At 40.7% G+C, this 57671-nt stretch carries 51 protein-coding genes and 3 pseudogenes (1 of these 54 running past the window's edge); 8 read left to right on the top strand and 46 right to left on the bottom strand.

Annotated elements, in window-relative coordinates:
• The 11 genes from AB5916_RS00270 to AB5916_RS00220 form a co-directional block, all read right to left on the bottom strand.
• Window positions 1-202, bottom strand: partial view of a type II toxin-antitoxin system RelB/DinJ family antitoxin gene (locus tag AB5916_RS00270; RefSeq protein WP_368188851.1) — the 5' portion only. 98 nt of this gene lie to the left of the window's left edge; 202 of the gene's 300 nt are visible here — the first part of the coding sequence; its start codon is at window positions 200-202; the stop codon falls past the left edge of the window.
• Window positions 203-295: 93 nt separating this feature from the next.
• Complete coding sequence (locus AB5916_RS00265; RefSeq protein ID WP_368188850.1) at window positions 296-961, bottom strand: viroplasmin family protein; 666 nt, start codon at window positions 959-961, stop codon at window positions 296-298.
• Between the two features lie 63 nt (window positions 962-1024).
• Entirely contained in the window at window positions 1025-2521 is a 1497-nt protein-coding gene (locus tag AB5916_RS00260; protein WP_158420010.1) for a helix-turn-helix domain-containing protein, read from the bottom strand.
• The gene (locus AB5916_RS00255) at window positions 2490-4304 is read right to left on the bottom strand and encodes a sensor histidine kinase (RefSeq protein ID WP_368188848.1); all 1815 of its coding nucleotides are present in this window, start codon (window positions 4302-4304) and stop codon (window positions 2490-2492) included. The genes AB5916_RS00260 and AB5916_RS00255 overlap by 32 nt, the downstream gene beginning before the upstream one ends.
• Before the next feature lie 23 nt (window positions 4305-4327).
• Complete coding sequence (locus tag AB5916_RS00250; RefSeq protein WP_173728144.1) at window positions 4328-5398, bottom strand: Gfo/Idh/MocA family protein; 1071 nt, start codon at window positions 5396-5398, stop codon at window positions 4328-4330.
• 11 nt (window positions 5399-5409) lie between these two features.
• Window positions 5410-6231: a carbohydrate ABC transporter permease gene (locus AB5916_RS00245; protein ID WP_158420007.1), complete on the bottom strand. Its 822-nt coding sequence runs from the start codon at window positions 6229-6231 to the stop codon at window positions 5410-5412.
• Entirely contained in the window at window positions 6228-7106 is an 879-nt protein-coding gene (locus AB5916_RS00240; protein ID WP_368188846.1) for a carbohydrate ABC transporter permease, read from the bottom strand. The genes AB5916_RS00245 and AB5916_RS00240 overlap by 4 nt, the downstream gene beginning before the upstream one ends.
• Before the next feature lie 89 nt (window positions 7107-7195).
• A complete protein-coding gene (locus tag AB5916_RS00235; protein WP_158420005.1) occupies window positions 7196-8500 on the bottom strand; it encodes an ABC transporter substrate-binding protein in 1305 nt (434 codons plus the stop codon).
• A gap of 126 nt (window positions 8501-8626) precedes the next feature.
• A complete protein-coding gene (gene rlmD, locus AB5916_RS00230; RefSeq protein WP_368188845.1) occupies window positions 8627-9985 on the bottom strand; it encodes a 23S rRNA (uracil(1939)-C(5))-methyltransferase RlmD in 1359 nt (452 codons plus the stop codon).
• A 5-nt stretch (window positions 9986-9990) separates the two neighbouring features.
• The gene (locus AB5916_RS00225) at window positions 9991-10938 is read right to left on the bottom strand and encodes a 3'-5' exoribonuclease YhaM family protein (protein WP_158420003.1); all 948 of its coding nucleotides are present in this window, start codon (window positions 10936-10938) and stop codon (window positions 9991-9993) included.
• A gap of 39 nt (window positions 10939-10977) precedes the next feature.
• Window positions 10978-12333 (bottom strand): S1C family serine protease, encoded by a 1356-nt coding sequence (locus AB5916_RS00220; protein ID WP_368188843.1) that lies wholly within the window; start codon window positions 12331-12333, stop codon window positions 10978-10980.
• Between the two features lie 216 nt (window positions 12334-12549).
• Between AB5916_RS00220 and AB5916_RS00215 the strand changes: the two genes are divergently transcribed.
• From AB5916_RS00215 to AB5916_RS00205, 3 genes are read left to right on the top strand one after another with little or no spacing between them, the layout of a single operon-like run.
• On the top strand, window positions 12550-14931 hold the full coding sequence (locus tag AB5916_RS00215) for an endonuclease MutS2 (RefSeq protein WP_368188841.1): 2382 nt from the start codon (window positions 12550-12552) through the stop codon (window positions 14929-14931).
• A gap of 13 nt (window positions 14932-14944) precedes the next feature.
• Window positions 14945-15646 carry a response regulator transcription factor gene (locus AB5916_RS00210; protein WP_158420000.1) on the top strand — a complete coding sequence of 234 codons (702 nt, stop codon included), beginning with the start codon at window positions 14945-14947 and terminating at the stop codon, window positions 15644-15646.
• The gene (locus AB5916_RS00205) at window positions 15643-17046 is read left to right on the top strand and encodes an ATP-binding protein (protein ID WP_368188839.1); all 1404 of its coding nucleotides are present in this window, start codon (window positions 15643-15645) and stop codon (window positions 17044-17046) included. The genes AB5916_RS00210 and AB5916_RS00205 overlap by 4 nt, the downstream gene beginning before the upstream one ends.
• A gap of 4 nt (window positions 17047-17050) precedes the next feature.
• Here AB5916_RS00205 and AB5916_RS00200 read toward each other — a convergent pair whose 3' ends face one another.
• From AB5916_RS00200 to glyA, 7 genes are all read right to left on the bottom strand, one after another.
• Complete coding sequence (locus tag AB5916_RS00200; protein WP_158419998.1) at window positions 17051-17551, bottom strand: tRNA (cytidine(34)-2'-O)-methyltransferase; 501 nt, start codon at window positions 17549-17551, stop codon at window positions 17051-17053.
• A gap of 59 nt (window positions 17552-17610) precedes the next feature.
• Window positions 17611-18330 carry an AIR synthase-related protein gene (locus AB5916_RS00195; RefSeq protein WP_368188838.1) on the bottom strand — a complete coding sequence of 240 codons (720 nt, stop codon included), beginning with the start codon at window positions 18328-18330 and terminating at the stop codon, window positions 17611-17613.
• A gap of 140 nt (window positions 18331-18470) precedes the next feature.
• A complete protein-coding gene (locus AB5916_RS00190; RefSeq protein ID WP_368188837.1) occupies window positions 18471-20117 on the bottom strand; it encodes a B12-binding domain-containing radical SAM protein in 1647 nt (548 codons plus the stop codon).
• Between the two features lie 14 nt (window positions 20118-20131).
• Window positions 20132-20431 carry a thioredoxin gene (gene trxA, locus AB5916_RS00185; RefSeq protein WP_158419995.1) on the bottom strand — a complete coding sequence of 100 codons (300 nt, stop codon included), beginning with the start codon at window positions 20429-20431 and terminating at the stop codon, window positions 20132-20134.
• Between the two features lie 93 nt (window positions 20432-20524).
• Complete coding sequence (locus AB5916_RS00180; RefSeq protein ID WP_158419994.1) at window positions 20525-21430, bottom strand: NAD(P)/FAD-dependent oxidoreductase; 906 nt, start codon at window positions 21428-21430, stop codon at window positions 20525-20527.
• 4 nt (window positions 21431-21434) lie between these two features.
• Window positions 21435-23264, bottom strand: coding sequence for a DUF6020 family protein (locus AB5916_RS00175; RefSeq protein ID WP_368188835.1), 1830 nt, complete (start codon window positions 23262-23264; stop codon window positions 21435-21437).
• 157 nt (window positions 23265-23421) lie between these two features.
• Window positions 23422-24660: a serine hydroxymethyltransferase gene (gene glyA / locus AB5916_RS00170; protein ID WP_368188834.1), complete on the bottom strand. Its 1239-nt coding sequence runs from the start codon at window positions 24658-24660 to the stop codon at window positions 23422-23424.
• Window positions 24661-24974: 314 nt separating this feature from the next.
• Here glyA and AB5916_RS00165 point away from each other — a divergent pair, with 314 nt between their 5' ends.
• The gene (locus AB5916_RS00165; RefSeq protein ID WP_368188833.1) at window positions 24975-26177 is read left to right on the top strand and encodes an iron-containing alcohol dehydrogenase; all 1203 of its coding nucleotides are present in this window, start codon (window positions 24975-24977) and stop codon (window positions 26175-26177) included.
• A gap of 42 nt (window positions 26178-26219) precedes the next feature.
• On the opposite strand, the gene AB5916_RS00160 is transcribed toward AB5916_RS00165, so the two are convergent.
• The 5 genes from AB5916_RS00160 to AB5916_RS00140 all read right to left on the bottom strand — a co-directional run bounded on the left by AB5916_RS00160 (window position 26220) and on the right by AB5916_RS00140 (window position 32281).
• The gene (locus tag AB5916_RS00160; protein WP_368188832.1) at window positions 26220-26846 is read right to left on the bottom strand and encodes a hypothetical protein; all 627 of its coding nucleotides are present in this window, start codon (window positions 26844-26846) and stop codon (window positions 26220-26222) included.
• A 216-nt stretch (window positions 26847-27062) separates the two neighbouring features.
• Complete coding sequence (locus tag AB5916_RS00155) at window positions 27063-29246, bottom strand: alpha-galactosidase (RefSeq protein ID WP_368188831.1); 2184 nt, start codon at window positions 29244-29246, stop codon at window positions 27063-27065.
• A gap of 22 nt (window positions 29247-29268) precedes the next feature.
• Window positions 29269-30111, bottom strand: a complete 843-nt coding sequence (locus AB5916_RS00150) for a carbohydrate ABC transporter permease (RefSeq protein ID WP_158422818.1) — start codon at window positions 30109-30111, stop codon at window positions 29269-29271.
• On the bottom strand, window positions 30108-30983 hold the full coding sequence (locus tag AB5916_RS00145) for a carbohydrate ABC transporter permease (protein WP_158422819.1): 876 nt from the start codon (window positions 30981-30983) through the stop codon (window positions 30108-30110). Before AB5916_RS00145 ends, AB5916_RS00150 begins: the two co-directional genes overlap by 4 nt.
• Window positions 30980-32281, bottom strand: a complete 1302-nt coding sequence (locus AB5916_RS00140) for an ABC transporter substrate-binding protein (RefSeq protein WP_158422820.1) — start codon at window positions 32279-32281, stop codon at window positions 30980-30982. The genes AB5916_RS00145 and AB5916_RS00140 overlap by 4 nt, the downstream gene beginning before the upstream one ends.
• A gap of 177 nt (window positions 32282-32458) precedes the next feature.
• Here AB5916_RS00140 and AB5916_RS00135 point away from each other — a divergent pair, with 177 nt between their 5' ends.
• Window positions 32459-33301, top strand: a complete 843-nt coding sequence (locus AB5916_RS00135; protein WP_368188830.1) for an AraC family transcriptional regulator — start codon at window positions 32459-32461, stop codon at window positions 33299-33301.
• A gap of 443 nt (window positions 33302-33744) precedes the next feature.
• On the opposite strand, the gene AB5916_RS00130 is transcribed toward AB5916_RS00135, so the two are convergent.
• The 22 genes and pseudogenes from AB5916_RS00130 to AB5916_RS00025 form a co-directional block, all read right to left on the bottom strand.
• Entirely contained in the window at window positions 33745-36189 is a 2445-nt protein-coding gene (locus AB5916_RS00130; protein WP_368188829.1) for an ABC transporter permease, read from the bottom strand.
• Entirely contained in the window at window positions 36186-36860 is a 675-nt protein-coding gene (locus AB5916_RS00125) for an ABC transporter ATP-binding protein (protein WP_118544324.1), read from the bottom strand. The genes AB5916_RS00130 and AB5916_RS00125 overlap by 4 nt, the downstream gene beginning before the upstream one ends.
• Window positions 36861-37037: 177 nt before the next feature.
• Entirely contained in the window at window positions 37038-38303 is a 1266-nt protein-coding gene (locus tag AB5916_RS00120) for a sensor histidine kinase (RefSeq protein WP_368188828.1), read from the bottom strand.
• Window positions 38279-38968 (bottom strand): response regulator transcription factor, encoded by a 690-nt coding sequence (locus AB5916_RS00115; RefSeq protein ID WP_008120506.1) that lies wholly within the window; start codon window positions 38966-38968, stop codon window positions 38279-38281. The genes AB5916_RS00120 and AB5916_RS00115 overlap by 25 nt, the downstream gene beginning before the upstream one ends.
• 395 nt (window positions 38969-39363) lie before the next feature.
• Window positions 39364-41034 (bottom strand): annotated as a pseudogene (locus AB5916_RS00110) (recombinase family protein); the annotation flags it as partial.
• A gap of 1 nt (window position 41035) precedes the next feature.
• Window positions 41036-41568, bottom strand: a pseudogene (locus tag AB5916_RS00105) (KilA-N domain-containing protein).
• Between the two features lie 2 nt (window positions 41569-41570).
• Window positions 41571-41711, bottom strand: coding sequence for a hypothetical protein (locus AB5916_RS00100; protein WP_368188827.1), 141 nt, complete (start codon window positions 41709-41711; stop codon window positions 41571-41573).
• A gap of 227 nt (window positions 41712-41938) precedes the next feature.
• Window positions 41939-42295 (bottom strand): plasmid mobilization relaxosome protein MobC, encoded by a 357-nt coding sequence (mobC, locus tag AB5916_RS00095; protein WP_368188826.1) that lies wholly within the window; start codon window positions 42293-42295, stop codon window positions 41939-41941.
• Between the two features lie 438 nt (window positions 42296-42733).
• The gene (locus AB5916_RS00090) at window positions 42734-43501 is read right to left on the bottom strand and encodes a carboxymuconolactone decarboxylase family protein (RefSeq protein ID WP_368188825.1); all 768 of its coding nucleotides are present in this window, start codon (window positions 43499-43501) and stop codon (window positions 42734-42736) included.
• Window positions 43502-43516: 15 nt separating this feature from the next.
• Window positions 43517-44071 carry a flavin reductase family protein gene (locus AB5916_RS00085; protein ID WP_368188824.1) on the bottom strand — a complete coding sequence of 185 codons (555 nt, stop codon included), beginning with the start codon at window positions 44069-44071 and terminating at the stop codon, window positions 43517-43519.
• A 126-nt stretch (window positions 44072-44197) separates the two neighbouring features.
• Window positions 44198-44701, bottom strand: a complete 504-nt coding sequence (locus AB5916_RS00080; RefSeq protein WP_368188823.1) for a flavodoxin — start codon at window positions 44699-44701, stop codon at window positions 44198-44200.
• Window positions 44702-44727: 26 nt separating this feature from the next.
• Complete coding sequence (locus tag AB5916_RS00075; RefSeq protein ID WP_368188822.1) at window positions 44728-45456, bottom strand: flavodoxin; 729 nt, start codon at window positions 45454-45456, stop codon at window positions 44728-44730.
• Window positions 45457-45489: 33 nt separating this feature from the next.
• Window positions 45490-47118: a flavodoxin gene (locus tag AB5916_RS00070; RefSeq protein WP_368188821.1), complete on the bottom strand. Its 1629-nt coding sequence runs from the start codon at window positions 47116-47118 to the stop codon at window positions 45490-45492.
• 12 nt (window positions 47119-47130) lie between these two features.
• Window positions 47131-48132, bottom strand: coding sequence for an aldo/keto reductase (locus AB5916_RS00065; RefSeq protein WP_368188820.1), 1002 nt, complete (start codon window positions 48130-48132; stop codon window positions 47131-47133).
• A gap of 108 nt (window positions 48133-48240) precedes the next feature.
• The gene (locus AB5916_RS00060) at window positions 48241-48927 is read right to left on the bottom strand and encodes a flavodoxin (protein WP_368188819.1); all 687 of its coding nucleotides are present in this window, start codon (window positions 48925-48927) and stop codon (window positions 48241-48243) included.
• A gap of 45 nt (window positions 48928-48972) precedes the next feature.
• A complete protein-coding gene (locus tag AB5916_RS00055) occupies window positions 48973-49605 on the bottom strand; it encodes a flavodoxin family protein (protein WP_006427000.1) in 633 nt (210 codons plus the stop codon).
• An 18-nt stretch (window positions 49606-49623) separates the two neighbouring features.
• Window positions 49624-50511, bottom strand: coding sequence for an aldo/keto reductase (locus AB5916_RS00050; RefSeq protein WP_015528535.1), 888 nt, complete (start codon window positions 50509-50511; stop codon window positions 49624-49626).
• Window positions 50512-50628: 117 nt separating this feature from the next.
• Complete coding sequence (locus tag AB5916_RS00045) at window positions 50629-51555, bottom strand: prolyl oligopeptidase family serine peptidase (protein WP_368188818.1); 927 nt, start codon at window positions 51553-51555, stop codon at window positions 50629-50631.
• Window positions 51556-51578: 23 nt separating this feature from the next.
• The gene (locus AB5916_RS00040; protein ID WP_368188817.1) at window positions 51579-52265 is read right to left on the bottom strand and encodes a DUF4405 domain-containing protein; all 687 of its coding nucleotides are present in this window, start codon (window positions 52263-52265) and stop codon (window positions 51579-51581) included.
• 3 nt (window positions 52266-52268) lie between these two features.
• Window positions 52269-52547, bottom strand: a complete 279-nt coding sequence (locus tag AB5916_RS00035; RefSeq protein WP_195389637.1) for a hypothetical protein — start codon at window positions 52545-52547, stop codon at window positions 52269-52271.
• 114 nt (window positions 52548-52661) lie between these two features.
• On the bottom strand, window positions 52662-53636 hold the full coding sequence (locus AB5916_RS00030; RefSeq protein ID WP_330364100.1) for a LysR family transcriptional regulator: 975 nt from the start codon (window positions 53634-53636) through the stop codon (window positions 52662-52664).
• Between the two features lie 201 nt (window positions 53637-53837).
• Window positions 53838-55589: a recombinase family protein gene (locus AB5916_RS00025; RefSeq protein ID WP_368188815.1), complete on the bottom strand. Its 1752-nt coding sequence runs from the start codon at window positions 55587-55589 to the stop codon at window positions 53838-53840.
• A 337-nt stretch (window positions 55590-55926) separates the two neighbouring features.
• Here AB5916_RS00025 and AB5916_RS00020 point away from each other — a divergent pair, with 337 nt between their 5' ends.
• On the top strand, window positions 55927-56112 hold the full coding sequence (locus AB5916_RS00020; protein ID WP_014080774.1) for a hypothetical protein: 186 nt from the start codon (window positions 55927-55929) through the stop codon (window positions 56110-56112).
• On the top strand, window positions 56105-56713 hold the full coding sequence (locus AB5916_RS00015) for a hypothetical protein (RefSeq protein WP_005348504.1): 609 nt from the start codon (window positions 56105-56107) through the stop codon (window positions 56711-56713). Before AB5916_RS00020 ends, AB5916_RS00015 begins: the two co-directional genes overlap by 8 nt.
• A gap of 47 nt (window positions 56714-56760) precedes the next feature.
• Here AB5916_RS00015 and AB5916_RS00010 read toward each other — a convergent pair whose 3' ends face one another.
• Entirely contained in the window at window positions 56761-56895 is a 135-nt protein-coding gene (locus AB5916_RS00010; protein WP_353748256.1) for a hypothetical protein, read from the bottom strand.
• Window positions 56896-57144: 249 nt separating this feature from the next.
• On the opposite strand from AB5916_RS00010, the pseudogene AB5916_RS00005 reads away from it, so the two are divergent.
• Window positions 57145-57671, top strand: a pseudogene (locus tag AB5916_RS00005) (Archaeal ATPase); the annotation flags it as partial.

Raw genomic sequence — 57671 nt, 5'->3', positions numbered from 1 at the left:
CTACCTTTGTTAACGTATCTCTTGTAATAAGCTTATCAGGAATATCAAGTGAAAAAGGTACTCCGTCCCTCATAATGACCTGCCTGTATGTCATATCAATAAATACAGATACGGGAATACCCAGCCTTTCCAATATCGCTTCTGCCTGTTCTTTTATATTCGGTTGAATACGTGCTGTAACATTTGCGGTTTTTGCTGCCATAATACACCTCCCTTTTATTTTAATGTACCACGGTGTACCGCATTTTGCAATACATTTTCAATCGATAATAATTACCCAAAAACGTTCCAGCTACTAAGTACGGCTGATCCTGGGAATCCCATTCCCGTTTACAAGTGCTGATTTCGCCAGCTTGTCCACTTCTTCATTATAATGATCGCCAGAGTGTGCCTTTACCTTCTGAAAGCTAAGCTGAATATAAGATCTTTTTCCATTCATAAACTCAGCATACTGCTGTGTACGTTTATTTTTTGCTTTCCAATCTCCCTGTGCCCATTTTGCGATTCCTTCATAATCATAATATATGGTAAGTGACGGATAACCATGGTTGATCGCCCACTGAACTGCATACATGGCTCCCAGCATTTCTCCTGCCACATTGCGGATTGCCAGGGATTCCGGATCCTGGCCATTACCTGATTCCCGGATAATTTCCCCCTCCGGAGTCAGCAGGATACACCCAAAGGCATACTTGCCAATAGACGGATCAAAGCTTCCATCTACGTATGCTGTTAATGTGGATTCTGTGCCGTCGAGAGCTGTATTCTTTTGATCTTTTTTTTCTTCTTCGATCTGTACAGCAAAAGAGTTCCCCAGATAGGCATTTGCCTCTTCTTTTGTGGTAAAACTTTTATATTCAGCGCCAGGATATCCATTTACAGAAGCACTGCATTCATCCCAGGAATAAAATATCCCGGTTGTTTTCCCCTTTCGCACTGCATATATTTTCTTTTTCGCCATAGATTCTCACACTCATTTCCAAAAATTCCTCGCAGCATGCGTCTGCAGCAAATCCCGATTGCCTTATTTGTTCGACTTTACGTATTCTTTTGGACTAACCCCGGTAAATTTCTTAAACACTTTTGAAAAATAAAGAGAATCTTCATACCCCACGCCGCTTGCAATATCTTTGATCTTTAATGAGCCATCTGCCAGAAGAATTTTTGCCTCATCGATTCTCTTCGTTACCAGGTAATCCATAGGTGTCAGTCCATAACAAGCTTTAAAAATGCTAACCAAATAGGACGGTACAAATCCAAAGCTGGCTGCCAGCAATTGATTCGTAACATTGGTTCTGAATTTTTCATCCAGATAGTTTTTCATCTTTACAGCAATAAGCTTTTTATCTCTGGAATCATATACCTCAATTCCGAAAATGTCTTTTAAAAGGAAATCAAATTCTTTAAGTAATTCTTCTTCTGTATAATAATTTTCCAAAATAAATTGTATGTCTTCCTCTACTTCAAAAAAGCCTCTGTGACCCTGGTGTACTTTATATAATTCTGATACAAAATATTTAATATTTCGTACAGCTTCTTTTTGCGTAACCGGCCGCACAGTAAACAAATGAAGTAGGTCTGCAAAAGATCCTGTTATATTATTGATACTCATATTATTGCATTGAAGTATCAGGCTGTCAATTTTTTCCCTTAGACCTGTAAAATCCGGTTTGAAACCTTCCGGACTGTAGATCAAAACAGAATTTTTCAAAAATATCATATGTTCACGTGCATATTTCTGCAGCAAATGATATGTAGCAAAAATATCTGTCATTTTTACAGCTTCTTTGTAAAATACAACCGTAATGGTAAGGCCGGGAAACTTCAGACTTCTGACAAATTGATTTAAATGATTGATATCCGGGACACGATCTCTGCGTACAAAAATAATTTTTTCGTTAATATTTTTGCCATTCACCAGCCAGAAATTCTCCTTAGGAACAATTTGCGAGAAATTCCCTCCCAGATCTAACTTTTCAAAAAGCTCCCTGTAATTTCTTTCATTTTCATACGGACATGCACCAAGAGTTACCAGAAGCATACTATATGAAGGATCCATTTCCGGACGGGTTTCTTTTGTTTGCAATGTGTGGAGCCCTTTTACCGCATCTGTCAGATTTTGAACCTTTTCTTCCTGCTGCTGTTTCCGGATTCTTGCCTCTATTTTTTGTAATAGGATAGTCAGTTCCTGACTGTTTAAAGGCTTCAGCAAATAATCAACCGCATGGTTGGCTACTGCACATTTTACGTATTCAAAATCTGTGTATCCGCTTAAAACCACAGGCAGCACCGGAAGCTTTTCACTGTAGCAAAATTTCAGAATCTCCTTTCCACTTACAATAGGCAGGTTCATATCCACAAACATAACATCAACCGGATGCTCTATCAGGTATTGTATTGCATCCTTCCCATTGTCTATGGCTGCTATCACTTTGAAATTTTCATTGCTTTCCTCTATTTTCTGACATATGCTCCTCTGAATGGGAGGCTCATCTTCCACTACCAGTACTCGTATCTTCATAATTTCCTCCAACTGTGATACACATCCCCTCAGCTCTATTACTTATGTCAAAAATCATATGCTTCCCATAAGCCAGAAATAATCGCATATAAACATTTTTTATAGACAGACCGCCAATCTTCATTTCCTTCATAAGCGATTTCAAATCGCGATTACGCATTTCCTGCAATTCCTGCTTTATTTTTTCCAGTTCTTCCTGCTCCATACCACATCCATTATCCCGGATCTGTACTTCCCAGAACTCTTCAGAACAATAAATCTGAATATCGATTTTCCATGGAAATTCTTTATTATGAAAGCCATGTGCAAAACAGTTTTCAAGAAGAGGCTGAATAATAAATCTGGGTAAATGGCAATTTTGTATTTCCCCTACATAGGACATAGAATACTGGAATTTGTCTTCGTAACGTATTTTCATTAATTCAAGATAATTTTCTGCATGCAGAACTTCATTGTTTAAATTCACATTTTCCTCGGAACTGCTTACAATATATCGGATCATACTTGAAAGTTTTTCACAGACTTCCGGTATTTTTTCACATTCAGATGTACCGGACATTGCAGAAATAACTGTTAAGATATTGTGGATAAAGTGAGGATTCATTTGCGTCTGTAATGCATACATTTGGCTCTGTATTTCATTGACTCTGCTGATCATCTCTTTTTCCATAGACTTTTTTAAATTGATTACCAGTTTATCAAATGCATAATTCAATTGCCTTAGTTCATCGGTTTCATCACCACTTACCAGAGGAATGTTCTGTAAATTTTTATCAACCTTTAGCCCTGTCAGCATGTCACACATTTGAACAATCGGTTTTGTTGTTCGTCTGATCACCAGTTTCTGTCCTGAAATCATGATGAAGATCAGAAAAAACAGTAAAATAAATCCCCACGCAAGTGTGGAGATCATGCTGTGGATCAAGCCTATGTTTTTAGATGCAAGGAGGATTTTGATTCCATATCGTTCAGATTCCCAAAGTCTGCAGTACATTTCCCCTTTTGCAAGATCATCCGTTTGATTTAAAAGCTTTTTTACTTCAGATGCTGTCTTCCCGCCTTGATAAGAATACAAAATATGGTCATTTTTCTGATCTAAGATATAGCATTCCGTGTCTTTTCCAAGGAGCTTACACATTCGTTTAAAACTGTTCAGCTGGATCTGGACTTGTACGTAACCCAAACATTCTGAAGGTACCAACTGATAATTCTTGATTTCCCGCAGAGCGGAAATTGTTGATGATGAATCCATCATATACGGATCTGCAGAATCGACCCGAAACAGGCTTCCTTTTCCATCTTGTTCTGAATAATAAGTAAATGTGTCTGTAAAATGCTCTGAATTTGGACAATTCTTTTTTAAGTATCCATAATCTACAGCTCTTCCCACATAGATAAAATCCTGGTTTGCATCAAATAAACTGATCCGTTTCAGCACATTTTGTTTTAACATGTAGGAGATCAGATGCTGCTTTACAGCATAATCAACATCCGTATTTTCCACAAAATAATTCTTATCACCATGATATCCCTTTATTTGATTAAAAACATCAATGATCTGATAGTTTGCAGCAATCTGCAGGGCAATATCATCGGCAAGCTGCAATGTATTATCTATTTGAGAGGTGATTCCCTGAAGCTGTTTATCTACCTGTTCTTCAAACTCAGTTGTACGAGTCTTTATAAAGTAGCCGGCAAATACAACAGTTACGATAATAAATACTCCAAGCATCATAAAAATACTACGTAACAGTATTTTTTTCTGAAACTGATATTTTCTCAAGCAATCACCTCTTTTACTATTTTCTAAATACTCCAGGACTGTGTTTCGGTTTTGACCGTTTCTCCGGTTTCAATTGCCTGTTCCAGCATAAAGGATAAATAAGTATCCTGAAGTGCTTCACGCAGTGAGTAAAACTCTGTTCCGCTTTCCACGTAAGTCTTCATATGGGAAAGGCAGGAAGCTACTGCAATTTCATCATCATTCATTCTTGCCGGATAATAAGGATTTTGATAAACCTGCTTATCCAGGAACATGATTCCCTTATGGGACCATTCACTGTTATTATTAATTCCCACATCGATTCTCTGCATAGGCTGTTCCACCGGCTGATTGGAAGCATTTAAGAATCTTACCGTATTGTCATTGATCTCGCCACGCACGCCGCGGATATTCCAGCGTCTTGTACGGATCTGTGAGAAATATTGTTCACCTTCAAAGTCCATAAAGGCTGTTTTGCCGTTATCAAACTGCATAAATGCCCAGTCTCTATCCTCCTTGATCACAGTTCCGCTTTCATCAAAACCATTTCTGCCATTTGTAGCGGTAACTTCTGACCAGAATTTTTTGCCCTGAATTGTGCAATTTTCGTATTCAAGTCCAAGAACTTTCCGGAAAACACTAACAGCATGATAGCCATGAAGTGCAGACAGCATAATACTGGATACAGATCCCAGATAGCCTTGCTTTATAATATTCAGTATACCTGCATAATAAGGCTGCAGGAAGTACTGTTCAACAACCTGTACACGGCCATTGTATTTTTGGGACATTTCCCATAATTCTTTTAATTCTTCCACATTCTTTCCCGGAGGTGTTTCGCAAAGTACCGGAATTCCTTTTTCCATTAATTTTACCAGGTAATCCTTGGCAAAATCCCTTGGAACACAGAGTACAGCAAAATCCGGCTTGCGTTCCAGTGCCTGATCCAAATCTGCAGTAGCAAAAATCCCTTCTTTAAGAGCAACCTCTTTTGCACGGGCTTCTGTACGTAATACACCTGCGCAAATAGAAAACTGTTCTGGCAGAAGTCTGGCGATTCTGTAGTAGAAGTCAGCTCTCCATCCATATCCGATGATCATATAATTTGTAGCCATTTATTTTCCCTTTACCCTTTCACTGCGCCGGCTGTCATACCAGCGATAATATGTTTCTGAAGAATTATAAAAAGTATTAACATTGGCAATACAACCAGCATCAATGCTGCAAAAACAAATTGCCAGTCCCTGTTGTACCGTCCGAAGAAGCTGTAAATTGCCATGGAAACCGTTGCTTTTTTAGCAGAGCCTAAATAAAACAAAGGAATCATAAAATTGTTCCATACATCAATAGCCGTAATTACAACATTGGTTATCATGATAGGTTTCAATATTGGCATTAAGACCTTAAGAGTCATCTGCCAGAAATTGCAGCCGTCCATAATCGCAGCTTCATCAATTTCCCTTGGCACTCCTTTTACGAAGCTGCAAAAAGTCATAACCGTAAAAGGAATTCTCAGCGAAATAAAAATACAGATCACTGATAAAAATGTACCATATATATGCAAAGCCTGCAACAAAAAGAAGATGGATGCAGTTTGCAAAGTTAATGTAAGACCAAAGATGAAATAATAATAAATCCCATGAGATAATTTGTCATTGCGTCTGGAAATGACAATACCGGATATCGCTCCCAGAAAAACGGAAATCAGTGTTACCGGAACAGTAACGATCAGACTGTTTACATATCCAGGTATGATTTTGCCGGATTCCAGCACATGGGTATAGTTGGAAAAAATCCACTGTGTTGGCAAGGAAAGATCAAATTTTGCAGCTTCTGCCTGATTTTTAAATGACCCCAATCCCATCATCAGAAATGGTACTATGTACACCAATGCCAGTGCGACCATAAATAGAAAGAGGATATATTTTTCTGCATGTATTTTCTTCACATTTCCACCTCACGTTTCGTTAGATAGTGATTCATAGTAAACGATATGATCACAACAATGACAGCCAGAATAACACTTCCAGCTGCTGATTCTCCAAGGAATCCAAGGCTGAATGACTGGTAGGTATAGGTTGCCAGAACCTGTGTATCAAATCCCGGCCCTCCATTTGTAATTACATAAATAATATCAAACACTTTCAGACCACCGGCAACGCTTAGTGTCACTACAACGGTCATTGATGGAACAATCAAAGGAAGTGTGATATTTTTTAATTTTTCAAAACCGGTAGCGCCATCTAAGGTAGCACTTTCATAATAATCCTGCGGAATCGCCTGTAAGCCGGAAATAAAAATAAACATATTGAATCCTGCCCACATCCATGTTTCTACCATAATCACGCTGCCCATAGCAGTGCCATAGCTTCCAAGCCAATCATGGGCAAGTCCGCTACATCCGATCATTTGAAGAACATTATTTAATAAACCTTTATTTGCTAAAATGGCTTTAAATAATACTCCCACCACTGTAATACTGATAACACATGGTGCATAATAAATGGTTCGCATAAGCCCTCTTCCGGGTATCTTTTTTACCATTGCAAGTGCAAGCAAAAATCCTACCACTGTTTTCAGTACAGTGGTTGCCAGGGCAAACAGAAATGTATTGCCAATTGACCTGAGAAAAACAGGATCCTTTAAAAGCTCCACATAATTGGCCAGGCCTCTGAAAACCGGGGTGTATAACCGTCCCATATTCCAATCTGTGAAAGAGCATACCAGGCTGATCACAATGGGAACAACGGAAAAAATGGTGTATATCACAATCGCCGGAAGAATCACCCACAAAGGATAAATTGATTTCTTTTTTTTGGTCATATTATATCTCCTTAATGGAAAGAGGACTAAAGCTCTTTGCTCCAGTCCTCTTTTGGATTAATCTTATTAATCAAACTGCAGAGGATGTATTAGTTCCAGCCTTCTGCTCCTTTTTCGGTCATAAATTTATCCACGTCCTCCTGGAAACGATCCAGAATTGCTTTTCCATCCATATCTCCTTTGGATGGTGCCTCAAGATAGTAAACCCAAATAGTATTTCCAAACAGTGGCTGAAGTGTATCAATATACTGATTCATCTGTGCAACGACTCTGCCATCTTCCATATACTCATTGTAGATTTTCGGGATATCCGGATTCATTGCGCTTTCATTTCCATCAATGCCTTCAATATTCGGGAATCCTGGGCGAGACTGGAAATACAGATTTCCATATTCCGGTGTGCTCCAAAGATCAAACACTTTCTTGATGGCATCCAGATTTTCTGTATCTTTATTTACAGCTAATCCCATAGCTGTAGGAAGATATGCCAGCACATCTTTGTCATCATAGCCTACAGGCGGATTGAAAATAGTCAGATTAGCATCCGGATAAGACTCTTCGATGGAAGTCAGGATTTCTGTTGCGCCATAGATCATTGCGATCTCGCCACTTGCCAGACGTCCAAGGATCTCATCATAGCTTACTGTCATATAATCATCATTTACATATCCTTTTTTGAATAAATCCAGATATTCATCGATTACAGCAGCCATTTCCGGATAATCATTGAATTTAGCCTGATTTGTCAGGATCTTATTTGCAAAATCCTCACAAGCTTCCTCACTTCCTAATGCACGTGACATACCAGAGGTCATCCAGATCTGCGGTACCCAAGTGTCAGACGGCATAGCAATAGGAACAACTCCAGCTTCTTTTAATTTATCACAGATAGCATAAAACTCATCTAAGGTTTTTGGAAGCTCTGTGATTCCATTTGCTTCAAAAACATCTTTATTGTAGATCAGTCCCTGGAAACCATTGGATGCCTCGAAGCAATATCCGTAATGCTTTCCGTTGTATTCTGTAATTTCCGGAGCTTTTACTTTTGACATCCATGCTTGGTCATCTAACGGAACAAAGAATTCTTCCGGGTCTACAGCAGCATACAGATCAGCAAACTGATATGCGATCAGATCCGGAGCCTCATGAGAATTTAATCTCATTTTCATCAGGTTATCATACTGATCATCCGGAACGACCTCAAAATCAATAGAGATATTCTCGTCTTCCTCCAGCTTCTGCACCATGTTCTGTAATCCGGAATACCATCTGGACTGCTGTACCATACCGGTAAGTTCTACCTTATCATCTGCATGTACAGCTACCGGTGCTACAGACAGAGTCATCACTCCGCTCATAGCCAACGCTGCCAGTCTTTTTGCGTTTTTCCTCATACTTGTTATCCTCCTTTTTTCATAAATGATTATCAAGTAAGGTAAGTATATCCTGATTTTTTCATAATTAAAATGGACAAAAAGAAACGGAAATATGGAAAATATGAATTTTTGCAAGTTCTGCTTTTACCTGCTCAGGCAGCATACAGTTTCTATCGACACGGTATTTGGGAACATATCCACAGGGCAGACCTTCTCCAATCTGTAGCCCCCGTCACACAGATACCGAAGATCACGGGCAAGGGTTGCACTGTCGCAGCTTACATATACCACACGGCTGGGATTCATCTTCAGAATCGTATCAAGAAGGTGAGCATCACATCCCTTTCTCGGCGGATCTACCACAATCACATCTGCATATGTGCCATTCTTTTCATATTCCCTTGGAAGTACCTCTTCTGCCTTTCCAACAAAAAACTCCAGGTTCTCCATATGGTTCAGCCTTGCGTTCTCCCTGGCATTGTCAATGGCAGCCGGTATGATCTCCACCCCACGAACAAATCTGGCTTTCTGGGCAAGGAAAAGAGAAATGGTTCCTGTACCGCAGTACAGATCCCACACATTCTCTTCTCCTTTAAGCTGTGCATATTCCAGTGCTTTTGCATACAGCTTCCCTGTCTGATAGGGATTTACCTGAAAAAAGGATAATGGGGAGATCTGATAAGAAATATCTCCAATCTTATCCACAATATATGGCTTGCCCCACAAAACTTCCAGCCTGTCCCCAAGGATCACATTATTACGTTTTTTATTGATATTGATGGAAATACTGGTCATTCCCGGGATCTGCTGAAGCTGCCCAGATAAGATCTCTGCCTTTGGCAGCCTGTCCCCATTAACGATCACACATACCATGATCTGTCCTGTAAAAAATCCATAACGGATCAGGATATGACGGACAAGACCTTTGCCTGTCACCTCATCATAAGGCTGGATCCCGTATTTTTCCATATGATCGATCACTAAATCCAGCACCTGCTTGTTTTCCTTTACTCCAAGGGCACAGTCTCTGTTCTCAATAATGGTATGGGTCCTGCCTGCATAAAAACCGGTAATGATCCTGCCTTCTTTATTCATCCCCACAGGAAACTGTGCCTTGTTCCTGTAATGGAAAGGATGCTCTGCCCCTATGACAGGCTCCATGGGAATCTGGGTAAAACCTCCGATCCGTTCCAGGTGACCTCTAACCTTTTTTTCTTTAAATTCAAGCTGCTTCTCATAAGTAAGGGCCTGCAGCTGACAGCCTCCGCACTGTCTGGCGAATGCACATTCTGGCTCTGTCCTGAATAAAGAAGGCTTGATGATCTCCATCAGCCTTCCATAGCCATAATTCTTCTTAGCTTTGATAATCTTTGCCTTTACTGTATCCCCGATCACAGCATCCTTTACAAAAACGGTGAAGCCATCTGCTTTCCCGATGCCTTCACCGTCCACGCCGCAATCCTCAATCTTCAATGTTACCAGATCATTCTTGCGATATTCCATATGAATCACATGTCTCCTGTTCTTCTTAAATTGGAATCAAAAATCCTGTTAAAGCCCAGCCATTCTTTCTTTCCTTTGTCTGCAGCAAATACCTCTGTCAGAGTTTCCATCCTTGCATCTGTATTATCAGCAAGATTCAGTGCAACTGCCTCCACAAGCGCTGGCTTCTTGGGAGAGCCGTATTCCAGTTCTCCATGATGAGCCAGAATGCAATGGACCAGCTGGTTCTCCAGATCAACCGGAAATCCTGGGATCTCCTTTGCAAGATCATGGATCATCTGCGCACCGATCACAATATGCCCCAAAAGCTGACCCTCATCCGTATAATCATTCAATGGAAAGGAAGAAAGTTCCCTGGTCTTGCCTACATCATGAAGCAGGGCAGCCGTAATCAGAAGATCTCTCTTTATCACCGGATATGCACCTGCCATATAATCACAAAGCCTGGTCACGCTTAATGTATGCTCCATCAAACCGCCAATAAAACCATGATGAACTGTCTTGGCAGCGGAATGCTCCTCAAAAGACTTTAAAAAATCTTTGTCCTCCACAAACAGCTTATGAAGAAGTGCAGACAGATATGTATTCTTCACACTGTCAATCATAGATACCAGCTGATGATACATGTCATCTGTGCTGTTCTCACTTACCGGAAGATAATCAGCCGGATCGTATTCCTCAGGGAACGCCCTGCGTACCCGCTTGATATTCAGCTGCATGGCTCCTGCAAAGCTGGTCACGTCTCCGATGATCTCAATGTAATCCAGTCCGTCAAAATCATCGATCCCGTTGGAATTGGGATCCCAGATCTTTCCATCGATCACACCTGTTTTATCCTGCAGTATCAGGTTCTCGTATGGTTTTCCATTCTTAGTCATTGCAGACTGTTTCTGTTTGCAAAGATATATTCCATTTACCCTGTCGCCTTCGTGTAACTCATTAATATAACGCATGTTCTGCCTCTTTCTGATCCAGGCCTCTATTGATCCTGCCTATTTTTCATTTACCTTAACGGTAAGTTCTACTTTCCCCAGTTCTCCGTCCCCGCTGTACCTGGAGATCTGCATACTGATCTCCAAACCGTTTTCGCAGCTCTGAAGATATGTACTATATTCCTGCATATCACTTACCGGACTGTCGTCCAGTGCAGTAATAATATCACCTCGCTGGATACCAGCCGCCATAGCCGGTGAATCCTTGTCAACTTTCTCTATGTATATGCCCTTTGAAATACCAAGGCTGGCTGCCTTTGCCGCTGGAATGCTGACACCATATATGCCAAGATAACGGGGTGCCTGCTTATTGATCATCTGCTCAATACGGGGCCGAAGCTGTGCAATGGAAAATGCCTGGATCACATTCACATCCTCCCTGATATTCTTTTTGATCACACCTACGATCTCACCCTTTGTATTTATCAGTACACCCTTGCTGCTTATACATCCCTGGATATCGGTAATCATCAGCTGGTACTCTGTATCTGCCGCTGAAAACCTTCCTGATGTTGAAGTAACTATGCCATAAAGCACTCCATCAAACTCCCCAGAAGGACTGCCAATAGCGATCACAGGTTCTGCCTGCTCCGGTGCAAAAGACTGTGCAAGGGAAACCACTGAAATTGCCTTCTTGGTACTGTCTGAAAGCTCAGATGTGCGAACCCACATAACAGACAGACCGGTTGCATCATCTGTCTGACATAAATGAGCCCTGGCAGTGCTGGAATCTGCAAATGTAACCTGCAGGCTGCTGGTCTTCTCAGATGGCTCCCAGTTCGTCAATATATAAATACAGGAACTGCTTTCCAGAAAAATGATCCCCTCCCCCTCTTCATAGCGAAGAATGGAAGCATCCAGAAGATCAGAGTGTCCGGATATGCCTGTCACTCTCACCAATGCCTTTCTGGGCTTCTTGGCCACATCCAGAACTCTTCGGTAAATCTGCTGATATTTGATCAGCGGATCTGTAGCTTTCTCAAGACTGCTGGAATCCTGTGTAAGACCGATTCCACCCTGTATATCTGTATATGAATCTGTATATGAATCTGTATTTAAATCTGTATTTGATACTGTATTCTCTTTTTCCTCTGTCTCAGCCTGCCCATCTGAAGATGCAGTGGTGGTCAGCTTCACAGCAGAAACAAGTCCCTTCTCTTCTGCAAAACGCTCTGCAAACTCAGGCAATGCCCAGGCAAAAGCACCTGCCGCACACAATCCGAAAAAGACTCCGCCAATAAACAGCATCAGGCCCTTTCTGAACAAGCGCCTGCGATCGTTAGGTCTTTTCTTAATGGTTTCTCTCATAAACTGATAGTCTTCATTTTCTGGCTTTATGTTCATGTCCTTTCCCATAATGTGCTGTTCTCCTGTGCATTACAAAACTTAGACTTATGTATTTTATCAGGAAAGTGTGAACTTTTCATGAATAATTTTTCACATTTTCCTTTTCATCCGATATAAAATCATGTAAAATAAAGTCAGAGTTGCATAAAGAATTTCGCAACTATTCATTACCCTCACAGTTATGAAATCTCCAAATATAATAATTTTAAAAAAGGATGTATTTACGTGAACGAAAAAGCATTAAAATCTCTTGAATATTATAAAATCATACAGCTGCTTACGGAGAAGGCTTCCTCCCCTCTTGGAAAAGAGCTTTGCAGGGATCTGCTCCCTTCCGTAGATCTTGTACAGATACAGCTTATGCAGGCTCAGACACGGGATGCACTGTCCCGTCTTTTCCAGAAAGGAAGCATCTCTTTTGGAAGTGTAAAAGATGTGCGTGGTTCACTGAAACGCCTGGAGATCGGCAGTACACTTGGGATCATTGAGCTTCTGTCTATCTGCAGCCTTTTGGAGAACACATCCAGGGTAAAAGCTTACTCCCGGAATGAACGAGGTGACCATCCGGCAGATTCACTGGATGAAATGTTTGAACAGCTTTCCCCTCTTACTCCTCTTTCTGCAGAGATCCGCCGTTGTATCCTGTCCGAGGACGAGATCAGCGACAGTGCCAGTCCCGGTCTTTTGAAGGTACGCCGCAGCATGAAGATTGCCAATGACCGGATCCACACCCAGCTTACTTCCCTGGTCAACGGAGGTGCAAGAAACTATCTGCAAGATGCAGTGATCACCATGCGTAATGGCAGATATTGTATTCCTGTAAAGGCAGAATATAAGGGACAGGTTCCGGGAATGATCCATGATCAGTCCTCCACAGGATCTACCCTTTTTATTGAGCCTATGGCCATTGTAAAGCTGAATAATGATATCCGGGAGCTGGAGCTTCAGGAGCAAAAAGAAATTGAAGCAGTCCTTGCAGAGTTAAGCAACCAGACTGCTGCCTATACAGATCAGATCCGGGATGACCTGGAGATCATGGTACAGCTGGATTTCATTTTTGCCAGAGCATCCCTTGCCATGGATATGAATGGAACTGAACCCATTTTCAATACAGAGCATAAGATCCGGCTGAAGCAGGCCCGGCATCCTCTCATTCCCCGCAAAAAAGCAGTTCCTATTGATCTGCGCCTTGGGGATGATTTTGATCTTCTGGTAGTGACCGGTCCTAATACTGGTGGCAAAACTGTTTCCCTGAAAACTGCAGGACTTCTTACCCTGATGGGGCAGGCAGGTCTTCATATCCCTGCCATGGACCGCTCCCAGCTTTCCGTTTTCCATCAGGTGTATGCAGATATTGGGGATGAACAGAGTATTGAACAGTCGTTAAGTACCTTCTCTTCCCATATGACCAATGTAGTCTCTTTCCTGAAGGAAGCAGACAGTGATTCCCTGGTGCTTTTTGATGAGCTTGGAGCAGGTACAGACCCTACAGAGGGAGCTGCACTTGCCATTTCCATTCTCTCTTATCTTCATGAAAAAGGGATTCGTACCATGGCTACCACCCATTACAGCGAGCTGAAGGTATATGCCTTAAGTACCCCTGGTGTAGAAAATGCCTGCTGTGAATTTAATGTAGAAACCTTACGTCCTACCTATCGGCTGTTGATCGGTGTTCCCGGCAAAAGTAATGCGTTTGCCATATCTTCCAAGCTTGGGCTGCCTGATTTTATCATTGAAAAAGCAAAGCAGCAGATCAGCGAACAGGATGAATCTTTTGAGGATGTACTTACTTCCCTGGAAAACAGCCGAGTAACTATTGAAAACGAACGTGCACAGATCGAGGCATACAAAGAACAGATCGAAGCACTGAAAAAACAACTGGAAACCAAACAGGAAAGGCTGGATGAGCGCAGGGACAAGATACTGAAAAATGCCAACGAGGAAGCCAAACGTATCCTGGCAGAAACAAAGGAATATGCAGATCAGACCATGAAGCTTTTCCATAAATTTCAGAAAGACCATGTGGATACTGCAGCAGTCGAAAAAGAACGCCAGAATATCCGGGCAAGAATGGATAAAGCGGACAATGCACTTTCCATCAAGGCTGCGCCGAAGGAACCGAAGAAAAAGCTTTCTGCCAAAGATCTTTCCCTTGGAGATATGGTTCGGATCCTGAGCATGAACCTGACCGGTACCATCAGCAGCCGTCCGGATTCCAAAGGCTTTCTTTTCGTACAAACCGGGATCATCCGTTCCAAGGTTCATATTTCAGATCTGGAACTGGTAGACGAGCCTGTGATCTCCTCTTCTGCACTTCAGAAAACCGGTGCAGGAAAGATCCGCATGTCTAAGTCCTCCAGTGTTTCCACAGAGATTAATCTGCTTGGCAAAACTGTTGATGAAGCCATTGCAATCCTGGATAAATATCTGGATGATGCTTACCTTGCCCACCTAAGCAAAGTACGAGTTGTCCATGGCAAAGGTACCGGAGCCCTGCGTAAGGGAGTACACGATTACCTGAGACGTAATAAACGGGTTGCATCCTATCGCCTGGGTGAATTTGGCGAGGGAGATGCAGGTGTAACTATTGTTGAATTCAAGAAGTGAAAGGAGAAATGAAATGGCATCCAAACAGAAAATCCTGATCGTAGATGATGACAACAATATTGCAGAGCTGGTAGCCCTGTATCTTACAAAAGAATGCTTCGAGACAAAGATCGTCAATGACGGAGAGCAGGCTTTAAAGGAATTCCATGCCTTCCACCCCAATCTGATCCTGCTGGATCTGATGCTGCCTGGGATTGACGGCTATCAGGTATGCCGTGAGATCCGTCATGTATCTGATATTCCCATTATCATGCTGTCTGCAAAAGGAGAGACCTTTGACAAGGTCCTTGGCCTTGAGCTTGGTGCAGATGATTATGTGATCAAACCCTTTGATTCCAAGGAGCTGGTAGCCAGGATCCGGGCAGTACTCCGCAGATTTAATGTAAAATCTCCTGCCGTCCCTTCCAACGAGAAAAGTGTAAGCTATCCTGACCTTACAGTAAACCTTACCAATTATTCTGTTACCTATATGGGACGGCAGGTGGATATGCCCCCCAAGGAACTAGAACTGCTTTACTTCCTGGCATCCTCCCCAAATCAGGTTTTTACCAGGGAACAGCTTCTTGACCATATCTGGGGCTATGAATATATTGGTGATACTCGTACCGTAGATGTTCACATCAAGCGTCTCCGTGAAAAGATCAAAGATCACCCCAGCTGGTCCATAGCAACTGTGTGGGGAATCGGATACAAATTTGAGGTAAAAAGCGAATGAAAGCTTCTCTGTCCAGAAAATTTATCTTCTGTTACATCCTGATTGGCATTACCGGTTTTCTGCTGGTAACCGGTGGCGGTTCCCGTCTCATTGAAAAGCATCTGGAACACTCCTTAAGTGAGTCCTTTTACCAGGAGGCAGTTTCCATTGCCTCCAATGAAACAGTGACTCATAATATTTCCAGTTACAATCTGGATACCATACAGGAAAGCCTGACCTCTATAGCCATAGCCCAGGATACGGAAATCTGGATCCTGAACAATCAGAATGAAATTATTGTAAACACAGATAAAACAGCCTCCAATTTCCCAGCCCCTGTAAAATCCTTTGATCCTACAGCCTGGGGCGGAAGCTATTATCAGATAGGGGATTTTTATGGTTTTTTCTCTTCCCCAAGGCTGAGCGTGATCGTCCCCATCACAGCTGATATGTCAACAAAAGGCTATGTGGCCATCCATTATCAGATGCGTTTCCTTTATCAGAACCGCAGCGGGCTCCTTAAGATCATGCAAATCCTTTTTCTGTGTATTTACCTGACCACCTTGCTTTTACTGCTGCTTTACCACTGGCATGTGCAAAGGCCTTTATCCCAGATCATTCGTGGTACTACTGAATTTGCAGGAGGCAATCTATCTTACAAAATCCCTGTTACCTCTGATGACGAAATGGGTTATCTTGCCAATATGTTGAATTATATGGCAGAAAAGCTGAATCGGAATGGGGAATACCAGCGACATTTTATTGCCAACATCTCCCACGATTTCCGCTCTCCTCTTACATCTATCAAAGGTTATGTGGAAGCTATGCTGGATGGGACCATCCCGGTGGAAATGCAGGGCAAATACTTAAATATCATTTCTTTTGAAGCTAATCGGCTGGAGAAGCTTACACGCAGCCTGCTTACCCTGAATGATCTGGACGTGCAGAAGCGGATCATGCATAAACAGAAATTCGATATTAATCAGACCATCAAAACAACAGCAGAAGCTTTTGAGGGAGAATGTACCAAACACCGGATCCGATTGGAATTAATCCTTTCAGGTACAGAATTGTTTGTCAATGCAGATATGGAACAGATTCAGCAGGTACTATACAATCTTCTGGACAATGCAGTAAAATTCAGTGATGATGAATCCTCCATTGAAGTAGAAACCACAGAAAAGAATGACCGTGTGTTTATTTCCGTAAAAGACCATGGCTGTGGAATCCCCAAGAATAGTCTTTCCAGGATCTGGGATCGTTTTTACAAAACAGACGTTTCCCGTGGAAAAGACAGGAAAGGTACCGGACTTGGTCTTTCCATTGTAAAAGAAATCATCAATGCTCATGACCAGAATATTGATGTGGTCAGTACAGAAGGCATTGGAACAGAGTTTATCTTTACTCTGGAAAAGGCCTGATGGCCTATTTCCATTCGTAATTTCTTAGATGCCCCTGCAGATTCATATGGGAAAAATCATGCTGACGTAATGCCTCATAAAGCACGATGGCCACAGAATTGCTTAAGTTCAGGGAACGGATATCCCCTATCATCGGGATCCTTACACAGGTATCCTGATGATCCACCAGGATATCTTCCGGAATCCCTGCGCTTTCTTTTCCGAACATAATATAACAGTCCTCTTCATAAGACACATCTGTATAAGTCTGTGGTGCCTTGGTAGTGGCATAATAAATCTTTGCTCCTGGATTTCTTTTCAGGAAGTCTTCATAATTCAGATAAGTGGTCACATCCAGATCTTTCCAGTAATCCATCCCAGCACGCTTAATAGCCTTTTCATTTAAATGAAAGCCAAGAGGCTCGATCAGATGCAGCCTGGTACCTGTTGCCACACAGGTACGACCGATATTTCCGGTATTTGCCGGTATTTCCGGCTCATGTAATACAATATTTAAAGCCATAATAGGATCCTCCTGTTATTTAAAAAGCCCCAGCCTGGCATTTCACAATGCTGGCCGGGGGATCATCCAAGAATGCCTCGGCATTCTTGCTGCGAGGTGCGCGTCATGCAATTGCATGACATACTTCTCCTGCGCACCTCTGCAATCCTGCCGGAGGCTATATCAGCTGGGGGATTGACTCCCAGCTGGTATAGTTCATCTTCTGCCGGACGGTCAAGATAACGGAAATTCTCACCGCTGTACAACAGGCGGTCATTTCCCGCATTTGCCTGTCCGATCACCGCAGCAGGAAGTCCAGCCGCATGACATTTTCTCACCAGTCCCTCTCCTGATGGGATACCTGCCAGAAAGGCGCCATCAGAGCGCAGCCTGTAAAGATTCAGATCCAGTACCTCGCATAATTCCACAGTTTCCTGACGGACGGGAACCTTCCTGAAATCTGCCACAAGTCCTGTGCCGGATACCTCTGCTACTTTCCAGAGGCCGCTTAAAAATCCGCCTTCACCCATAGGATAGATCACATCTGCCCCTGCTGCCTCTGCCATTTTCCACACAAAGCCATTTTCTGTTAAATCCTGGACACCGTATCTTTCCCTGGCGTATAACATATCCTGGATAAACCCTTGGGAAAAGCGCATCTCCAGCATTGTCTTTTTATCTTTCGCCAAAAGTCTTGTGCCTTCCAAAGCCACAGCACCAATAACCACCAGTTCATCCCCTGGCTTCAGTCTCCCTGTTATTTCCTGCTGCAGCACTTCCATGACCTGTTTTTTAAGTTTCATCTGCTTTCCTCCCCTATCCTGTTTACAGCAGGAGAGAGAGCACAGTAGGAATCACCATTGCCAGCACAAGAATGATAGCGATCACCGCAGTGATCAGTTTTCTTTTCTTCGGATCAAACATTCCCATCACATCGAACCTCCTATAATCTGATTTCTTCTGTCAGTGCATTACCTGTAAGCGGATCCTTTTTCTCATAATCAAACAAAAGAACCCTTCCATCCCAAAACACCTGGATATGAGCTGTCTTTGGAATATTTTCCTGTTTTCGGTATGCCCATATCTTTTTCTCCTCTGCTTTCTGGTCTTTTGCAAAGGATGGACGGCTTTTCAGCTTTTCCCTGAGGTACAGATCCAGCACAAGTGCATCTGCACCTTTTTGTACATCTCCCTGCTTCAGGCTTTCTATAAATTCAAGAAGGATCTCATATCTGCGAAGCCGGTTATGGGAAATACAGTCATATCCCTTTTGCTCATAAAACCTGCCTAAAGCTTCATACATGGTAAAGCTGTCAGAAAACAAAGTCTCCACATATTTTAATGAATTTTCAAACTGTCCACTATTATAGTACACTTCCACCATGTTTTCCACCTTTTTCAGATTTAAAACATCTTCATAAGTAATCCAGTTAGTGGAAAGCACCTCATAGGGTTCTTTTTCTTTATGTACAATGCCATACTCTTTTTCCATTTGCTTCATCAGGGACCCTTTCAGAACCTTAAGGAAACCCAGCTGAAACTGCTGGGGACGCAATGCATATACATCATTAAAGGAATGATGAAAACTGTCATAATCCTCATATGGAAGTCCTGCGATCAGATCCAGGTGTTGATGGATGTTGCCAAAGCTGTGGATTCTTTCCACAATCTGGCATATCCTTGAAAAATCTGTTTTTCTGTGGATAGCCTCAAGCGTCTGCAGATTGGTAGACTGTACACCGATCTCCAGCTGGATCAGTCCCGGACGCATGGCGGCCATCAATTCCAGCTCTTCTTCCCGCAAAAGATCTGCTGCAATCTCAAAGTGAAAATTAGTGACCCCATTATCATGTTCAACAATATATTTCCAGATTGCCATGGCATGATCATGTTTACAGTTAAAGGTACGATCCACAAACTTTACCTGTGGCACCTTATGATCCAGGAAAAACTGCAGTTCTTTCCGCACCAGATCAAGGCTTCTGAATCGCAGTTTTTTATCTACAGAAGACAGGCAGTAGCTACATGAAAAAGGACAGCCCCTGCTGCTTTCATAATAAATGATCCTATGGTCAAAATCCTGCAGATCCTTATATGGAAAAGGAACCTTGCTAAGATCCATGATTTCTCTCCATCCATTATGGAGAACCTGGTTTTCTTTACGAAATGCGATCCCCCGGATCTGTTCCAGGCTTTTCCTATGATCCACATAGTATCCGGCAAGCTCCAGAAAGGTTTCTTCTCCTTCACCCACCATCACACCGTCAAATGCAGGATTGGCCGCAAGAAAGGCTTCTGCATCAAAGGATACCTCTGGCCCGCCTGCCCAAAAAGGTACAGACGGAAGCACCTTTTTCAGGTCTTCCGCCAGTTCCTTTACAAACGAGATGTTCCAGATATAGCAGGAAAAGCAGATCACATCCGGCTTTTCCTCGTATAAATCCTTCATGATCTCATCTTTCTGCTGATTGATGGTATATTCTTTTAAAAGAATATGCTGCTGATACTGCCTGGCATAAGCCTGCAGATCATATACTGCCAAATTGGAATGGATGTATTTTGCATTACATGCAGCAAGAATGATCTTCATATCCGTCTGGACCTTTATTCCTGAAGAAGGGCCTTCAGTTCTTCTTTAGATGTAAGGCCGATCATTTTTTTGTATTCTTTTCCGTCTTTAAAAACGATCAATGTAGGAATACTCATAATCCGGAATCTCTGTGCCAGTTCCGGCTGTGCATCCACATCTACCTTGCCTACTGCAAAGCCTTCTTCTCCCAGTGCTTCCACGATAGGCCCCTGACGCATACATGGACCACACCAGGTTGCCCAAAAATCAAGCAAAACCGTTTTCTCTGACTGAACTACCTCTTCAAAATTCTGTACTGTAACTGTCTTTACCATAAAGCATTCCTCCTTATTGTTTGTTTTTGTGATACCGTAAATCTTATCTTTTCAGATGATCCGGCAGACTTTGGGTCTTTACTGGTACTTCTATTATTTATCCCTGGCTCTTGTGCGCACATACTGTACCGCAGAAAGTCCTGCCTTCGCGCCTTCATAAACAGCCTTTGCCACCTGAAGAAGTCCGCCTGTACAATCTCCTGCCGCAAAAAGTCCGGGAATGGTACTTTCCATATTTTCATTGACCTGTATATTGCCCTTTTCTGTAAGGACTGCCCCCATCTGCCTTGCAATGGATGCACTGCCTGCAGTTCCGGAAGCCACAAAAACGCCTGCCACCGGAAGGATATTTGCCTGAGCAGATTCTGTATCCATTGCACTGACCTCCGGTGAAAAACAAATCCCCGTAACCTGGTCATCTCCCTGAATCTTTTGGATCTTTGCTGTATTAACAGGAAATTTTGCCTCTCCGGAAAAATCCGGTGCACTTCCATTGGTGCAAATAGTCACCTTCGATGCCATGGGTGCCAGTTCTTCTGCTTCATGAAGAGCAAATTCTCCATTTCCCAGCACTGCCACCTCTTTTCCACGATAGAAGAAAGCATCGCATACTGCACAATAGCTGACACCTCTGCCCTCCAGTTCCTTCAATCCCTGGATCCCTGGGGTCTTACGCTGGCTGCCAGTTGCCAGGATCACACATTCTGCTTCCAGATCCCCTGCCGTTGTCTTAATTTCAAAGGTATCAAATCCGCTGACTCCCAGAACCTGAGCCTCCATAAAACGGACTCCCAGCTCTCTGGCCTGAGAAATCCCGGTTTCATGAAGTTCTTTCCCTGTCATGGACTTTGACAGGCCATAGTAATTCTGGATCAGTTCGGCTTTATCAAGGGCACTGCTTCCCATACTGATCACCAATGGCTCCATATTCCCTCTGGCTGCATATAAGGCAGCGGAAATCCCTGCCGGTCCGTCCCCTATGATCACAATTTTTTCCAAGCAATCACCCGCTTTCTTCTGATTTATCTGTAAATTCCTTTTCTCCGTATCCAATACACCAGTACACAACTACCGGCATACATGCAATAAGCGGCAGCACATAGCGGAACATTCCATTTACCGGAGAAGCCACACAGATAGCTACATTCAAAGCCGGTGCTGCCAAAGCCAATATCCCCTTTCCACGCTTCCTGTAAAACAGGTAGCCTGCAAGGATCAGGAGCATCCAGGTATATGCACCGGAATTACTGATCTGGGCAAACCCGGGAACATTTCTCCACAAATATGCATATTGAGCCATCACACTCCTGGCCTCATTTGGGAACACATAGTCATATTCAAACTGATACTCTGTAAAGGTTTTATTATATAACCGGTAAGGTCCCTGTGCCGTATTATGGTAAAATGGATAAAAATATCCGTAAGTATTATGAAGGGTTGCTTCAATATAAACCCCAGGATGCTTTTTAAACATGGAAAACCAGGCTTTGAAATAATTCATCAGCTTTTCTTTTGTAATATTCCCGGTGCGGTAAGTGGCCTTTACCGGATCAGACAACTCCGGATTATATCTTTGTGCCAGCTGATCATAATTCAGGATCTGGTTAATGGCATCTTTCTCTTCTTCTGTAACGTCCTCCGGATATGATCGCACATATCTGGCAGTCTGCTGGAAAGGAATGGAAAAATAAACCCTGCTGGATATAGAAGAAATGCCAAGAGCAGGTGCCACTGCTTTCTCAGAAACCGAATAACATCCAAACACTGCAATCGCCAGTGCCAGAACCACCAGTCTCTGTCTCTTTGCCACAAAAAAGATCAGGAAAACCATGGAAACAAAGACCATATAAATTCCGTTATTCCTGCAGAAACAGGTAAGTATCCCCACAATGGCAAGCTGTATCAGCTGTGATGACAGTCTTTTGCCGCTTCTTTTCTGAAGCGCAGGAATAGCGCATTCTGCATACAATGCCATATAAAGAGCAAATACTGCACTAAACATACTATCCTTGATCACAGTCTGGGCATAAGTACCAAACATAGGCATCAGACCGAAAAACAGTACAGAACCTACATACAGCTGCTTTGGTGCTTTCCATTTTTTCAGACGGCTGCATACACCGGAATAGCAGTAGCACTCCAGAAGGGATGTAACCAGTATGATCAGAAAAACTCCCATATTATCATTGATCAGCCTGCCAATACTCATAAGCAGTCCTACAAACATAGTCAGCACCCAGGCATGCCTTGTAGTAAACTTCTCACCGCCAAAGTACATATCCAGCTGTCTGTATCCATCTGCCGGAACAGAGCCAGGGAAAAATACAATGATCCACGGCAGCCAGCACAGATAAATTACAAGGAACGCCCACAAGTGGCTGTGCTTTTGAGCAAATGCAGGCAACGGCTTCTTTGCCCTGATCTGATACAGATTCAATCTGGACAGCCAGCCATAAAATATGCTTAGAGTCACGTCAAACAGAATAAAATACCCTGCAAAAGCAAGGAAAGCAATCACCATCTGCTTACGGTTACCCATAAAAAATACCCAGCTTCCCTGCGTGGAATAACTGATACCGATCAGCATGCACACCGAAAAGAACGCAGCCAAAAGATGGGTGATCCACTTACTCTCTTCCACGAACCTGTCCCACACTTTATAATAAAACGCAACCAGCGCTGCCAATACGATCAGTTTGTCCAAACGTATCCCATTTAATTCACTATTCAGTGTCCTTAAAAGGCCATTGGCTTCTACAAACTCTCCTGACAGGGCAATAGCAGCGGCACTCCAGAACGCAGCTATCACAGATATCCATTTTCTTTTATTCATAAATCAAGTTCCTCCTGAATCTCTGTCAACTCTCCTTATCTTAACATTCACGCCCTTTAAAATCAAGACAGGCCTGCACATAAAAGAACCTTCTGTATCAGAGCATTCCCGTCTAATCCAAAAGGTTCTTTGTAATGTTCTTTGCAATTGTAAAAAATTAACCAACCAGTGGGTACTTATCGGTAAGTCCTTTCACCAGTACCTTTGCTTCTTCCTGATGATCCCTGCTTTTCAGCATTAAAGCTATGGCTTCTGCGATCACATCCATATCCTCCGGCTTCATTCCCCTGGATGTAACAGCCGGTGTTCCAAGGCGTACACCACTTGTTACAAATGGAGACTGAGGATCATTTGGGATGGCATTTTTGTTGCAGGTAATATTCACTGCATCCAGAAGGTTCTCCATCTCTTTTCCGGTTACTCCCAGATTTCTTAAATCTACAAGCATCAGATGATTGTCTGTCCCTCCGGAAACAATATCCACACCTCTCTTCATAAGACCAGCACATAAAGCCTTTGCATTTTCTACTACCAGTCTTCCGTATTCCTGGAATTCCGGTTCCAGTGCTTCCTTAAAACAAACAGCCTTTGCTGCGATCACATGCATCAGCGGACCGCCCTGGATCCCAGGAAATACTGCTTTGTTAAAATTAAACTTCTTGGCAGTGGCCGCATCACTGAGGATCATACCCCCTCTTGGTCCACGAAGTGTTTTGTGAGTGGTGGTGGTAGTCACATCTGCATAAGGAATGGGGCTTGGATGCTGTCCTGCTGCCACAAGTCCTGCAATATGTGCCATATCAACCATCAGATATGCCCCTACTTCATCTGCAATCTCACGGAATTTCTTAAAATCAATGATCCTTGCATAAGCACTTGCACCTGCCACAATCAGCTTAGGTCTGCATTCTCTGGCAATACGGGCAACTTCTTCATAATCGATCACACCATCATCATTTACACCGTAGGAAACTGCTTTAAAATAAGTTCCGGACATATTTGCCGGACTTCCATGTGTCAAATGCCCTCCATGGTTCAGATTCATGCCAAGCACTGTGTCTCCAGGCTTCAGCATTGCAAAAAATACAGCCATATTGGCCTGTGCACCGGAATGCGGCTGAACATTTACATATTCACAGCCAAAAAGCTTCTTTGCCCGTTCAATAGCAAGAGTCTCAACTTCATCCACGCAAACACAGCCACCATAAAATCTTTTCCCAGGATATCCTTCTGCATATTTATTGGTAAGAGGGCTTCCCATAGCTGCCATAACTGCTTTACTCACCCAGTTCTCGGATGCGATCAGCTCAATATGGGAGTTCTGTCTTTCAACTTCTGACTTGATCAGCCCTGCAATCTCAGGATCTACTTTCTGGATTTCTTCAAATGAATACATTCCTGCTCCTCCTATAACATAAGGGTAGTTTTCTCTTTTCTTTTAAAGCGTTACCAAGTTATAGTATATATGGTTTCATGGTATATGTCAACAGTAAAAAGACATTTGTCCGTCTCACAAGAACTTTTTGATTTATTTCTTTTCTTATGAAGCTCTTATGAAGATTTTGCAATTTATTTTGACTAATGATCATTTTTTTGATTTAATAAGAATGTAATGATTACAGTGTCAAAAGGTCTAAAGCCACCTGTGCTTGCACATAGGTGGAAACAAATATAACAACTATCGATTATCAATTATGAGAAAGGATTATTATGAGAAATTTTGAATACTATACTCCTACCCGTATCATATTTGGAAAAGATACTCATTACCAGATCGGGGATCTTTTAAAACAAGGCAATTATAAAAAGGTTCTGATTCATTACGGAAGTGGCAGCATAGTCCGGTCCGGCCTTTTAAAAGAAATTACAGACAGTCTGGACACAGCAGGCGTATCCTATGTTACTCTTGGAGGTGTGGTACCTAATCCCCGGCTTTCCAAGGTCTACGAAGGGATCCGTCTGTGCCGGGAAGAACAGGTGGATTTTATCCTTGCAGCAGGCGGTGGCAGTGTGATCGACTCTTCCAAGGCCATTGGCTATGGTGCTGCCAATCTCTGGACCGATGTGTGGAACTTTTTCCTGAAGAAAAAAACTCCAACAGACTGCCTTCCTATTGGCGTGATCCTTACCATCGCAGCCTCAGGCAGTGAGATGAGCAGTTCCGCTGTGATCACCAACGAAGACGGCTGGTTAAAGCGTGGATGCGTAAAAACCGATCTGTGCCGTCCTAAATTTGCCATTTTAAATCCGCGGCTTACTTATACACTTCCTCAGTATCAAACTGAAAGCGGATGTGTAGATATTCTGATGCATACTATGGAACGATATTTCGTAAATCTTGAAACAATGGAAGTAACTGACAGCATCAGCGAATCTCTTATGCAGACAGTTATCTATAATGCCCGGATCCTGATGAATGAACCTGGGAATTACAATGCGCGGGCAGAAATCATGTGGGCCGGTTCCCTGTCTCACAATGGTCTTACCGGCTGTGGAACAGGAGGCGGCGACTGGGCCTGCCATCAGCTGGAACATGAACTGGGCGGTCAATATGATGTGACCCATGGTGCAGGTCTTTCTGCTTTATGGGGAAGCTGGGCCAGATACGTATACAAAGAAAACCCGGAGCGCTTTGCCCAATTTGCCACAAATGTATTTCACATTCCCTGTGGGCTGGATTTTGAAAAAACAGCCCTGCAGGGCATTCAGGCTATGGAAGACTTCTTCCGTTCCATCCAGATGCCTACCAGCCTTCATCAGCTTGGACTTGATCTGACCGACAGCCAGATCCATGATCTTGCCTTTCGCTGCAGCTTTGAGGATACACGTACCATTGGGGTATTCATGCAGCTGAATATGAAAGATATGGAAAAGATCTACCATATGGCCAATGCCGATCATACAAATGCCTGAATAAGATGATTATCCTAATATAAAGGGATGTGCGATTACATTTTATTTTCCAATAAATGTGAGAAACTGTACGTAATACTGGTCTGCCAACATAATTCCCAGGATCCTGCTGATCAAAAAAAGCGGAACTGCCGTCAGCACATCGATTAACGTATGCTGTTTGGTTGTAAGAGTTGACAATACGATCATGACAGCAATCGAAACTGTCACTATACGAATCCACGGGTTCATTCCCACACATATAAAAGAAGTACAGATAATCAGAAAACAACTGGAACAATGCAAGCTTGGTGCACAGTTCAGTCCACGGTAGCTGCCATGATAAATAAGCTTCATAAAATCCCCCCAGAAGCCATCTGGCGGCACCGGTCTCTGAAAAGAAGTGGGATAGATCAAATAACATGCTACACTAAACACGATTTCTATCACCATGGTCATCAAGTAACTGCAATATGAATAAGGATCCGTCTGGAAAACCACCAGCGGATAAACAGCGATCAGCGGAAACCAGAAGCAATAAGGCAATACCGTCCATGGAAGAAAAGGAATCTTCGCATCCACTGGACGTTTTACATCATGGATCCTCCTCTGAAAAAGCTCGCATCCGAAATACAGCAGGATCTGAAAAAAAAGCAGGATTGCCTGCACCAATACCAATTTTTTAAACATACACTTATTCTCTCCAAGTATTTTCTATATTCAATATATCTTTTTCCATGAGATGATTATACAATATGTATGAACTTAAGTAAACATCAGTTCGCCTGTTTTTTCTTTTTTATGTAATTGGAACATTACGTAGTAATTTTTATTATATAAAAAAATGCACATCTGGCTCATCACGTTAAGTAATGAGTCAGATGCACAATTACCAAAAATCACATATTATTTCTTATTTCCTGTCTCTTTCAACTCCGTAAAAGAAAACTGATACGCCTCATATTCCCGGATAAACGGTGGAAGCGGAATTCCTGCATGCATAAGTGTTGCACCAAAATACTGTCTTCCGCTTTGTTCTTCCAGATAAACGGCATCCGGCTTTAATCCATGCAGGCGAACATAAACAGCTGCCTGATTTGCCTCTGCCATAAGACGCACCACACTTACCAGTGCATGAGTCTGTTCTTCTGATACCCACATCCATGCCGCAATCTCATCTTTAAACGGATCGGACAACCGCCAGTAAGTCCCCTCGTTAATAAGCATTTCATACTTTTTGTAAGTAAGGACCTGCTCTTTGATCTGCTGCTTTTCCTCATCAGATAATAGTGCCGGGTTCAATTCGTAACCGAAAGCTCCCGCCATTGCCGTCACTCCACGGGTATGGAAGCTTGTTACACGTCCGGTCTGATGATTCGGCACCGCTGAAACATGTGCTCCCATTGCAGAAACCGGATAGAAAAACGAAGTTCCATACTGGATTCTTGTGCGATTGATTGCATCAGTATTGTCACTGCACCAGATTTGCGGGGAATAATAAAGCATTCCCGCATCAAATCTGCCACCGCCACCACTGCATCCCTCCAGCAGAAGATCCGGATACCGGCTGCACAGACGATCCAAAAAGTCATAAATACCAATTACATAATCATAGGAAAGATTTCCGGCATATACATCTGACATGCTACGGTTCATATCCCATTTTACATAATCAATTTTCCCCTGGTCCAACACGTTGCAAATCTGGTCAAATATACAATCTCTCACTTCTTTTCTGGAAAAATCAAGCACTAACTGATTTCTGGAGCGCACCGGCTTTTTCCCCGGAATCTGAATTGCCCAGTCCGAATGTGTCCGGTAAAGGTCACTGTCTTCATTAACCATCTCCGGCTCAATCCAGATCCCAAATTTCACGCCCTGATCATGCACCCGGTTAATAAGATCTGCCAGGCTGCCCTGCAGCTTCTTTTCATTTACCTGCCAGTCACCCAGGGAAGAATTGTCATCATTTCTTTTCCCGAACCAGCCATCATCCATCACTACCATATCAATGCCAAGGGAAGCAGCTTCTTTGGCAAGATCCACGATCGTATCCCCTGTAAAATCGAAATATGCTGCCTCCCAGCTATTGATCAGAACCGGTCGCGACACATGGACATATTTGCTGCGGCATACATGATTGCGGATGCAGTTATGATATTGCTGTGACAATGCAGACAGTCCATTTGCTGAATAGGACAAAATAACTTCCGGTACCGTAAATACTTCTCCACCTGCAAGCGGATATGAAAACAGTTCATCATTTAATCCAAGAAGCAGGCGTGTCTGGTTAAACTGGTCTTTTTCTGCCTCACAGGTGAAATTCCCACTGTATACAAACAACATTCCATAGCAGCTGCCTGCCACCTCCGTTGTCCCTTTTTCAGCCAGAATCACTGCCGGATTATACTGATGGCTGGATGTTCCCCTGCGGCTGCCAAAAGAAATGGTTCCATGTCCCAGTGGAGTGCGCTCTAAACTCCGCTCCATGGCATGCTTCCCATAAAACCGCAGGACGTCAAAATCTCCCTGCACAAAATCCAGGCAGGCCGCTGCTGCTTTTTCAATGGTAATCTGCTCAGTTCCTATATTTTTAATCTGGACACTTCTTGTAATAACATCGTTTTCTTCCAGCACGCCATACAGCAGATGCACCTCAACCTTTGCATTTTCATCTGCAAGAACAATTTCCAGAGTCTGTGCTTCATTTTCGGCTGCCCAGACAGCTGGAAGTCCCTGTAACTGGTATTTACCATTTCGGATCTCATAGCTTTTGAAAAGCAAATCAGCACTTTCAACACCTTTGCAGCTTTTTACATTCAAAGCAATATTACGGTAATCCCCTGTTCCAAGGGAAGGATACTCCTGTGGAAGCACATCCAGCGAATAGGTACGATTCATGCCAGCTGCATAAGGATTTCCGGAAAACCCGTGGTCTGCATAGGTTAAAAGATAATCCATGAAACCGTTTGTTTTATCTCCGTAGTATAGATGTAGCAGATATCCCAGTGAATCAACCTGCATCTGATAGGTTGTATGAGCCGTATGCAGGGTAAATATCTTTTTATTTGGATCGTATATAATTGCCATAGAAATCACCTCATTTTATTCTTTATCCTTTGACTGCACCATTTGCCACGCCATTTAAAATCTGTTTCTGACAAATCACATAAAAAATCAGAATTGGAATCAATGCCAGAATATACGAAGCAAATGCCAGATTGTAATTAGTTCCAAACTGTGTCTGGAAATTAAGCTGTGCAAGCGGCAGTGTATTCTGTCCGGTTCCGGACATGATCACAAGCGGTGTCATAACATCATTCCAGGTTCCAAGAGCTGTCAGGATTGCAACTGTTGCATGCATTGGCATCATCATTGGAAATACAACTTTCCAATAAGTGATCCATGTGCTGGCTCCGTCAATATCTGCTGCCTCCTCAAGTGCTATCGGTATATTTTTTAAGTATCCACTGTAAAGCAGGACATTCATAGGCATATAAAATACCAGATACAACAGGATAACACCAGCACGGTTTCCAAGTCCCATTTGTGCCGTCTGCTTTACCAGAGGCATCATCAAAATAGAAAAAGGAACAAACATACCACTGACAATATACAAATAGATAAAACGAAAGCTTTTTCTTCTTGCCATGCCGCGCCCAATCACAAAGCCTGCAATTGAATGGATCAATATAGCCAGCACAATCGTTACCAGTGTAATCAGTAAACTGTTTCCAAGAGAATGCCAGAAATCAGTTACTTCCATTGCCTGGCGGAAATTATCAAAACTCCACTGTTTCGGGAAGGATAGTGCCCCTGCCACATCGTTGGTCATTTCACTGGGATTCTTAAATGCAATGATTACTGCCATATACAGCGGAAATAATACTGTAACAGTTCCCAAAATCAGAACAATCGTAAGTACCCAGTTTGTTTTCTTTTTTTCTTTTATCATAACTGCTCCTCCTTCTTATTCATGATCGTCATCTGGAAAATTGAAATCGCCACGATCACTATAAAGAAAATGACTGCATTTGCACTCTGGAATCCAAACTGTCCACCATCCATACCATTTTTATAAATCAGATAAGAGATGGATTCGGTGCTTTGTGCCGGACCTCCCTTAGTCAATGACATGATCTGATCGAATACCATGAGAAAATTCTTTGTGCTCAATACCAGATTAATCGTTACAAAAGGCATAACCAGCGGAAAGGTTACTTTCCAGAACTGTTTCCATTTACTTGCCCCATCAAGCATACTCGCCTCGTAAACTTCCTCCGGAACGGTCTGCAGGCCAGAAATATAAATAATGGTATTCATGGCAACTGCCTGCCATACACCCACGATCAGTACACCGATCCATGCATGTTTTTCACTTGCAAGAATACTATTCTGTAAAAATCCAATATGAAACACCGTTCCCACAGTTGGAAGAATATAAGTAAAAATAAAACTGAAAATATAACCGATAACAAGTCCGCCTAAAATATTCGGTACAAAATAAAGCCCACGCAATGCACTTTTGAAACGGATGGCACCGTTTAATCCCACTGCCATGATCAGGCTTAGTACATTTACCAATACAGTTCCTGCCAGTGCATATTTAAATGTAAACAGATAGCTTTTGCCCACACGGATATCGGTAAAGAGATCTGCATAGTTCCGGATGCCAACATAATCGTAGGTTCCATATCCTTTATAATTAGTAAAGCTGTAGATCACGCCTTTGATCATTGGAAGTGTATTGAATGTAAAAAACAAGATCAGAACTGGTATAATAACTGCCCAAAATGTTTTATCCCTGTTTGACATTTTCTTTTTCATTGTGCATCCTCCTGTTCTTTCTGATAATCCTGTACTTTCCGAATCAAATCCCGGTTGTAGCGCTTCCAGTCGGAGTCAAATTTTTTCAGGAACTTTTCCTGTGCATTATCGCTTTCATCCAGTAAGAATGTCTGTATCATGGCATCCACGCTCATTTCACTTGGATAATGATGATCCTGATAATCTGCCATGCGGTTATCTTCAATATAAGGACGCATATCCTCAAGGGTTTCCGGAATTGCAAAATCTCCTTCTTTGCAGGCAATCCCACCCTGATCATCCAGATAAACCTGAATAGTCTCATCTTCATACAGATATTTTAAAACTTCATATGCTGCTTCTTTATTTTTACATGCTTTCATCACAGAGAACTGCAGATCAATTCCTGAATTTAAAACATTGTCTGATTCCACATCATTTGCCGGAAATGTAAAAGAACCGATATTCATATCCGGATTGACCGATTTGATCTGTGGGATTGCATAACTTCCAATGGGAAACATGACAGATTCCCCACGGGCAAATGCTGTGCATGCATCGTTATAACCGTATGCATACGGATTTTTTTCTGCATAATCCAAAAGTGCCCGCATCTTTTCTGCTACTGGTCCATACGTATCAGCAAATGTGGTATTTCCCATATTTACCTGGTTGCAAGTATCCGAATCAGTAAGTCCGACCGCCAGTGCATTCCAAGGAGCCAGACATGTCCATGTATCTTTGAAGCCCAGATACAATGGAAGTACTCCGCTTTGCTTAATTTCATCACATAATGTTGTAAATTCCTGCCATGTAGTCGGAACATTCCAGCCATTTTCCTCAAATATATCTTTGTTATACAGAATTCCTGCCGCATTTGCCACATACGGAAGTGCATACGTACCATCCTTTGGAATAAATTCCAGTTCCTTGTCCATATCCAGATATGCCTGCTTTACCGTCTGAACCTCATCCAAATCAGAAATATCTTCAAACAGGTCTGCATCTAAAAAGTTGGAATAGTTGATATCTCCTCCGATTGCGATGATATCCGGATAATCCTCCCGGATAAAACGTGTCTTTAAAATAGTCATTGCTTCATTTGGCGATGAAATCGTCAGATGAATGTCATCATGCGCTTCATTAAACCTCTCTGCAATTCTTTCAAATGCCTTAACTGCTTCCGGCTTATAGGAAACCACTTCGATCTCGGTTTTTCCGTCTGTGCTTTTTTTACCACTGCATCCGGTAAATCCTGTTATGCACATGCCAAATGCAAACACAGCCGCAAAACCACGAAAAATACTTCTTTTTGCCATATTCCTCTCTCCTTTTCTGTAAGATAGCCGCCTTTCTATTGATAACCCAATTATAACATACCTTTATGCGACCTAAAATATCAGCATTTTTTATATTTTATGCCAAAATACAATATTTTATGTTATAATAGATGTCGATATCGCATTTTGGTATATAAAGCATGTAAGGAGCATTTTATGAGCAATATATTATTTAATATTTTTCCAAATGAGAACTTTATAGATTTGTGCATGTATCAATTTGGATATGAAAAATGTGACCCTGGCCATTCTTTTGGTCCTGCAACACGCAATCACTACCTGTTCCACTACGTTCTTTCCGGAACCGGAACACTTATGGCAGACGATGCAAAAGGCATAACACAGACTTATTCCGTAAAAAGCGGACAGGGATTTATGATTTTTCCAGGTCAGATTAACACCTACATTGCGGATGAACGGCTTCCGTGGGAATATATGTGGATTGAATTTGATGGCTTGCGCATAAAAGAGGCTTTAGGTGTCACAGATTTGTGTAAGAATGCACCTGTTTATCATTCCCACTCCAAAGAATTGCGTGAAAAACTTGCCGATGAAATGCTTTATATCGTAAATCATCCTAATGAATCTTCTTTTCATCTCATTGGTCATCTGTATCTGTTTATAGACTATCTGCTGCAGTCAGCCAAATCTACTAAGCTAGTCTCCAGTGGACGCATGAGTGATTATTATATAAAAGAAGCAATCAATTATATTGAACAGAATTTTCAGAATAACATTTCAATAGAAGATATCGCTGCAGTATGCGGCATCAACCGGAGCTATTTTGGAAAAATCTTCCGCAACTCAATTGGCCGCTCTCCGCAGGAATTTCTTATGAACTACCGTATGGTAAAGGCTACTGAATTATTAAAGCTGACATCCTTGTCTATTGCAGACATTAGTTCTGCTGTGGGATATGAAAACCAGCTTCATTTTTCCCGTGCCTTTAAAAATATTTATGGTATTTCTCCTCGAGAATGGCGGAATCAGAACAAGTAACAATAAATATATTCTTTCCTGCCAAGTCTCTTGCCTACCATTCCCCCGGCAGCTGCTGACAATCCACTCAATACTCAGCATATCAGATTCATATAGATTGCTCAATTGAACAGTGTTTAATTTCTATTCAATTTAATTAACCAGTAGGAAATGTTGCATGATTAATCTGCTGTTTTGGCTGCCTTGATACTTCTTAGGTTGACGGCTAGATACGCATTAGAGATGTCTCCATCCAAATGCTGTTCTAGCAAGGGATTTTTCCCTTGAACCCATCATTTATGATATACGGTGGCGCTTTTCGCCCCCAAATAGTGAAAGTGGGGGCACTTTCTGCCCCCACTCAGGAAATGTTGCTAAAATACTGTTTAGATTTATCATACATACAAAATGGAAGTTATCTATTTCTCCTCTTCGTTAAGACCTAGTTCATTACATATTACTTGCTATCCCTGATACCTTATTCTTTCTACCAGCGTTTCCTTTTTCAGATTACTGCTTAAAACGCAGGAAAGTACAATCTGCAACAGACCGACCAAAAAAATCATAATAAAAATTGGTACGATTGGAACATGATAGATATTCATTCCAAATATTCCATTATGTTTTGCATAGGAAAAAAGTGCATAGCCGAGCGGCAGACCAATGATCAAAGCTACGCATATGGTACCAACCGTAAACATCATTCCCTGTAACTGCAGACATAAATTTAATTGTTTATTTGTCATACCCACAGCCTGTAATACACCATATTCCTGCTTTTTTGTCGTAATATTCATGATTATGGTGTTTGCCATATTCATAAAACCGATGAGTCCTACAACCGCCATAAACAGATAACAGCCAAGCTTCATCATGCTGCTTGCAAATTCGGCAGATTGTAACTGTGCATGATAGGTATCCATTTTTATATGCGAAGTATTAGAAATCAAAGTATTCAGACTCTGTTCCACAGATGCAACATCTTTTTTATCACAGTCCACCCACAGATAGCCATAGGCTGTTCCCCTCGGATTCATGGAACGGTATACACCTTCCGGAATGACAAGATAAGTGTCCGCGCTTACAAAGGATCCTGCAATCTTTCCCTGATAGGTATAGGTTTCACTTCCATTCTCAAAGTCAAATGCAATGGATTCACCCGGAGCATATCCATCTTGTTCCATCCACATCAACCAACCAAAGAAAATTTCACCATTCTTTACCGCCTGATCATAGTCCATAGAGCCAATATCCCCGTCTTGGCGCATAAAATCAAAATCATTTTTACTCACAATATCAGCCGGAAATCTTGTTCCGTTCAGATTTACAGAGACAATCTCTCTCGTCATGACATCTGTCACTCCTGGAATGCTTTTGATTTCTTCAATCAGCGAATCATTCAATGGATCATCCGTCAGAATCGTATCCAGATTATTCTCCGGATATCTTTCATCATACTCAGCAGAATAGTCAAGCTGCAATTCAAATTGTCCATGATTAACGGAAAGACGTGCTTCATGCTCCGTGTCAATATTTCCCACATAATTAGAGATAATCACAAACAATACACAAGAAAAACCCATTGTGAGGATAGTACCAATAGTTCTTTTGGGATTACCCGTTACATTTGCCATTGCCATAGAAAACACGGTGACATTTTTTCTGCCATTTCGTTTTCCTTTTTTTTGTGTTTCTGCATTTTCTAAATACCGTGTTGCTTCGATAGGTGAAATCCGTGAAACAATTTTCATTGGTTTACGCAGTGCCAAAGCAACGGTAAGAAATGATACGAAAATACAGAGAAGCATAACAGGCAGGGAAAACAGAGGCACCTGCTGATTTTGAACTCCCATAGAGCCAGTTTTGGTTGATACAAGGTTCCCATGTTCTACCAGCCAGTTAAAACCGCATTTTGCAATCAGAAAACCAAGAAGCAATCCAACTGGTATTGAAGAAATTGTCAAAAACATACCCTCTCTGAAGATCAGTTGTTTCATCTGCTTTTTTGTCGCTCCCAGAGCCTTGATTTTTCCATACTCCTGTATCTTGTTGGCAATACCGACCTGAAAAATATTATAAATGACCACAACAGAGAAAAGTACAATTGCAAGAATCAAAACCCCGCATACCGCAATCGTTTCATAACTCGGCTGCAAGACCCATTGCAAATAGAGATCATTGACTATAATGTTTTTTTCTTCGATCCCACAAGCTGCTGCAATCTGCTTTATAACCGAATCAATATTATTCATAGATACATTTGCAGAATCATTTAAAGTAAAATAAATATTATACTGTCTGTCATTCTCTGCGACGTGCTCATCATAAAACTCCTGTGACCCGAAAGCAACATAAGATGCCTCGATGGTATACTCATCCCGATCATATAGAATTCCGCTGACAACAAATTCTTCCGGCTTATATTCTGACTGCATCCCTGTGCGGTAATCCAGTGTAACCGTATCTCCGATCTTTACATCACCATACCCCATTGCACGAAAAAATGCTCTTCCTGCGGCAATTTCCTGCATTTTTTCCGGATACTTTCCTTCCTTCAACTCATATTCTTTATTATAAGGAAGCATTTTTCTTGCAGTCTCATCCATGCAGACAAACCCGCCTTTTTCATTGCCTTTTATGATACCTTCGGTGCACATAGTGCCTGTAGCATCTATTTCCGCACGGCGGTTTACTTCTTTTAACTGCGATCCGTCTGCGGAAACAAACAGACCATAATTGCTTCCATATGATCCTGCCGCCTGACTTTTCTGTAAATGAATTACCCCATTTCCCACAGTACTGATGATAACAAGCAGCATCGTGGTCAGACAGATTGCCATCATGATCAGTATACTTCTTGTCCTGTTCCTTTTGTCATTGCTATATGCAATCCTGCTTATTGTCTTCATCTGAAATCCACCACCTGTCCGTCCTCAATCACCAGAATACGGTCAGCGACCTGTGCAATTTCGTCATCATGGGTAATCATTACAATTGTCTGTCCATATTTTTTTGCTGTCATCTTAAGCAGAGCGATTACCTCATCACTGGTCTTAGAATCAAGATTTCCTGTCGGCTCATCTGCAAATATAATTTCCGGACGATTCACCAGTGCTCTTGCAATTGCTACTCTCTGCTGCTGTCCTCCGGATAACTGATTTGGCAGATTATAAATCCGGTTTTCAATCCCCAAAGTTGCAATAATATCATTTACATACGCTTCATCCACTTTTCTTCCATCCAGCCCCAGTGGCAGTACAATATTTTCCCAGACATTAACAGATGAAACCAGATTAAATGCCTGAAAAACAAATCCGATTTTTCTTCTGCGGAAAACAGCAAGGGCATCTTCCTTCATCCTGTATAAATCTTTCCCTGCTAAAGTAACACTGCCTTTTGTCGGGGTGTCTAGCCCTCCAAGCATATGAAGTAATGTACTTTTACCGGAACCTGACTTTCCAACAATTGCGACAAATTCTCCCTGCTCAATCTGAATGTCCACCTGATTGACCGCTTTGACCTGATTCTCACCTGTGCCATAAAACTTACAAAGCTGCTTGGTTTCTAATATCACACTCAATGTGTTGCCTCCTTTTCAATTCTGTAAAACGTACCTTTTCAACACGCTTTCTTTGCCTGTTTATATATTTGGTCATTTTTCAACCTACATCCAAATTGTATCAGGATAATCTTTCATTTCACTTTCAAAAACGAGCAGAAGTCTTACAGAATTGTAAGATTTCTGCTCATTTAAAATTTAACTAACATATGGTAATTGAATCACAAACGTGCTTCCTTTTTTCTTTTTGCCGGAGGTTACCATGATCATACCTGCGTGCTTTTCGATAATTTCTCTCGATAGAAAAAGTCCGATTCCTGTACCACTCTTTTCCATGACCTCCCTGGAACTTCCTCTGTAAAATCGTTGAAAAATTTTGTGATACTCATTCTGCGGAATACCAATTCCCTGATCCTCAATTTCCATTCTTACAAGATCGTTTCTTTTTTGTAACCGGATAAATATTTTTGAACCACCCGGACTGTACTTGACCGCATTATCCAGAACGTTGATCACAGCTTCACCAAGCCATCTTTTATCCTGCATAACCATGCATGTTTCCAGCTCTTTTGCATAGTCAAAAACGAATTCAATTTCTTTCTCATCCGCTTTTGGATAAGTACAGTTCACAGCAGATATGACAGTATCCATAAGCGGAAGTTTTTTCTTATTAATCTGAATCAGTCCAGTTTCCATCTTGGATATTTCAAGAAGCGACTGCAATAATGTCTCCAGTCCATCCAGAGCACTCCGACAACGGATACGAAACTCCTCCTGTTCTGTGGCACTTAAGTCATTCTGCATCAGCACACTAAAACATGTATCCAAAGCTGCAACCGGTGTCTTTAACTGGTGAGAAATATCAGAAACCATTTCTTTCGTGTTCTCCTTTTCTGCCCTTGCTTCTTCCTTTATCAACTGAATATGATGTCCGATTGCTTCAAGCTGGTCATTCAATTTTTCCAGTTCTGCATGATTTTCCGTTTTCAGTAAATCATCAAATTTATTTTCACGGAATCTGATCAGAATTTCTTCCAACTGGTCTAAAATTTTCTGATGACACGCATCTTCTTTTTTCTTCCAATAAAGTAAAAAAGTCAAAAGAAGCACGCATATCACAGTGCTTACAGCACCGGTCACCATAACCTGATGCCGGAATTGCATATAAAATGCATTCCCTTTATTCCCCCAGTATCCATATTGCTCCAATAATCGCCTTCCCTGTTCGTTAGTTTCAATATCCTTATCCTTAAGCAATTCCGAAACAGCATCCAGCCCGGAAAATTCTTCCTTTGCAGCAATCTCTGTCATAAGATTCATTTTATATTTATAATCTTCATAAAACACATATGTGGTAAAGCAATTTAATATTGCAAACAATACTATGACAGGCAAAACCAAGGAGAGCGCTACTGTGATCTTCTTGCGATATCTCTTTGTCACTGCCTTACCTCCTGATTCCATATATACCCAAGACCTCTGATATTCTTTATATAGACCGGTGCAGCCGGATTGTCTTCGATTTTCTCACGGAGTCTTCTGATATTGACAGCGATTGTATTTTCATCCACAAAATCCCCTTCCAGATCAAACACATTTTCCAATATTTGTGTTTTTGAAAGAATCTGTTTCGGATTCTGAAGAAAAAAAGTCAGCATTTTCAACTCCGTTTTTGTCAGACTGATTTCACGACTCTTTATCAGGACTTTCATTTCTCCTGCGATAAATACGATATCTCCCGAAATCATCTTTCCGGCTTCCGTTTTCTCCTGTCTGCGGCGGAAATGTGCTTCTATTTTCAAAAGAAGTACCGAAAGACTAAACGGCTTTGTAATATAATCATCTGCCCCCGCTTCATATCCCATGACCTGATCCATCTCCTGATCTAGTGCTGTAAGACAAATAATGTATGTATTATAATTGCATCTCATCCACCTTACAAATTCCAGTCCATTCCCATCCGGAAGATTCACATCACAAATGGTAACATCCACATTATTATCACTTGCAATTCTTTTCGCTTTTTTCACTGATTCTGCTGAAAAAACCTCATATCCGGATTTTTTCAGTGAGAATGTAATTCCACGATTTAAATTTTCATCATCTTCAACTACGAGTATACCTGGCATAGCATCTGCACCTCTCTTTATTAACTATTCATCTTAAAATGCTTCAATGCCTCCACAATTGCACTCTCTTTATCTTCTGGACACTGCGGTTGCCTGCTATCTTCATTTTTAGGTAAATTAGGACTTGGAACAAGTTCCAAGTCTGTCGCGGCAGTCGTCGAATTGCCCTGCAAGCAGTCCATTCTCCTCGTTGCAACGCGCAAATTCTTTCCAACCTCAATTCCGCATTTTCTCTTTACCTGTGAGATATACAGATTGGAAACCTTCATGCCGGCATTATGTTCAGCCACATACTTCTCTATCTCATCATATGTAACCTTAGTCTCTGCAGATGTTATATCCATATCATCAAGTTCAATCGTGACATTAATGTAATCATCCGGCTTTTGTTTCAGTTGGGACAAAAGGACAACCGTCTCATTTTGTGTATCATTGTCCAAACTTAGTGTAAACTCTTTTTCTATAATCGGCAACTTAAATTCTATAGATTTCAGCCACTGACCATTCTCTTTGCGTTCTTCGTAAATCTGCACATTATCCACTAACTGCGACAGGAACTCCCGTTTCTCTGCTTCGTTCATTTGAGCATACAATTTATCAAAGAACATGAGTGCCTTGTAAATATTATCCCCTGTAATCTTATCTGCCAGCAGAGAGCGTTTCTTAGCCTTTGCAGATACCAGCAGTTCCTCTGCATCATCTATTTTATCATAAGTCTTGTACAAATGGTTCTCTAAATCTGTTTTTCTTCGCTGATAATGCTTATCCTCATAATCAAGAGAATCCATATCTGATAAAATAGTATCTTTATTATGATATAGCTTTCTTAATTGTATTTTATAATTTTCTATTTCCTGATCTAATGCACTAGTATCTACTTCCATATTTATTTTGTTGCGGATTAAATCCGAAAATTTAGGATTACTAACCAGTTTACTAATCACCTCTGCAACAGAAGCATCCAGCATTTCTTCATGCACCTGTTTTTTGTAATCACACTTATGACCTCTAGTCATATTTCTGTGTTTGCAGCCATAATAATAAAAATCCTTATAGTTACTTCCATCCTTGCGTTTCTTAATAGACTTGTTGCCATACATTCCTGCACCGCAGACAGGACATTTCAAAATTCCTGATAATAGATGAATCTTTTCTCTCTTGTCACGATTGACCTTTTCATACTTTTTAGCCTGTGCCGCCACCTTGACCTGCGCCTGCTCCCATACTTCTTCTGATACAAGAGCTTCGTGCAGACCATCTACTAACAGGTAATCGTCTTTCTTAACCTGCCTATACTCATTTCTTGTACCATGAACCTTTTCTGTCCGTCTTCTTCCATAAGAGATTTTGCCACTATAAACCGGATTCTGTATAATCCTTCTGATAAGAGCAGCATCAAATAACGGATTTTTACCATTCTGTCTGGCTATCTTATGGATTCCATGATTTTCAAGATACTTTGCAATTCCATTTGCACCCAAATCCGTATTTACATATTGGTCAAATATCATTCTGATGGCAACTGCTTCTTCCTCATTGACTTCCAGTTTTCCATCAATGAGAGAATATCCATATGGTGCAAAACCACCGTTCCATTTACCTTCCCTGGCTTTCTGCATCCTTCCTTCCATTGTCTGAACACGAATGTTCTCACGTTCAATCTCTGCCACTGCTGACAGAACAGATATCATAAGCTTCCCGGCATCTTTGGATGAATCTATTCCGTCCTCCACACACATCAGATTCACTCCAAAATCCTGCATTACTTGTAATGTTGCAAGTACATCTGCCGCATTTCTTCCAAATCTGGAAAGTTTAAATACAAGCACATAAGATACTCCATCTTTTCCTAACTTAATATCCTCCATCATCTGATTAAATGAAACTCTTCCCTCTATTGATTTGCCGGATTTTCATGCATCCTCATACTCACCGGCAATTTCATATTCATTATAGTCGCAGAACGCTTTCATTTTTGTTTTCTGTGCATCCAGAGAATAGCCATCTATCTGCATGGTTGTCGAGACACGGGTGTATAAATATACTTTGATTTTCTCTTTCTTCAATTTACATATCACCTCCAGGAAGTGCCGAAACTGCCGACAGATTGATACTGACTAATGTATCCATCTGCCTAATTGCCAAATTTCTAAGCAATATAAGTCTTTCTGATTGAGGTTTCCCCTGCTCAATTAAAATAGCATTATAACTTTCCATATTTGCCAACACCAACAACTGATTTAAATTTGCATCATCACGCACATTCCCCTTTTTACCCGGATTATTATTTTTCCATTAGCATTGGTCTGTTCAATCCATTTGGTTGGCGTCATAACAAACCTGTTTAATCCTGCCTCACTTCTAACCGCCTCGAATTGCACACGGTTAAAATCTGGATTATGAAGTTCTTCCTAAACAGCCAAAAACTCAACTGTATTTCTGTTTCGCATCCAGTTCTGAATGACAAATCTGGGATCATTATCATTTCTATATTTTGCAATATCTGTCAACGAAATATATTCATTTTCAAAATCTTTCGTGTAAATCCCAATATCAATTCCTTTTGCGTGAATAATTTCCCTAACTATTTTATTTGCCATCTCTATTCCTCCACCATGTTCTCCATCTGTTCCAACTTCTGCAAGGCTTTCATATACGCCATCAATCTTTTATACTGCGCATCTCCAAGGCTGTGAATCTGCTTTAAAATCTTAATATCCGACCTGGTAACTTCATAATCCATATCTGCATCTTTACTTTTCTAAATCTCTCATAAACTTAATCCTTTCTTTTCTCTTTTTACAAATTGGCAAGCAGTGCTCCGGTATATACCCGGCGCATTTTTGCTTGTTGGGGAAGTCTCCGTTCCACTCCGGTCCGTGCAGAGCAGACGTCCACCGGACGTCTTGCACCCCAATCCCCTTGAACTGCGGATAAACCGCAGAGCCACGCTGACGCTTTACCATAAAATCACTTTTTCTTCTTTGAATCTTCCTCATAAAGATACATTACTGCCTCAAGTGTTTTTTTCAGAAACTTTGTTTGTTCATTATGCATCTGCTTTATTTCTGCAATATCCTCTTCGTACAATTTTCCGGTTTCATTTGCTTTCCTTGCATACTGATTGAGATTATTACTAATCCTTGAATGCAAGGATATTACCTGATCCAGATCCAGCCACTTAGGAATAATCACATATCCGTTCAATGCCATCTTTCTGATATATGCACTCATGTTTTGAACTCCAGCTTCCTTCATTCGATTATGCAGTATCTCCACCTCTTCCGGTTTGAATTTTACATAAATTCCTTTTGAATACTCTTTCACTTTTCTTTTCCTCCATTTCTTTTCAAATTTGTAATTTTTAGAAATCATTCTTCCGGGGGCAATCGACAATTTCTAAAATTGGGCAACAAAAAAGCAACCGATATTACTCGATTGCCACTCTGTTACTCTTGCGAAACTATTCCTTTTTTAAAAAATTTGTAAATATTGCCTAAATGCTTTTGTGAACTTTTTCCTTCAAAAAACATTACAAATTGATAATCGACTTTTTGAAAATTATTGTTCTCAAGTTTCTATCAAAATTAGAAAAAGCCCAAACCACAAGGGTTTGAGCTTCATTTGCGCATTCACGTTTTCTGTTTTTGGGTATAGAATCTCCACTGCTAAATATAGAGTATTGGTTTGATTTTGTCAAGTCTTAGTTCTTATCTATATTCTTCCGTTAAATAAAAAAGTAAATTTCACATTGGACTTAAGGAGTTATTTCAGTTTTTCATATATCTCATCAGTTACTGTTTCACACCATTCTGATGATGTTTCTTCTCCCGGTACTTCAATTGCCAGATGTGAAAACCATTCATTCGGTGCTGCTCCATGCCAGTGTTTTACTTCTGCCGGAATATTGACACAATCTCCAGGTTTCATTTCTACTGCTTCTTTTCCTTCTTCCTGATAGTATCCACGTCCTGCAATGCAGATAAGAATCTGTCCGCCTCCGCTTTTTGCATGATGAATATGCCAGTAATTCCTGCAACCAGGTTCAAAAGTCACATTGAAAATTCCAACCTGTGACGTAGACACAGGAGCCAAAAAACTTTTCCCTGTAAAATATTGTGCAAATTTATCATTTGACTCTCCAATCGGAAATATCATCTTTTTAGCATGAGCTCTCATTGCTTCATCTTCATACGAAAGATCACCTTCGTCTATACTCCAGACATCTTTTGCAAGATTGAATGCCGCCCATCCTTTCGGCCACCCTGCATAAAATGCTATATGTGTAATCACGGCTGCAATTTCTTTCTGAGTCACTCCATGAGCTTTTGCATTTTCAAAATGATGTACTAAAGATGTATTAATCATTCCTGAAGCGATAAGTGCTGTGACTGTTATAATACATCTTGTCTTTACATCAATATCCTGATTATTCCAGTTTTCTCCAAATAAAACATCATCATTAAAATGTGCAAACTGTGGTGCAAATTCATTTAATGCGTTTCTTCCTGCTGTCTGTACAATTTTTTTCACTTTAATCACCTATCCTTATTTTAACTGTGTTCCATCCTTAAAAGCATTTCCCACACGTGCTCCAAGTCTGTAATATCCGTGATGTACCGGGTCATATGTAATTGGCGTAAATTTACTAAGATCAATTTCTCCGTCATCACCGAGATATTTCTCATCTGCACTTACATTTTTGATTTCTGCAAGATACTTGCTTTCATCAATAACTTTTACAAGTTCACACTCAAGAGTCAATGGAAGTTCATTGATGACTGGTGCATTTACATATTCACTCTTCGTTGTAGTAAAGCCTGCTTTTTGCATCTTATATGCTTCTTTATTTGCAGAAACAATTCCCACATAATCGCAGGCAACCAGATGTTCAAGATCTGCCACCCCTACTGTAAAAGCCTTATTTTTTATAATATTGTCTGTTGTCTTATGGGCAGACAAATCTACAATAATCTCATTTGCACCTACAATTCCGCCCCATGCAGCGTTCATTGCATTTGCCTTTCCATTTTCATCATAGGTTCCCAGAATCATAACCGGCTGTGGATATAAAAATGGCTTTGCTCCAAAATTCTTTCTCATTGTCTTATCTCTCCTTATTCTTATTTTTGCCCGTCTACCGTTGGCACTGTTCTTTTATACATTTATTATAAGCAGTTTGCATATTTTTCAGAAGTTCCTGTTTGTTTGTCAGTCTTAACCTTATGGTTATTTGTTTATCTCCATCTTTATCTGCCCGATCCATTCTGTAATCACATCTTCCGAAGTTTCCAGATGGTCTTTACCCATAGAATCAAACTGAATCTGCATTTCATGTACAAAGGCAGCTCCTTTGCACTTGTCCTTCATATCTTTAATTACATGCCCCGGCCATCCACCATTTGTCATAAATGGAATCACTGTCTTTCCTGTAAAATCATTTGTTGTCAAAAATGTAAGCACTGCAGGTGCCATCGTATACCACCACGTTGGAGTTCCGATAGCAATCACATCATAATCAGCAAGATTTACAGATATCGGATTGATCTGAGGCATAAAGCCTGCCTCTACCTCTCTTTTTCCCTGTTCAACCACATCTTCATGACTGCCGCTGTATGGCTCTGTTGTTTCGATTCTCGCAATATCTGCACCTGTCCCATTAGTCAGCTGCTCTGCAATTCTTTTCGTGTTTCCATTTGACCAGGAATAATATACAACTAACATTTTCTTCATTTTTATATCTATTCCTTTCTTTCCTATTACTGAAATCCATTCGCCCAATCAGCAACCTCCTGTTCACTGTCAGCTACATCATTTCTTGAAATACTTAACCCATCATCTCTTACAGTTGCATTGGGCTGCAATTTTTTTATCTCTTCTATCGTGTTAGAAAAACCACTTCCTCCATGGGAATTAAAAGGAATAATTGTTTTTCCCGAAAAATCATACTCTTCAAGGAACGTATATAATGGCTGTGGCATATCTCCCCACCAATTTGGATAACCTAAAAATATTATATCGTATTGTTCCACATTCTCAATATGTGTTGCTAACTCAGGTCTTGCATCTTCATTTTGTTCTTCTTTTGCTTGATTGACCAATGTTTCATGCTCTAAAGGATATTCTTCCGTTGTTTCGATTCTAAATAATTCCCCGCCGATTGCTTCTTGTATTGTCATCGCCATATACTGCATATTTCCAAGTACATCCTTATTTTTTACTACTATACTTGCTCCGGAATTTGCATCAATTCCATCTGTGTCAACATTCTCCGGAACCGAAAAATAAGCAATTAGAATATTCTCATTGTCTGTATTATTTTGTACCGCCTCCGTAACGGCATTTGAGGAACTATCAATATCGCTACTTTTTTCCGCAGAATCATTTTTTGTTGTTTGATTATTTTTTACAGAAGCAGAACCACATCCAGTAAATATACTGATTATCATCACAACTGCTAACATAATTAAAAATCGTCTTTTCAGCATAAATCATCACCTTTCTCTTCTTGTGTTTTTATCTCACTGTTCATTCCAGAAAAATCGTAGTCCATTATACGTGTACTCATCACACGCCTTCTGATCATGTTCATAACCTTCTCTCTCCAAAAAGGAAAGATTACCGTCTGTCTCATTATTCGCGAACTTAAACATTCCATCTGAATCCTGCGCCATTGCCATGATTTGAGCTTTAAATGCATGATATGCAAAATCACTTGTTCCAGAAGCAGCGAAGATAAAGAAATCATCTGAGCCATATCCCTGCTGTCTAACCAAATCTGCCATATACTGTCCATCTGTGCTGTAGCTTCCACTCATTGGCATAAAATATCTGAAATAGTCCATGCAATAACGAAATGTATTCCAGGTATTTACAGAACCCATGGAAAATCCACCGAAACCTCTGTGATCACGTGAAGCCTCTAATCCTTCTTTCGTTACACTTTCCGCATAGGTACTGTATTTGCTCTCTACTGCCGGGATCAAGTCATTTACAATCTCGTTATGAAACTGATTGGTAAGCTGAATTGCCAGACTGTAATCCCCACTGTCCTCTTTGCTCGTATTGTTATAGGTTGGTAAAACAATAATAAGCGGCTTGATTTTTCCATCCTCAATTGCATGATCCAGCACATTTTTAAAAGAATGCGGATCTTTATCGGTTCCCATAATCGTCGTTTCATTGCTCCACCCACCATGGCTCAGGTAGAAAACATTATACTTTTTATTTTCATCATATCCATATGGAACATATACCCATGCTTCTTTTGTAAGTTTCTGACTCTTTTGATCATAGGTAAAAGATTCCCATGTATTATAGGTGATTTTCTGGAGATTTCCCTGCTGATCTGCCGGAGCTTCATATCCATCAGGGATATATTCCAGCTCATCCGGTACGATACCACTCCCATAGCGTTTATCTAAATTTTCTGTTTCCATCTTTGAGTTTCCTTCTGCATTTAGATCTTTTGTATTATTTTCGTTTAACACACCAATCCTCTGAAGCCATTCTTTCACATCATCAACATCCGCTGCATGAATCCGGTATCCGTCCAGCACATTTGCTCCACTTGCAACCGCTTTTATATAATCCATACTGACGCTAATATCATTATCCTGGCTTGTGCAAAATGGAATTATTGTCTTACCTGACAAATCATAGCTTTCCAGAAAACTTCCTATTGCCATCGGTGCATTAAACCACCAGATCGGATATCCCACGTAAATTGTGTCATAATCATCCAGATTATCCGGTTTAGCAGCAAGTTCTGGTCTTAAATTAAGCAGCTCCTCAATCCATGCAGTTGCAGCTGTTCCCACAAAGGATCTTCTGTAGTAATGAGCGGTGTATATCTGATACATGTCAGCCCCTATAAGGCTCTGTATCATACGTGCAGCGCCTTCTGTGTCACTGCCTTCCATGCCTTTATTAGAGCTTTGTGTTGCTGATGAAACTGCATCTACATCTCCCGGAATCACTCCCTGCCTCGTGAAATAAACAACCAGAGACTTTGTCTCTTCATCCCCCTTTATGACATCATTGCTTACATTTTTTATTTTAGCCCCTGTAAACAGATAGATAGAACCCACCATGACTACCGCTAAGAAAGCCACTATTACCCCGATGGTTATCTTTTTCCTTGTTTTCATTGCTCACCTCTTTTATTTCTTCTGTATTTTTGAACCTCCAAACACCTGCGACATCGGCATATGGGCAAGCATCTCATCAATAGATTTTACTTCATCCTGAGTCAGCTTTATATATGCTGATTCCATATTTTCTTCCAGTCTATTTACTTTTCTTGTTCCCGGAATTGGTACGATATATGGTTTCTTTGCAAGCATCCATGCAAGAGAAATCTGTGCAGGCGTGGCATTTTTTTCTTCTGCAATCACTTTCATCCAGGACATAAATTCATTATTTTCCTTTAATCCTTCTTCTGTAAACTGTGGCATCGCGCTTCGATAATCTCCCGGCTTTTCAAATTCCCCATGGGAATGATATGCTGCTGTCAGTAATCCATTTGCAAGCGGCGAAAATGCAACAAATCCTATTTTCAATTCTTCAAGCACCGGGAATAATTTCTCATAATCCCTGTACATCATGGAATATCTGTTCTGAATCGCTGTAACCGGGCATACTTTATGTGCACGGCGAATAATCTCTTCACTGGCTTCTGATAACCCCCAGTGTGTGATTTTTCCCTGCTCCATTAACTCCTTCATAGCTCCTGCCGTCTCTTCAATCGGTACAGTCATGTCAATACGATGAATATAATATAAATCAAGATGGTCTGTGTTAAGTCTCATTAAAGATCCCTCAATCGATGCTTTAATCGTCTCCGGTCGTCCATCAGGAATCAAAGGTTTATTTACAGTTGTTGCAGTTTCATCAAAACGTATCCCACACTTTGATGCAAGGACAATTTTGTTTCTATATGGCCTTAACACTTTCCCAAGCAGTTTTTCATTGTGATGAGGGTCTTCTGTTGTTCCGTATATCTCTGCCGTATCAAAAAATGTGCAGCCTTTATCGATCGCTTTTTCAATCAATTCTTCTGCTTCTTTCTGTGTTGAAACAGTTCCATATGCATGACTCATTCCCATACATCCAAATCCGATTTCTGATACTTCTAAGTCTCTTCCTAAAATTCTTATCTCCATCTTTATCTTCCTTTTCTATATTTCAAACTTTACTGTAAGTATAAGAAAAAGAGACTCCGGACAGAAGTCTCTCTTTGTTACGATTCCTCCAAATATTTTTATATTCTTTTATAATCCAAGACTGTCTATCCATGAACTGATATCTGATTCAGACGCTCCACCATGGAATCGTTCCCCTTCTTTCCAGTCACCTGTTCCTGTCATCTCTTCCAGAAGATTACCGCTGTCACCGATTCCCGAGGTCGCTGCTGTACAGAATGGGATGACTGTTTTTCCTGTAAAGTCATTATCTTTTACAAAGTTATCTACTGGCCATGCTGCAATTCCCCACCAGATAGGATAGCCAATGTATACCGTATCATATGAATCCCAGTTATCAACTGTTGTAGACACCAGTTCCACATCTCTTAAGCTCTCATCATCATGTTCTCTTGACACCCGGCTGTCATCATCTGTCCAGTCAAGGTCATCATCTGTATATGGCTCCACAGGCTCTATTTCAAACAGATCTGCCTCTGTAATTTTTGCTATCTTTTCAGCAACATCTTTTGTATTTCCTGAAGCTGAATAATATACAACCAATGTTTTTCCATTTCCTGTTGAAGTATTTTCTGTTGTATCTGTAGTGTTTTCGGAATTTGTATCCGCTTCTTCATTTCCAGACTGGTTTGTACTTGTAGAATGGCTGTCATTATTAGAAGCAGACTGGTTTGTATTGCTTGCTACACATCCTGCCATCAAACCGATTGCCATGATGCATGTTAAGAGTACTGCTGCTATTTTCTTTGTTTTCATTCTAAGATTACCTCCTGTCCTATAAAATGTTTGTCACGCTAATTTCTATCGGATGAAATTGGTAAATACAAAATCCGGTGCCTTTGGCATTTCAATTCCCATTTTTGTCGCAACATTTTTACAGTTAATGAAATATGCCATATTGTTTCCAAGAATCTGCATAACCTGCATTCCTTCGAGATCCTGTTTTACTTCATCCGGATTCGTCCCATGTACCATATTCCAATATCTCGATGTAATGATCGGCATCTGCATCAGACCAAAATATTTATTTACCTGGTCCCATGTGGCCGTTGTTCCGGCCCTTCTTGCTGAAATTACCACAGCGGCAGGTTTCAGGCGGAATCTGTCGCCGCCACCGTTTAAATCGGCATAAAAGACTCTGTCCATAAAGGATGTGATTGCACCGCCTGCACCACCCCAGTGTACCGGAGTTCCAAATACGAATCCGTCATAATCCCCTGCTATTTCCAGAAATTCATTCACGATATCATCCAGGATGCATTTATTTTTTTCCTGACATTTTCTGCAGGCAATACATCCTGAAATCGGCTTATTTCCAATCCAGAAAATATCTGTACTTATACCATTTTCATTTAATGCACTGGATACTTCACAAAGAGCTGTATAAGTACAGCCATTTTTGTGTGGACTGCCATTGACAAGTAATACTTTCATTGATTTTTCCTCTTATGCTTACCAGTTCTTTTTTTCTTTTGAACTGTCATTATTCTTTTTTCTTTCCTCAACCATCTTCACGAACCATTCCACCATATTCGGATCCTGATGCGAGAAGAAAGAGCTTGTCTTCTTGTCCAGTTCTGCAATAGTCTTCATATCTTCATCAGAAAGTGTGAAATCAAAAACATTAAAGTTTTCTTCCATTCTCTCAATGTGTGTTGATTTCGGAATAACCACTACCCCTCTCTGAATATGCCAGCGAAGCATAACCTGTGCCGGAGTCTTCTGATATTTTTCTGCAATCTCTGCGATGACAGGATTCTCAAAGGTGCCTCCTCTGCCCTCACCGAATGGTGCCCATGCTTCTAACCGGATATCATATTTGTCTGCCCATTCCTTCATCTCTTTCTGCTGATTGAAGATGTGGGTTTCCACCTGATTTACCATAGGTTTAATGCGGTTGAAGGATGCAAAATCAACCATTCTGTCTACATAAAAGTTGGAAATTCCGATTGCTCTGATTTTTCCCTCATCGTACAGATCTTCCAATGCATGGTAAGCACCGTAAGCATCTGAAAATGGCTGGTGAAGCAATACCAGATCCAGATAATCTGTCTTTAACTTTTTCATGGATTCAAGAACTGATTTCTTTGCTTCTTCATATCCATAATGTTCAACCCACACCTTTGTTGTAAGAAAGATTTCTTCTCTTGGAATGCCTGACTTTTGGATTGCATTCCCAACCTCTTCCTCATTAAAATAACTCTGTGCTGTATCAATCGCCCGGTATCCAACTTTTAAAGCATCAAGCACACATCTTTCACATTCCTCTTTTGTTACCTGATATACGCCATATCCCAGTATTGGCATTTTTACACCATTATTTAATGAAATATATTCCATTGTCGTATCCTCCTTGCTTTCTTTCATTCATCTTACATTCATACTATAATACTGATAGATTCCTTTGAGAAGTTTCGATAAGTTTTTCAGTCTTAACCTTTCGGTTTATTCTGGTTCTTACTGATTGAACAGCCATCCCATAATTTCTTTGTCACGACAAAACAGATAGCCACCGCCATGCTGATAAGTGACCGGTGTTCCTTCAAAGTAATCTTTATCTTTTACATCCAGTACCACCAGTTTATCAATCTCTGATTCCGATAATCCCTGTTCTTTGTAAAGCTCATGTATCTGCTGGTATGCCTCTTTAAAAGGTTCTGATCCATAGTATTCGTCGCTTTCGCCAATCACAAAATATACCGGCGTTTTCATCTCCACAACCGGCTCATATGCACCATCCCACTGAGAGCTGCACATAAGTGCCGCTGTATATAGTTCCGGCTGCTTTGCCAATACCAGTGACAGGGTTTCTCCTCCTCCGGAATAACCATTAATATATACTTTCAATGGATTAATAATATAATGCGTCAGAAAATACTGTGTCAGTTCAATTGTCTGATCTGCTGATGTCTGTCCCCAGTCATTTAACTGTGGAGCTACAATAATCATATCGGTAATATACTTCTGTGCTTCAAATCCAAAATCTTCTGTCCGGATATTTTCTCCCACGCCCTGAAAATATAATCCCTGATATCCGGGTAATGTTACATATAGTGCATATTCCTTTGTCCCGTCATATGCATCCGGAATATATACATTGTAATGAATGTCCCCTTCATTTGGAGAATGAAGAACATTATCCAGGAGGAAGCCCCGGTATTCTTCGCTTCCCGGCGTAACATTTTCCAATTCATCTCCGGATGTATTTTTTTCTGTATTTTCTTTTTTCTCATCTGTCTTCTGCTGTACGGTCTGTACCTGGTTTATTGTTTGTTGATTCTTCTTTTCATCCCTGCCGGGTTTTAAAAAGTAGATATATACCATGATTACCATTGCTAAAATAACAACTCCAATAATTGTAAGTACTAATTTCCGCTTTTCCATAAATACACCACCTTCTTTCAGTATTAACCTTTTCGGTTTCTCTTACCTGTTTTCTTTAGAAACACTCCACTATAATATCCAATAAATGCTATCAATATCATTACTGCCAGATAATCCAGCAGAAAAGGAAAGATCCCCTTTTCATAATCATAAAATACAAAATGCATCCTCATAATCAGATAATCTCCTATCTGTCTCCTGTAAAATGCATATAAACCATAACCTGCAATTGTGGTTGCGACAGATCTTGCTGCCCATGTTCTGATGACGGATGGATGTTCCCATAATCGTCCTGCCATTGCTACCGCTATATTCCAATGAAATCCGAGATGTAATGACATCACCACCAGTCCCCAGTATGCGCAAAACATATGTATCTGTCTGGCTGTCATATATGTTCCGGAAATCTTTATCCATTTAAATATGTGATTTGACAATAATATTCCACTTATCATGGAACCCATTATAAGAATAAGTATGATGATAACCAGTACTGTCTGTATCACTCTGAACGCATTATATTTTCCTTTCCTTACAGAGGTCACCCATTTATGATTCAGTATGTGATGTGAAATAAAAAGCACAAGCATCGCCATACCAATCCACTCATGTGCAGTCTCGCTGAGCAAACTATATGGCATAAGAAGAAGCAAACATATCGTCATTCCTATATCTATCAATATTTTTGCTGTAAATCGTTTATTTTTCATATCCTACCTCTTATCTAAAGCATTCATATTGTCTTCCCAGAAAGATATTGCACGATCAATCCATCCTTCTGCTACAGTCCCCTCTCCCAATCCAAATCCATGAGAAAGGCCTTTAAATACTTCTATTTTTGTATTTGGGCCATTTTGTTGTATCTGGGAAATATAATTTTCCATACTTCTGTATGATGCAATTCCGTCACTTGTTCCGACACAGGCATAGGTTGGCGTGAACATGATAACAGTCATGATGATTCCTCCAAGAGCTATCCTCTTTATCTGCATATAGTATCCTCCATTTTCACTTCAGCTAAAGTATAACAAAACGAGACTCCATTAGAAGTCTCGTTTTGTTATTCAGTATTAACCTTTAGGTTTCTACTCGCATGTATTCAATTTTTATTTTACCTTGTTAATAGCATTTATCAGCCGCTTAACCTTAATGGACGGTTTTTTCGAATGAAGAATTCCAAACGGCATAGTATAATCCCACTCTACTGGAATGATTCTGATCAGTGGATGAACACTTTCCCAGCTCTTGAATGCCAGTAATACCTCATTATTGTTTTCGCATCGGTTAAATGCTTCTACATTGTACAGATTAAAGTCTACAATATTGATTTCAGGATGATTTTTCATCATATCATCCCTTAGCATATCGCCATAATAACTCCATCCTCTTCGCATGAGCATAAGATTTTCTCCAGCCAGATCATCAAGTGTTATTTTTTCTTTTTTTGCCAGCCTGTGATGAATTGATACCGCCACACAAAATGGTTCTCTTGAAATCTCAGTGCCATCACAGCCTCTGAGTTCAAGCATTGTTTCATCAAAGATTCCAGCTATCACATCAATATTCTTTCCCATATTAGCCAGTATCTCTCTTGCATTCTCTGGTGTATTTTCAAATGTAATCAATTTAAACTTCATCTCCGGATATATTTTCTGTATCTTAGGCCAAAGTTCCACAAAAACTTCCGGTGGCGTCATCGGAGATATTCCAACACGAATGATTTCTTCATTATGATTCATTGCTTCCTGCGCCCGTATCAACGATTCTTTTGAATATTGAATCAGATATTTTGCATCCTGATAGAGCGATTTACCAGCTTCCGTAATAATAAGACCTCTGTGTGTTCTTTCAAATAGTTGCAAATTTAAGCTGTTTTCCAAAGAATTTATCTGTTTAATAACCGCAGGTGCACTTATATATAATTCTTCTGCCGCTTTACTAAAACTTCCAGCTTCTACAACGCAGATAAATGTATCAAGTTGTGGATTATACATCATGTAATTCACTCCTCTTTGTGATTTTAAATCATCTGAAATGCTTTCAGTGCCCCAATAATTGCCTCTTCTTTCTCCTTCGGACATTGTGGTTGCTTTGCTCCCTCTGACCTAGGAATATTAAAATTCTCCGCTAATTCAATTCCACACTTTCTCTTCACCTGTGCAATATACAGATCAGATACCTTCATCCCATCATTATACTCTGCAACATACTTCTTTATCTCCTCATAAGTAGCCTGTCTACGCTCCGCTTCGGTCCGCGCTGGGCAAAGGTCCCCTGGACCTTTAGCGCCTCTCAGCCGCCGTTAAATCCATCTCGTCCATGTCAAGTCTCACATTCACATGATGCTTCGCTTCGTGGAGTTTGGACAATAAACATACTGTCTCAACGGCACTTTCGTTGTCCCAACAAAGTTCCTGTGTCTCCCTGTCTCCAAAATACACCGGAAAACGAAACTTTATGTGCTTCAGGAATCTGCCATCTGGCTGCTCCTGCTCATAAATGTCCACCTGTTCTACAAAACTGTTAAGAAATTCTTTCTTCTCCAGGTCGGTGAACTTATCATATAGTTTATCAAAATATAAAAGAAATTGATAGACGTTTTCTTCTGATATTTTCTGTTGCTGGATATTCAGCAGGCGGTTCTTAACTTCCTCTATACTGTTCTCCACGCCTTCGATCTCATCGTACAGACGGTATAACCTTGTCTCCATATCCTGATATTTCTTCTCATAAAATTTATCCATAATATCCAGACTGTCCATCTGCTGTCCAAGTCTTGCTTTTGCTCCGGTCAACTGCTTGTGCTGCTTTTCCAATCCTTCAATCTCTTTTTCTATTTCTTCTGTATCAATTCTTGAACCGATTTTATTCAGAATTGCTTCTTCAAATTTAGGATTCTTCACCAGCTTCCGGATAACTTCTTCCACTGCATTGTTAATCTTCTCCTCGCTCCATTGTTTACGATATCCACATTTATGACCGTCTACCAGACGACGATGTTTACAGGCATAATAGAAATAATCTTTATATAAGGTTCCGTCTTTCTTTTTCTTTCGGTTCACGTTCCCATACATACCGCTTCCACATAACGGACATCTCAATATTCCAGATAAGATATGCTCATGATCCAGACTATGCGTTTTTTCATATTTCACACCTGTTTTTTCCCGTTTTTGATGTGCCAGCTCCCAATCTGTTTCTGAAATAATCCCTTCGTGGATACCATCATGCAGCATATAATTTTCCTGTTTTACAATGCGATATTCATTTCTTGTACCAGAAACTTTCTCGTTTTTTCTTCGTCCATAAGCCAGCTTTCCACAGTATACCGGATTATCCAGAACGCCTTTTATAAAGGAAGAGGCAAATGCGTCCAGTGTATTATTCTGTCGTTTTTTCTTTTTATATCCATGCTGGTTCAGCCATGCAGCAATCGCAGAGATTCCCATATTTGTATGAATAAATTTGTCATAAATCAGACGAATAATCTCCGCTTCGTCCTCTGCAATCTGTAATTCTCCATTTACCAATTCATAACCATATGGAGCGAATCCTCCGTTCCATTTTCCTTCCCTGGCTTTCTGCTTACGTCCTTCCATTGTCTGAACAAGGATATTCTCTCGTTCAATCTCTGCCACCGCAGACAGAACAGAAATCATCAGCTTTCCACTATCTTTTGAGCTGTCAATTCCATCTTCTACACAAATCAGATTCACTCCAAAATCCTGCATCCTCTGCAAAGAATTTAATACATCTGCCGCATTACGACCGAATCTGGAAAGCTTGAACACCAGTACAAACTGTACCTCATCTGTTCCATTCTCAATATTATCCAACATTCTCTGAAATTCCGGTCTGCCCTCTACGCTCTTTCCAGACTTACCTTCATCGGAATACTCATTTACAATTTCCATATTCTGAAATTCCGCATATCTCTTGAGTTTTTCTTTCTGAGCATCCAGACTGTAGCCATCTACCTGCATGGTTGTGGATACTCTGGTATATATATCGCATTTAATCTTTTTATTCTTCATAATCTTCCTCGCAGTATAACTCTGTTTTATTGTCCCAACCTTATTTTAGTACTTGTTCCAACTATTTTCAATACTTATTTTCCGTATTGACGCATTTCTTCGCCAATCGTATAATTAAGTTAGATACAGAGCATTTCTGTTATCAAAATATTGCCCGCCCACCATTGGCGACTTATAAATGATTGGCTCGAAAATATTGTTCGCTTACCGGAAGCGTCTAATAAATGTCCGGCTTGAAAATTATTTAGAAATAATTTCTGTTTTTGATATTGTGTTTTTATCACACATTGCATATACTATAAATACACAAAAAAGCCAAAAAAGAGGAGGTGTTAGTATGGCTACTTCAAGTATTACTCATAATTTTGTCGTATCCAATCCAAATAGCGTAAAGCGTTTTGTCGCAGCAATTGACGAAGCCGACCGTGACCGCACACCAAAGCAGACACTTCCCGGACGTCAGTTAACGAACCCACAGGAAATCTTAGCTTTAATGTCAAAAAGGAAGAAAAAACATGTCTGATAAATATTTTACCGTTAATATTCGGGCATATTTGGATAAAGACGAACCGACATATATCGGAGAGGAAAGTCTTTACGACTTACTCTCCGATTTTTCTTGTCCCAAAAATCCCGATGTGGAATACTTTTTATTACATAATGCGATTGAGTTTACCAAAAAAGATCAATCTATCACTTATCTGGTATTTGATGCTGAAGATGCTTCACTGGTTGGTTATTTTTCACTTACAATAAAACCAATCTCTGTCCGTGCTTCAAATATCAGCAAGACAATGGCAAAAAAACTGTCCCGTGTCAGTATTTTGGATGAAGAAACACAATCCTATACTACCGCAGCTTACCTGATCGCCCAGTTGGGAAAGAACTATTCTCTTCCAAAGGAAAAACGAATTCCTGGAAATATTCTACTGGGATTTGCACTGGAAACCATATCCAGTCTCAAATATTCCGTAGGTGGCGTTATGGAGTTTCTTGAATGCGAAGATAATGAATTTCTTCTGAGCTTTTATACGCAGAATCATTTCAAGCCATTTGATACGCGTATTACCGCTTCTCAGAATAATGAGCCACACACTCTGCATCAGCTTTTAAAATTTATTTGATTTAAAAATGCATGAAAAAAGCGACAGTCTGATTTACATTTTGTATTTCAGGAAACTGCCGCTTCTTTTTCTTCCTTATTCTGTTTTTTTTCCTCCAACTCCCGGAGGACTTCTTCGCCGTACTTATCAATCATCCGTACCAGAAAATCAATGCACCGCTCAAATTCAATATTCTGTTGCATAAGCTCCTCCCGTTATTGTTTGTTCTGAGCTTATTTTACAGAACCTGCCTGAAAACCACATTGAATAGAAATTGATTGTAAATTGACACAATCACTTTAAAAATATCCGTATTTTCTTGAATCGAATATATGTTCGTGTTATGATAGATATACTCAATCTTAACTACGAAAGGGGAATTTCTATTGAATCGATGCGATTTTTCTTCTATTAGCACTTGCTTAAAAAATCATATCAGCGAAAGTAATCAAATGAGTCAGCCTGATTTTTTATACGAATTATTTGAAGATTTTATGGATGATCCGGCAAATCAGGATTTTTCTATGGATAATGGTCTGGTTTGTCGTTGGCTGACCGGTCAAGCAAAGATCAGTCCCAAAATATCTGCCTACTATTCCAAACCCAGTAATCAGAAAAAACTGGCAGAAACCATTCACCAGAATCTGCTTCCATTGATGTCTGACTGCAATATGGCTATGCAGGATATATACACATTATTTATACAAGATGACACCATCTCCGATGCCAAAAAGAAAAATCTGGCTTCTCTGTACAAACCAGCCAGCTCACGTCTGCTTTTTCTTGCAAAGCTGATTTCTTTTGGCATGGAGCGACAATTTATCAAACGTGATACTAAAAATCAAAAATTACTTGCCGGAGGTGCCCTGTCACCCATTGTGCTGGATTATATTATGGACAGTGAGGTTCCGAAACCATGCCGTCATTTTATCGGAAGAGATAAAGAACTAGAAGAATTATATACCATGCTTGAGGAAAA

Source organism: Blautia sp. 1033sp1_1033st1_G9_1033SCRN_220408, from assembly GCF_040929965.1.
Lineage (GTDB): Bacteria > Bacillota > Clostridia > Lachnospirales > Lachnospiraceae > Blautia_A > Blautia_A ammoniilytica.
This window is presented reverse-complemented; position numbering and strand designations above follow the sequence as displayed.

Coding starts and splice junctions, on each gene's coding strand:
- AB5916_RS00015 (WP_005348504.1), top strand. CDS start 56,105: ATGTCTGATAAATATTTTACCGTTAATATTCGGGCATATTTGGATAAA.
- AB5916_RS00100 (WP_368188827.1), bottom strand. CDS start 41,711: ATGGATTATGAAGTTACCAGGTCGGATATTAAGATTTTAAAGCAGATT.
- AB5916_RS00260 (WP_158420010.1), bottom strand. CDS start 2,521: ATGAAGATACGAGTACTGGTAGTGGAAGATGAGCCTCCCATTCAGAGG.
- AB5916_RS00190 (WP_368188837.1), bottom strand. CDS start 20,117: ATGAAGATCATTCTTGCTGCATGTAATGCAAAATACATCCATTCCAAT.
- AB5916_RS00120 (WP_368188828.1), bottom strand. CDS start 38,303: ATGGAATCAGGAGGTAAGGCAGTGACAAAGAGATATCGCAAGAAGATC.
- AB5916_RS00030 (WP_330364100.1), bottom strand. CDS start 53,636: ATGTCCGAAGGAGAAAGAAGAGGCAATTATTGGGGCACTGAAAGCATT.
- AB5916_RS00060 (WP_368188819.1), bottom strand. CDS start 48,927: ATGAAAACAAAGAAAATAGCAGCAGTACTCTTAACATGCATCATGGCA.
- AB5916_RS00075 (WP_368188822.1), bottom strand. CDS start 45,456: ATGCTGAAAAGACGATTTTTAATTATGTTAGCAGTTGTGATGATAATC.
- AB5916_RS00240 (WP_368188846.1), bottom strand. CDS start 7,106: ATGACCAAAAAAAAGAAATCAATTTATCCTTTGTGGGTGATTCTTCCG.
- AB5916_RS00045 (WP_368188818.1), bottom strand. CDS start 51,555: ATGGAAAAGCGGAAATTAGTACTTACAATTATTGGAGTTGTTATTTTA.
- AB5916_RS00115 (WP_008120506.1), bottom strand. CDS start 38,968: ATGCCAGGTATACTCGTAGTTGAAGATGATGAAAATTTAAATCGTGGA.
- AB5916_RS00140 (WP_158422820.1), bottom strand. CDS start 32,281: ATGGCAAAAAGAAGTATTTTTCGTGGTTTTGCGGCTGTGTTTGCATTT.
- AB5916_RS00135 (WP_368188830.1), top strand. CDS start 32,459: ATGAGCAATATATTATTTAATATTTTTCCAAATGAGAACTTTATAGAT.
- AB5916_RS00020 (WP_014080774.1), top strand. CDS start 55,927: ATGGCTACTTCAAGTATTACTCATAATTTTGTCGTATCCAATCCAAAT.
- AB5916_RS00225 (WP_158420003.1), bottom strand. CDS start 10,938: ATGCGTTATATTAATGAGTTACACGAAGGCGACAGGGTAAATGGAATA.
- AB5916_RS00235 (WP_158420005.1), bottom strand. CDS start 8,500: ATGAGGAAAAACGCAAAAAGACTGGCAGCGTTGGCTATGAGCGGAGTG.
- AB5916_RS00070 (WP_368188821.1), bottom strand. CDS start 47,118: ATGAAAACAAGGAAAAAGATAACCATCGGGGTAATAGTGGCTTTCTTA.
- AB5916_RS00165 (WP_368188833.1), top strand. CDS start 24,975: ATGAGAAATTTTGAATACTATACTCCTACCCGTATCATATTTGGAAAA.
- AB5916_RS00040 (WP_368188817.1), bottom strand. CDS start 52,265: ATGAAAAATAAACGATTTACAGCAAAAATATTGATAGATATAGGAATG.
- AB5916_RS00050 (WP_015528535.1), bottom strand. CDS start 50,511: ATGGAATATATTTCATTAAATAATGGTGTAAAAATGCCAATACTGGGA.
- AB5916_RS00025 (WP_368188815.1), bottom strand. CDS start 55,589: ATGAAGAATAAAAAGATTAAATGCGATATATATACCAGAGTATCCACA.
- AB5916_RS00175 (WP_368188835.1), bottom strand. CDS start 23,264: ATGAATAAAAGAAAATGGATATCTGTGATAGCTGCGTTCTGGAGTGCC.
- rlmD (WP_368188845.1), bottom strand. CDS start 9,985: ATGGAATATCGCAAGAATGATCTGGTAACATTGAAGATTGAGGATTGC.
- AB5916_RS00035 (WP_195389637.1), bottom strand. CDS start 52,547: ATGCAGATAAAGAGGATAGCTCTTGGAGGAATCATCATGACTGTTATC.
- AB5916_RS00250 (WP_173728144.1), bottom strand. CDS start 5,398: ATGGCTACAAATTATATGATCATCGGATATGGATGGAGAGCTGACTTC.
- trxA (WP_158419995.1), bottom strand. CDS start 20,431: ATGGTAAAGACAGTTACAGTACAGAATTTTGAAGAGGTAGTTCAGTCA.
- AB5916_RS00265 (WP_368188850.1), bottom strand. CDS start 961: ATGGCGAAAAAGAAAATATATGCAGTGCGAAAGGGGAAAACAACCGGG.
- AB5916_RS00065 (WP_368188820.1), bottom strand. CDS start 48,132: ATGGAGATAAGAATTTTAGGAAGAGACTTAGAAGTATCAGAAATCGGA.
- AB5916_RS00080 (WP_368188823.1), bottom strand. CDS start 44,701: ATGAAGAAAATGTTAGTTGTATATTATTCCTGGTCAAATGGAAACACG.
- AB5916_RS00130 (WP_368188829.1), bottom strand. CDS start 36,189: ATGAAGACAATAAGCAGGATTGCATATAGCAATGACAAAAGGAACAGG.
- AB5916_RS00195 (WP_368188838.1), bottom strand. CDS start 18,330: ATGAAACTTAAAAAACAGGTCATGGAAGTGCTGCAGCAGGAAATAACA.
- AB5916_RS00220 (WP_368188843.1), bottom strand. CDS start 12,333: ATGGGAAAGGACATGAACATAAAGCCAGAAAATGAAGACTATCAGTTT.
- AB5916_RS00205 (WP_368188839.1), top strand. CDS start 15,643: ATGAAAGCTTCTCTGTCCAGAAAATTTATCTTCTGTTACATCCTGATT.
- AB5916_RS00085 (WP_368188824.1), bottom strand. CDS start 44,071: ATGAGAAAGAATTTTGGAGCAAAGCCATTTTTATATCCACAGCCGGTT.
- AB5916_RS00145 (WP_158422819.1), bottom strand. CDS start 30,983: ATGAAAAAGAAAATGTCAAACAGGGATAAAACATTTTGGGCAGTTATT.
- AB5916_RS00010 (WP_353748256.1), bottom strand. CDS start 56,895: ATGCAACAGAATATTGAATTTGAGCGGTGCATTGATTTTCTGGTACGG.
- AB5916_RS00150 (WP_158422818.1), bottom strand. CDS start 30,111: ATGATAAAAGAAAAAAAGAAAACAAACTGGGTACTTACGATTGTTCTG.
- AB5916_RS00160 (WP_368188832.1), bottom strand. CDS start 26,846: ATGTTTAAAAAATTGGTATTGGTGCAGGCAATCCTGCTTTTTTTTCAG.
- AB5916_RS00155 (WP_368188831.1), bottom strand. CDS start 29,246: ATGGCAATTATATACGATCCAAATAAAAAGATATTTACCCTGCATACG.
- glyA (WP_368188834.1), bottom strand. CDS start 24,660: ATGTATTCATTTGAAGAAATCCAGAAAGTAGATCCTGAGATTGCAGGG.
- AB5916_RS00055 (WP_006427000.1), bottom strand. CDS start 49,605: ATGAAAGTATTACTTGTCAATGGCAGTCCACACAAAAATGGCTGTACT.
- AB5916_RS00210 (WP_158420000.1), top strand. CDS start 14,945: ATGGCATCCAAACAGAAAATCCTGATCGTAGATGATGACAACAATATT.